This window comes from Kitasatospora sp. NPDC002522, assembly GCF_053595195.1.
The window spans coordinates 1-54873 of the sequence record NZ_JBSFXE010000048.1 but is presented as its reverse complement, the minus strand read 5'-3'; the positions used below and the strand labels follow the sequence as shown (position 1 = coordinate 54873).

Genomic DNA, 54873 nt, shown 5'->3' with positions numbered 1-54873 from the left:
CCCGGGTAGTGCGCGACCACCCGCTCGACGAAGCGGGCGAGCGGCAGTTCGCGGCGTTCCAGGGCGAGGGTGGGCAGGCCGGCCGGGCTCGGCCCGGAGCAGCGCACCGCGGCCCTGCTGGAGCTGGTGCGCGCCGAGGTCGCCGCCGTGCTCGGCGCCGAGCCGGCGTCGGTGACGCCCGCCCGCCCGTTCAACGACCTCGGACTGGACTCGCTCACCGCGGTCGAGCTGCGCAACCGGCTGACCGCCGCCACCGGCCTGCGGCTGGCGCCGACCGTCACCTTCGACCGGCCCGACCCGACCGCGCTCGCCGCGCACCTCGCCGAGCTGCTCGACGCCGCCCCGGCGGGGAGCCCGGCCCCGGGCGGCCCGGGCGCGGTGGACGCGGCCGCCGACGACCCGGCGCACCCGCTGTCCACGCTCTACCGGCGGCTCGCCGCGCAGGGCGGCTTCGCCGAGGCGTCGGCGCTGATCGGGGTCGCCTCGCACCTGCGCACCCGGTTCACCGCGGCGGAGCGCGGGCGGCACGCCCTGCCGCCGCTGCGGCTGGCGGCGGGCGAGCAACCGGTGGCGGTGGTGGCGTTCCCCGCGCTGAGCGCGATCTCCGGGCCGCACGAGTACGCCCGCCTTGGCCACGCCTTCGAGGGCGAGCGCGACGTGTTCGTCCTGCCGTCCCCGGGCTGGGCGCCCGACGACAGCCTGCCGGACAGCCTGGACACCTTCCTCACCCTGCACACCGAGGCGGTGCTCGAACTGGTCGGCCCCGACCGGCCGTTCGTCATCGTCGGCCGCTCGATGGGCGGCTGCGTGGCGCACGCCGTCACGGAGCGGCTGGAGGCTGCCGGCCGCCCGGTCGCGGGCCTGGTGCTGGTCGACTCGTACCCGATCGAGAGCGCGGTGCGGGAGGGCATGGGCGAGTGGTGGCTGACCGCCATGCTCGGCGGCATGATCGACCGGATCCGGCAGTACGACATGGTGTGGAGCGACGCCAGCCTGACCGCGATGGGTGGCTACAACTCGGTCTTCGACGGCTGGCGCCCCGGCCCGGTCGCCGCACCCGTCCTCGCGCTGCGGGCCGACACGCCGCTGCGCGGCACCGTCCTCGACCCGACCGGCACGCACGACTGGCGCGCCTACTGGCCGGTTCCGCACGAGGTGCGCGACATCCCCGGAGACCACTTCACCGTGCTGGAACAGCACACCCCGACGACGGCGCAGGCCGTCCGGGCCTGGATCGAGACGAAGGAGCAGGAATGGTCGACCCGGTAGTCCTGGTGACCGGCGCGGCGTCGGGCATCGGCGAGGCGGTGGCCCGGCTGTTCGCCGAACGCGGCCACCGCGTGGTCGCCGTGGACGTGGACAAGACGGGCCTGGAGGCGCTGGCCGAGCTGGACGGGGTGGCCACCCTGACCGGCGACGTCGCCGAGGAGGACACCAGCGCCCGCGCGGTCGCACTCGCCCTGGAGCGGTTCGGCCGCCTCGACACCGCGGTGCTGAACGCCGGGATCGGCGGCGGCGGACCGCTGGAGGCGCCGGGCGCGATCGAGCGGCTGGACCGGCTCTACGCGGTCAACGTGCGCGGCGTCGCGGCCGGCATCCGGGCCGCCGTCCCCGCCCTGCGCGCCTCCGGCGGCGGCTCGGTGGTCGCGACCTCGTCCGTCTCCGGCCTGCGCGGCGACCCCGGCACCTGGGCGTACAACGCCACCAAGGCGGCGGTGATCAACCTGGTGCGGGCCGCGGCGATCGACTACGCCGCCGAGGGCATCCGGGTCAACGCCATCGCCCCGGGCGGCACCGTCACCGCCCTGACGGCCGGTCAGGTCGCCGACCCGGACGTGTCCGCCTTCATCACCCGCCGCATCCCCGCGCAGCGCTGGTCCGCGCCGCGCGAACAGGCCGAGGCGGTGTGGTTCCTGGCCTCGCCCGCGGCGTCCTACGTGACCGGGACGACCCTCCCGGTCGACGGCGGCCTGACCGCCAACGGCGGCATCCTGCTGCCGCCGCCCGCCCGCTCCTGACCATCCGTCACCCACCCACACCCACCCACCCGAGGAGAGCACAACCGATGAGCATCGAGGCCAACAAGGCACTGGTCGAGCGCTACTACCACGAGCTGGTCACCGGGCAGCGGATCGAGCTGCTGGAGGAACTGGTCGCGGAGGACGCCGCCGACGAGTCGCGGGTCGGCGCCGGGGGCACCGGCACCCGGGAGGACTTCCGCGAGCACCTGCGCTGGCTGTGGGAGAACGTCCGCGACGTCAAGGCCACCGTGCAGGACCTGGTCGCCGAGGACGACCGGGTGATCGCGTTCTGGCGGATCGAGGGCGTCCACGTCGGCCCGATCTTCGGGGTGCCCGCCACCGGCCGCCACTTCACCGGCTTCAGCATCAGCACGCTGACCATCCGCGACGGACAGGTCACCCGCTACAGCGTGCTCCCCGACCGGCTCGGCATCGTCCAGCAGCTCGTCCCCACCGCCTGACACCCCGTCACCACCGTCTGACGGCCCGTCACCGCTGCCCGCTCGGCGCGCGGACGGGCCGTCACCGCCCGTTCCGGGCCCGGCAGGCGTCCACCGCGCCCGCCGGGCCCGGCTCCGCACCCGCCAGGAGGACCCCGTGCCCGCCGACCCGACCCCGACCGACGCCGAGCAGCTGCGCCAGCTGCTGGCCCGCTTCTCGCACGCCTTCGACAACGCCGACGACGAGGCCCTCGGCACCGTCTTCGCCGCCGACGGCGTCATCGAACTCGCCCGCACCGGCGCCGTGTTCACCGGACTGGAGGAGATCCGGAAGTTCGCCCGCGACCTCGGCCCGACCTCGCCGGACCACCAGACCGTCGACACCGTGCTGACCGCGGACCCCGACGGCACCGTCCGCGGACGCAGCCGCTACCTGGTGCTGCTGGCCGACGGCAGCGTGCACAACGGCGAGTACCTCGACCGGTACGTCCGCACCCCGGACGGCTGGCGGATCGCCCACCGCCGCTCGGTGCCGCGCTACCCGCAGACCCACCCGTAGCGCCCGGGGCAGGGGTCCGCTAGGGGTCGGGTAGGGGTGCCGGGGCGTCCGCCGGGTCGTAGTTTCTCGGTATTCGCCCAGCTCAACTCCCCTTTCCTGCAACGGAGTCACCTGCATGCCCAGAACCGGGCCCCGCCCCGTCCCGCTGCTCGCCGCCCTCACCGCGGGGACCCTGCTGCTCGCCGGCTGCGCCTCCGGCGGGGCGGGTCAGGCCCAGGACGCGGCCGCCGGCACGCCCGTCGCCGGCGGCTCGCTCACCTACGCCACCGACGTCGAGCCGATCTCCTTCGACATCCACGTCAGCCAGCAGGACATCACCGGCGCCATCCAGCGCAACGTCTTCGACTCGCTGGTCCACCAGGACGCCAGTGGCGACTTCCAGCCCTGGCTGGCCAGCTCCTGGGAGATCGCCCCCGACCTGAAGAGCTACACCTTCCACCTGCGCGACGGCGTCACCTTCACCGACGGCACCCCGTTCGACGCCGAGGCCGTGAAGGTCAACTTCGACCGGATCGTCGCCAAGGAGACCAAGTCGCAGTACGCGGCCAGCCTGCTCGGCCCGTACACCGGCACCGAGGTGATCGACCCGCACACCGTGAAGGTGAGCTTCAGCGAGCCGTTCGCGCCGTTCCTGCAGGCCGCCTCCACCGCCTACCTGGGCTTCTACTCGCCGAAGACGATCAAGGAGAACGGCCCCAAGCTGGGCGCCGGCGGCCCGGTCGACGTCGGCACCGGCCCGTTCGTCTTCAGCAGCTACACCAAGGGCCAGAACGTCACCTTCACCCGCAACCCCAACTACAACTGGGCCTACACCGGCGCCGCCCACCAGGGACCGGCCTACCTCGACAAGCTGACCATCCGCTTCCTCACCGAGGACTCGGTCCGCCTCGGCGCCCTCACCAGCGGCCAGGTCCAGGTCGCCGAGTCCGTCCCGCCGGCCAACGTCAAGACCGTCCAGGCCGACTCCCGCCTCAAGCTGCTCACCACCGACGCCCCCGGCGCCAACTACGCGCTGGTCCTCAACACCACCAAGGCCCCGCTCGACGACCCGCAGGTCCGCAAGGCCGTCCAGACCGGCATCGACCTCGACACCGACATCAAGAGCGTCTACTTCGGCGTCTACAAGCGCGCCTGGAGCCCGATCTCCCCGACCACCCCCGGCTACGACAAGTCCCTCGAGAACGCCTGGCCCTACGACAGGGCCGGCGCCGACAAGGCCCTCGACGCAGCCGGCTGGACCACCCGCGACGCCGACGGCTACCGCACCAAGAACGGCCAGCGGCTCACCCTCGAATGGCCGCTGCCGCCCGCCGAGTACGTCCGCGAGCAGCGCGAGACCCTCGGCCAGGCCGTCCAGGCCGACCTGAAGAAGATCGGCGTCGAGGTCACCCGCCCCCGACTCGACATCGGCACCTACATCGCCAACGTCTACGGCGGCAAGGAGCACATCGCCGACTACAGCTGGGCCCGCTTCGACCCCGACGTGCTGCGGCTGTACTTCAACAGCTCCAGCCAGCCCGCCAAGGGCGGCCAGAACGCCACCTTCTACCAGGACGCCCAGCTCGACGAGTGGACCAACGCCGGCAAGGCCACCCTCGACAAGGCGACCCGGCAGGACCTCTACAGCAAGACCCAGAAGCGGGCCATCGACCTGTCGCTGATCGTCCCGCTGTACGTGCGCACCGCCGTCGTCGGCTACTCCACCCAGGTCCACGGCCTCACCGCCGACCCCAACACCTGGCTCAGCTTCCACGACGCCTGGCTCGGCAAGTGACATGGGGCGAACCGACCGCAACGTCCCCGCCCTGCTGCGCGGAACGGCACGACGTCTGGCCGGCGCCCTCGCGGTGCTCCTCGGGGCCGCCACGGTCGCGTTCGCCGCGCTCCAGCTGATCCCCGGCGACCCCGTCACCGTCATGCTGGGCCCGGGCACCGCCGCCACCCCCGAGGTGAAGGCGCAGATCCGGGCCCAGTACGGCCTCGACCAGCCCGTCGCCCAGCAGTACCTGCACTACCTCGGCCGGCTCGCCACCGGCGACCTCGGCGAGTCCTACCAACTCCGGCGCCCCGTCGTCGACCTGATCGGCGACCAGCTCTGGCCGACCGTCCAACTCGCCCTCGCCGCCCTGGCGACCGCCGTCGTCCTCGCCGTGGCGGCCGCCGTCGCCACGGCGGGCCGGCACCGCGCGCTGCGCACCGCCGGCACCCTCGCCGAACTGCTCGCCGCCTCCAGCCCCACCTACTGGATCGGCATCCTGCTGCTCACCGCCTTCTCCTTCCAACTGCACCTCTTCCCGGTCGCCGGCGACCAGGGCCTGCCCGCCCTGGTGCTGCCCGCCCTCACCCTCGCCCTGCCGCTCACCGGCGTCCTCGCCCAGGTCCTGCGCGAAGGCCTGGAAGCCGCCCTCGCCCAGCCGTTCGCCCTCACCGCCCGCGCCCGCGGCCTCGCCCCCACCGCCGTCCTGCTGCGCCACGCGCTGCGGCACGCCGCCGCCTCCGCCGTCACCCTGACCGGCTGGCTCAGCGGCTCCCTGCTCGGCGGGGCCGTCCTGGTGGAGAGCGTCTTCGGCCGCCCCGGTATCGGCGCGCTCAGCCTCCAGGGCACCACCAACAAGGACATGCCGCTGGTCGTCGGCCTGGTACTGCTCGCCGCCCTGGTCTTCGTGGCCATCTCCACCGCGGTCGACCTGCTCTACCTCGCCATCGACCCCCGACTCAGGAGCCGGTGACCCATGGCCCGACCCGCCGCCCGCCGCACCGCCCCGGTGCTCGCCGCCGTCCTGCTCGGTCTGATCGTGCTCGCCGCCTTCGCCCCCGGCCTGCTCACCCACGCCTCCCCGCTCGACACCGACCCCGCCCGCGCCCTCACCCCGCCGGGCGGCGCGCACTGGTTCGGCACCGACCAGCTCGGCCGCGACCTGTACACCAGGGTGCTCTACGGCGCCCGCCCGTCCCTGCTGCTCGGCCTCGGTGCCACCGCGATGTCGGTGGCCGGCGGCGCCGCCCTCGGGCTCGCCGCCGCCCTCGGCGGCCGCCTCGCCGACCAGGCGCTGATGCGGCTCGCCGACGTCCTGCTCGCCCTCCCGCCGATCCTGCTCGCCCTGCTCGCCGTCAGCGTGCTCGGCACCGGCGCGGTCAACGTGATGATCGCCATCGCCATCGCCTTCGTCCCCGGCTACGCCCGGATCGTCCGGGCCGAGACGCTGGTGGTACGGCGCTCCGGCTACGTCGAGTCGGCCGTCGTCCTCGGCGTGCCCCGGCCGGTGCTGATCCTCCGTCACGTCCTGCCGAACGCGATCGGCCCGATGCTGGTGCTGGCCACCGTCGGCTTCGGCGCCGCGCTGATCGCCGCCTCCGGCCTCAGCTTCCTCGGCCTCGGCCCGCAACCGCCGTCCCCGGAGTGGGGCGCGATGCTCTCCCAGGGCCGCAGCTTCCTGCAGACCGCCTGGTGGATCGGCGTCTTCCCGGGAGCCGCCATCACCCTCACCGCGCTCGCCACCGGCGCCGTCGGCCGGCACGCGCAGCGCCGCTTCACCCGGAGGACCGCATGACGCTGCTGGCCGTCGAAGGACTGCACGTGCGCTTCGGCGACGTGCACGCCGTCCGCGACGTCTCCTTCACCCTCGACCGCGGCGAGTGCCTCGCCGTGGTCGGTGAGTCCGGTTCGGGCAAGAGCGTCACCGCCCGCACCCTGGTCGGCCTCACCGGCGCCGGCTCCACCGTCACCGGGCGGCTGGACTTCGACGGCGAGGACCTCACCAGCCTGCCGGACAAGCGCTGGCGGGCCGTCCGCGGCCGCCGCATCGGACTCGTCCTGCAGGACGCCCTCACCTCGCTCGACCCGCTGCGCACCATCGGCGCCGAGGTCGCCGAACCGCTGCGCGTGCACCGCCTCGCCCCCGCCGCCGAGCGCCCCGCCCGGGTCCGCGACCTGCTCACCCGGGCCGGCATCCCCGACCCCGCGCGTCGCGCCGACCAGTACCCGCACCAGCTCTCCGGCGGCCTGCGCCAGCGCGCGCTGATCGCCTCCGCACTCGCCGGGGAACCCGACCTGCTGATCGCCGACGAACCCACCACCGCCCTCGACGTCACCGTCCAGGCCCAGGTGCTCGACCTCCTCGACGAGCTGCGCCGGGCCGGCACCGCCCTGCTGCTGATCAGCCACGACCTGTCCGTGGTCGCCCGGCTCGCCGACCGCGTCGCGGTCATGTACGGCGGGCGGATCGTCGAGACCGGCCCCACCGAACGGCTGCTCGCCGACCCGCGCCACCCGTACACCCGGGCGCTGCTCGCCGCCGTCCCCGGACCGCGCACCCGCGGAACCCGCCTCGCGGTACCGGTCCTTGACGGACCGTCACCCGCTGCGGACGGCTGCCCCTACGCGAGCCGCTGCGCGCGCGCCGACCGCACCTGCCGCGACACGCTGCCGCCGGTCGACGGCCACGGCACCCGCTGCTGGCACCCCGGACCGGCCGACCCGCCCGGCGTGCTGCGCCCGGTGCCCCCTGCGCCGTCCCCGCGGCCCGCCGCCACCGCGGACGCCGGCCCCGGCGGTCCGCTGCTCGACGCCGAGCGGATCACCAAGGCCTTCGGCGGACGCACCGTCGTCCACGAGGTGTCCCTGCAGCTCGCGGCGGGCGAAGTGCTCGGCCTGGTCGGCGAGTCCGGCTCCGGCAAGACCACCGTCGCCCGGATCGTCCTCGGCCTGGAGGAACCCGACTCCGGCACCGTCCGGCTCGGCGGGCAGCCCTGGAGCGGCGTGCACGAACGCCGCCGCCGCGCCGACCGGCTGCGCCTGCAGGCCGTCCAGCAGGACCCGCTGTCCTCCTTCGACCCCCGGGCCGACGTGGCCCGGGTGATCGGCGAGGCCCTCGCCCGGGCCGGCGTGCCGCGCGGACGCGAGCGCACCCGGCGCACCACCGAACTGCTCGACCAGGTCGGGCTGCCCGCCGCCCTGCTGCGCCGCCGACCCGCCGAACTCTCCGGCGGCCAGCGCCAACGCGTGGCGATCGCCCGCGCCCTCGCCCCCGCACCGCAGATCCTGGTCTGCGACGAGCCGGTCTCCGCGCTCGACGTCTCCGTCCAGGCGCAGATCCTCGACCTGCTGCACGACCTGCGCCGCGACCTCGGCGTGGCGATGCTCTTCATCTCGCACGACCTGGGCGTCGTCCACCACCTCGCCGACCGGGTCGCCGTCATGAAGGACGGCCACCTGGTCGAGACCGGCGAGGTGGACGAGGTCTTCGCCCGCCCCGCCGCGGACTACACCCGCCGCCTGCTCGCCGCCACGCCGCTGGGAGCCGCGACATGACGCCCCATCGGCCCGACCACCACCTGCTCGCCGCCAGGCCCCGGGGGTTCGTCGTCAGCACACCTGGAGGCCCCTGCGGGGCTGGGGGAGACGGGGGTTCGACGAGGGCCCTCGGGAGCCGCGACATGACGCCCCACCGGCCCGACCGCCGCCGGCTCGCCGCCGGGCCCCGGGGGTCCGTCGTCAGCACACCTGGCGGCCCCCGCGGGGCCGGGGGGCGACCGCGAGGCCGCGACCTGACCGCGCACCGGCCCGGCCGTCGCCCGTCGTTCCCGGATCCGGCGTGATCGGGCTGATCCTCCCAGGGGCGGTGGCCTGGTCCGAGTCGTTCGGCGACCCGGTGGACGGTGGGCTGTTCCCGCCGGAGGAGCGTGCGGCCGCGCGGATGGTCCCGGCGCGGCGGCGGGAGTTCGCCGCCGTCCGGGTCTGCGCCCGCCAGGCGCTGGGGCGGCTCGGGGTGCCGCCCGGGCCGATCGTCCCGGGCCCGCGCGGGGAGCCGGGCTGGCCGGCCGGCCTGGTCGGCAGCATGACGCACTGCGCCGGCTACCAGGCCGCCGCCGTGGCCCGCGCCACCGCCGTCCCGGTGCTCGGCATCGACGCCGAACCGCACCGCCCGCTCCCGCACGGGGTCTACCCGACCATCTCGCTCCCGCAGGAGCGGGCCCGCCGCCAGACCCTGCGCACGAGCCACCCCGAAGTCCACTGGGACCGGCTGCTGTTCAGCGTCAAGGAGAGCGTCTTCAAGGCTTGGTACCCGCTCACCCGCCGCCCGCTGGACTTCGAGGAGGCGGACGTCGTCCTGCAGCCCGACGGCACCTGGCGGGCCCGGATCCGCACCACCGAAGGCGCCCCCGGCGCCGCCCTGCCGCGCGGCTTCGCCGGCCGCTGGCTGGTCGCCGACGGCCTGCTGGCGACGGTCTGCTCCGAACTGCTGACCTGACCCGGCCCGATACGACGACCGGGGGCGGACCACTGCGCGTGTCCCGCCCCCGGTCGTCGTCGGCTACGCCCGGCCCAAACGCTCGAACGGGATCTTCTCACCGGCCTCGACCGCCACCGGGAGCCGGTTGCCGGCCGGGGGCAGCGGGCAGGTGGCCAGGTCGGTGTAGGCGCAGGGCAGGTTGACCGCCCGGTTGAAGTCGAGCACCACCCGCCCCTGCGCGTCCGGCGCGTCCACCGCGAGCGAGCGGTTGGCCGCGTACGTGGTCACCCCCGAGGTGGCGTCGGTGAACAGCACCTGCAGGCTGCCGGGCCGACCGCCGTTGAACGCGGTGAGCCGGTACGACCGGCCGTCCGCCAGCTCGAACTCGATCTCCCCGGGCGCGTCGTACACGTGCTGGAGGCCCTCGACCGCCGCGCCCACCGTCACCGCGCGCGGCGCGTCGAAGGGCAGGTAACGGCCCGTCACGGCCCAGCGCGGATCGGGCGCATAGGCCGGGGTGCGGGTGTACTCGGCGCGCAGCGAGTGGTCGGGGTGGCGCGGGCGCACGAGGTCGTGCCCGCCGCGCTTGGCGACCTCGATCACGGCCTCGCCGGCCCGGGCGTACAGGCTGTCGCGCTCCGCGACCACGCCGAAGGAGTGGCGCCCACGCACCGGCGTGCCGTCGACCACCAGCTCCTCGCCGTCGGCCAGTTCGACCACCACGCCCGCCGCGGTGGTCGACCACGCGCCCGGCGCGTCGGGGAACCGGGTCGGCTCCGCGTCCAGCCAGTGCAGGCCGGTGACGGCGAGGAAGCCGTGCGGGTCCGCGAGCGCCCGCTCGTGCGCGAGGTGCCACTCCTCCCACTCGCGGGCGAAGGTGGCGAGGTCGATCTCCTGCGTCGTCATGTCTGCTCCTTGGTGATCACGGTGGCGGTGGTGGCGGTTCTGACGGGGGCTCAGCGGCGCGCGGGCACGGCGAGCCCGAGGTGGTCGCGGAGCGTCTCGCCGGCGTACTCGGTGCGGAACACGCCGCGCTCCTGCAGCAGCGGCACGACCGTGTCGGCGAACTCGTCCAGCCCGCCCGGCACCAGGTGCGGCACGAGGATGAACCCGTCGGCCGCGTCGGTCTGCACGAACTCGTCGATCTCGGCGGCCACCCGGGCCGGGCTGCCGACGAAGGTCTGCCGCCCGGTCACCTCGATGACCAGTTCGCGGATGGACAGCCGCTTCGCCTCGGCGAGCGCCCGCCACTCGGCGGCGACCGCGAACGGGTCCCGGTGGGCGCGCACCGCCGCCCGGCCCTGGACGACGGTGTGCTCGCCGGGCAGCGGGTCGACGTCCGGCAGCGGGCCGTCCGGGTCGTAGGCGCTCAGGTCGCGGTTCCAGACCTGCTCCAGCGTGCGGAGGGCGGTCTGCCCGCTGACCTGCTGACGGCGGATCAGCTCGGCCTTCTCCCGGGCGTCGGCGTCGCTGTCGCCGAGCACGAAGGTCACCCCGGGCAGGATCTTCAGATCGTCCCGCTCGCGGCCGTACTTCGCCAGCCGGTCCTTGACGTCGGTGTAGAACGCCCGGCCCGCCTCCAGGGTGCCGTGCCGGGAGAAGATGGCGTCGGCCGCCGACGCGGCGAACTCCCGGCCCTCCTCGGAGTCGCCGGCCTGGAAGACGACGGGGCGCCCCTGCGGGCTGCGCGGCACGTCGAACCGCCCGGAGATGTCGAACTGGCTGACGCGGTGGGCGAACCGGCCCGGGTCCGGCTCGCCCAGGAAGACGCCGGACGCCCGGTCCGCGACGATCTCGTCGCCGCGCCAGGAGTCGAACAGCACCCCGGCCGCGGTGAGGAACTGGCGCGCCCGCTCGTAGCGGTCCTCCTGGGCGAGGAAGCCGCCGCGCCGGAAGTTCTCGCCGGTGAAGGCGTCCCAGGAGGTCACCACGTTCCACGCGGCGCGACCCGCCGACAGGTGGTCCAGCGAGGCGAACTGCCGTGCCACCTCGTACGGTTCGTTGAAGGTGGAGTTGATCGTCCCGGCCAGGCCGAGCCGGTCGGTGACGGCGGCCAGCGCGGCCAGCACGGTGAAGGTGTCGGGCCGCCCGACCACGTCCAGGTCGTAGATCTCGCCGTTCTGCTCGCGCAGCCGCAGGCCCTCGGCGAGGAAGAGGAAGTCGAACCTGGCGCGCTCCGCCGTCCGCGCGAAGTGGACGAAGGAGGAGAAGTCGATCTGGCTGCCGGCCGCCGGATCGCTCCACACGGTGGTGTTGTTGACGCCGGGGAAGTGCGCGGCGAGGTGGATCTGCTTGACGGGCTTGCTCATGGCGGTGCGGTCCTTCCGGCTCAGACGAGGGCGCCGGCGGCGGGCGCGGCGTAGCGGTTGGCGGGGCGGGGCAGGCCGAGCAGCCCGCGCAGGGTCGACGCCTCGTAGGCGGTGCGGAACAGCCCGCGGCGCTGGAGCTCCGGCACCAGGGCGCGGGTGATCTGCTCCAGGTCGTGCGGGAGCGTGCCGGGCCGCAGCCGGAACCCGGTCAGCCCGGCCTGCTGCCACTCCCGCAGCAGGTCGGCGAGGGCGGCGGGCGTGCCGGCGAAGATCCGGGCGTCGCTGCCGTACGCCTCGCCCGCGCGCTCGTCCAGCCGCGCCAGGCGGTCGGCGGCGGCGCCCGGCTCCGGATCGAGGAAGACCACCAGGTCGCCGAAGACGTGCACCGTCTCCTCGGCGCGCCCCGCGGCGGCCTGCGCGGTGCGGATCTCCGCGACGATCGCGCGGGCGTCCGCCGCGTCGGCGGGCGTGACGAACGCCAGGTCCGCCGAGCGGCCGGCCAGCCGGTACGGCTCGCCCCGGTGCGCCAACGCCGCGACGAGCGGCTGGCCCTGCGGCGGACGCGGCGTGATGGAGGGCCCCCGCACGCTGAACCGGCTGCCCTCGAAGTCGATGTAGTGGAGCTTCGCGCGGTCGACGAACCGGCCGCTCGCGACGTCGCGGATCTCCGCGTCGTCCTCCCAGCTGTCCCACAGGCGCCGCAGCACCTCCACGTAGTCCTCCGCCTCGCCGAAGGACTCCCGCAGGGCGGCCAGGCCGGCCGGCGAGTCCAACTCCTCCAGCCGCAGGCCCGGCGCGGGCCGGCGGCCGAAGTGCGCGGCCTCGTCGGAACGCCCGGACACCTTCACCCGGACACCCGCCCGGCCCCCGCTGACGTGGTCGAGCGTCGCGACCGCCTTGGACAGGTGGAACGGCTCGGTGTGGGTGACCACCGCGGTCGGCACCAGCCCGACGTGCCGGGTCAGCGGTGCGACGCGGGAGGCGATCAGCACCGCGTCCAGCCGGCCCCGCACCTGGTCGGTCCGCCGGTCCGGCTCGAACGGGTGGGTGGACTGCAGACTCAACGCGTCCTCGAGGGTGACCAGGTCCAGCAGGCCGCGCTCGGCCTCGGCGACCAGGTCGGCCCAGTACCGGGCGGTGAACAACTCCTCGGTCCTGGCACCGGGTTCGCGCCACGCGGCGGGGTGCCAGCCGGCGCCGTCCAGCGCGACGGCCAGGTGCAGGGGTACGGGGGAATCGGGCATGGCGGGACCGCCTCCGGTTCGGGGGGAAGGGACGTCGAGGGTGCGTCACACCGCGCGCACGGACGCCGGCCACGGGCCGGCGCGGAAGTGGCGGACACGGTGACGCGGGGTCAGACGACAGGCGTAGGGCGGCGCGGGGCCGGGTGACGCGGCGTCAGGCGGCGCGGTACGGCGTGCCGCGACGCGCGACGGCGTGCGGCGTCGCCGGACACAGCGCGGTGGACACGCGCTGCAGATCGATGTGCAGCCGCGCGTACGTCGTGGTGACCCGGCAGCGGGCCTTCACGGTGACGACCGCCATGGGCCTGGACATCTCCCGCACCGCCGCCACCTCCGTCCCGACCGGTTCGCACCGCTTCGAGCTCGCGCTTGCGGCACCGTTCTCGGCACCGCCGGGTCGTCACCTGGAGCACCCCGCCGCGCGGGAGGGTTGCCGGTCAGCAAGCCAGGGCTCGTCGCTGACACTCATGACCTGGCTGCACCGTAACCCGCCACCGGCGTCCGGCACAATCCCGTCGGACACCCACCGGACGGGCCCGCCTGACGGGCCGTCGGCCGGGCCCGGTGGGTGCGACCGGGCGCCGCCGGTAAGCCGACACGGCCCCGTAACGAGGGCGCAGCGGTCCCGTCGCATCGCCCGCCTACTGTGGTGGCCGACGACATCCCCGGCCTCAGGAGGACCGTGCACCGTCCGGCCGCCGCCCCGCCACCCGCCTGGCTCGCCCACGTCACACGCCGTCAGCCGGGCCCGATCCCCTGGGCGGCGATGGCCCGCGGCACGCTCGGCTCCGGGCCGCTGCTCGCGCTCGGCGTCGCCACCGACCGGCACGGCGCGGGCGTGCTCGCCGGACTCGGCGCCATGTTCGCCTCCATCAACGACCGCCCCGGCACCCGGCGCACCGGGCTCCCGCACATCGGGCTGCCCGCGCTGGCCGGCGCCGCCGGGCTGCTGCTCGGCCGCGCCGACGGGTGGCCGGCCGTGGCGCTGCTGGCCGTCGTCGGCCTGGTCTCCGGGGCGATCAGCGTCCGCGGCCCGGTCAGCTCGGCCGCCGCGGTCCAACTGCTGGTGCTCACCGCCGTCGGCGGCGGCATGCCGCTCGCCATGCCGGGTCCGGTGAAGGCGGCCTGCTACCTGGCCGGCGCCGGCTGGATCCTGCTGCTGCGCCTCCTGCACCCGCGGCGCGGCGGGCCCACCGGTCCGCGCCACGGCGAACGCCTGCTGGTGGCCGCCGTGTTCGACGCGCTGGCCGACGCGCTCGACGCCGTCGGCACCCCCGCCGCCGAACCGGCCCGGCGGCGGCTCACCGCGGCCCTCGACCGCGCCGACGAGGCGCTGCGGCTGCGCCTGCTGGTGCGGCTGCGGCACACCGGCGCGGACGACCGGCTCGCGGCCCGCGCCGCCGCCGCGTCCGCCCTGTGCGAGGCCGGCGTCGCCCTGCTGTGGGAGGCCGCACCGCTGCCCGCCCGGATCAGCGTCGGCCCGCGCCGCCTCGCCGCCGCCGTCCGCGACGACGGCCCGCCCGGCCCGCTGCCCGCCCCCGCCCCCGGCACCCCGGCCCGCCTCGCCTTCGACCGGGCGGTCCTGGCCGCGGGCGTCGCCTTCGCCACCCGACCCGGTGCCGGACGGCGCACCGCGCTCCGACTCCGGACGGGCGAGGCGGGGGCGACGGGTGGGCCGGTGCGGCTGCGCGGGTCCCGGGCGAGCGGCCCGGCCGGGCGGGAGTACGGGGTGCGGGTGGCGGCGTGCGTCGCGGCCAGCGCCGCCGTCGCGCACCTGCTGCGCGCGGACCACTGGTACTGGCTGCCCGTCACCGCCGCGTTCCTGGTCAAGCCGGACTACGGGCCGCTGTTCTCACGGACCGTCAACCGCTTCGCCGGCACCGCGCTGGGCGTGCTGCTGCTGGCGGGCGCGACCGCGGCCGGCGGCTGGGTCGCCGGGCACGGGGACGCCGCACGGTGGGTGCCGATCGCCGCCGCGACCCTCGCCGGCGCGCTCACCCCCCTCGCGCTGCGGCACTTCGCGCTGCAGACCGCCGCCGTCACCGTCACCGTGCTGGCCTTCGTCGCCACCGCCGGTGACACCCAGGCGGCCGGCTCGCGACTCGTCGACACCGCGACGGCCTGCGCGATCGTCCTGCTGATCGGCCACCTGCCGGGGCTCTCGGACACCCGGGCCCGGGTCGGCCACCGCTCGGCCCAGGCCCTGCGCAGCACCGGCCGCTACCTGGACCACGTGCTCGCCGAACCGGCCGGCCCGCCCGGTGCCGTCCGGCGTACCGACCTGCGCCGGGCCGCCTACCACGCGCTCGCCGAGGCCCGGGCCGCCGCCGAGAGCGCCGCCGCCGAACTCCGCGGCGGCGACCCGCGCTGGCTGCGCGTCACCGCCGGCGCCGAGCGGATCGCCGACGCGGCCACCGCCTGCGCGACCCGGCTCGACCACGGAGCGGTCCGGCCGGACCAGGAGACCGCCCGCCGGGTCGGCTCGGCGCTGGCCGCCGTCGCCGACGCCCTGGAGGGCGGCCCCGAGCCCGCCGTCCGCCCGAGCCCGCCCGCCGTCGGGGAGTGCGGCACCCTCGACGCCGTCCTCACCGAGCTGGACCGCCTCGCCCAACTCGCCCGCCCCGAGCCAGGACGGCCGCCCGCGCCCCGGCCCCGCCGGGTGCCGTCGCTCCGCCCTCGCGGCGTCCGCCGACCCGCCGCTTCCCGGCGGATGACGGTCCGTCAGCGCCCGGCGGGCCCGCGCAGCGGCCGAACGGACCGCACCGCCGCCTCGCCCGGGTGAACGGCCACCGCGCCGAGGTCGCGCCGCAGGCCGGGGCGCGGGTCACGCGGACCGCGAGGCTTTGCGCCCCGGGCCGGCGGTGGGGACGCTGGACGGGGGCGGGCACGGCAGCCCGCCAGCCGAGACGAGGAGGTCTCCGGTGAGGTTCATCCAGATCATCGAGTACCGGACCGGGCGGATCGACGAGTTCAACGCCCTGCTGGACGACTGGGTCGCGCGCAACGAGGGCAACCGCATCGCGGTCCGGGCCGTGCAGACCAGGGACCGCGACGCGGCCGACGTCTACCTGAACATCGTGGAGTTCCCCTCGTACGAGGCGGCGATGGCGAACTCCGAACGCCCCGAGACGGCGGAGTTCGCCGCCCGGGCCGCGGAACTCTGCGACGGCCCGCCGGTCTTCCGCAACCTCGACCTGCTGAACGAGCGGGCCTTCGAGGACTGACCCCGCGGGGTCAGTGCATCGGGCCGCCGAGGAACGGCCCGTAGTAGCGGGTGTAGGCGTCCCGGAGGTCGTCTTCCTCGGCCTCGGCGGAGCGGGGGACCGGGTCGTAGTCCGGGCTCGCCTTGATCTCCTCCCTGGCGAGGTCGACGTAGACCTTCCGCTCGCCGATCTCGATCCGCGACACCGTGCCGGCGGGCAGCAGCACCAGCCGGCCGAAGATCCACGGGCCGGTGTCGACCACCAGGAACTGGGCGTCGATCGCCTCGGACAGCTTGTCGACCTTGCCGATGTGGCCGTCGACGGCCTCCACCCGGAACCCGATCAGGTCCGTGCCCGCGGTGTGGCCGGACGCGTCGCGGAACTGCCAGATACCGCTCTGCTCGCTCATGTCTCCCACTTCCTCCCGGGCCGGCCCGGCGGGCCGGCGGACCCTGTGCGCCTAACCCGCCCCGCGCGGACCATGCACCCCGGTGCCCGGCCAGCCGTCCGGGTCCGGGTGTGAACGTCCGCAGCCGGGAAAGGCGGCATCCGCCGACGGCGCCCGGACCCGGGGGCCGGGGCGCGGACGGGAGGGAGACCCGCGATGTGGTGGAGCGCGGTGCGACTGGCGGTGGCCTGCGCGGCGGTGGGCCTGGTCGGCTGGGGGATCGGCCGGGTCGCCGACCTGACGGCGAACCGGCTGGCGGCGCGCTCCGGCGCGGCCACCGCGCCCCGGCTGCTGCGCGGCTGCCGCGGACCGCTGCTGGCCGTGGTCTGCTGCGGCCTGCTGCTGGGCGCGCAGCCGTGGATCCACGCTCCGGCCGGCGCCCGGCACGGCCTCACCCACGCGCTGGTCCTGGCGATGATCGCCTCCTGCGGCTGGCTCACCGCCCGCGCGGCCGCGCTGCTGCTGGACGGCGCGGTGCGGCTCGCCGTCCGCCGGCGCGACGCCGCCTGGGCCGGCCGGGCCCGCACCCAGGCCGGGCTGCTCGGCCGGATCCTGCAGGCGTCGATCGCACTGCTCGCGCTGGCCGCGATGCTGATGACCTTTCCCGCGGTCCGGGTGGTCGGCACCAGCCTGCTGGCCTCCGCGGGCCTGGTCGGCGTGGTGGCGGGCGTCGCCGCGCAGAGCACCCTGTCGAACCTGTTCGCGGGCATCCAGATGGCCTTCGGAGACCTCGCCCGGATCGGCGACGTGGTGGTGGTCGGCGGCGAGTGGGGCACCGTCGAGGAGATCACCCTGACCGCGGTGGTGATCGCCACCTGGGACCAGCGGCGGATCGTCATGCCGATGTCGTACTTCGCCGGGCGCCCGTTCGAGAACTGGTCCCGGCGCTCCGACCACATCACCGGGACGGCGCTGCTCCACCTCGACCACAGCGCCCCGATCGGCGAGCTGCGCCGGGAGTTCGACGACTACCTGGCGAAGAACCCGCGCTGGGACGGCGAGGGCAGCGCCCTGCAGGTCGTCGACACCACGCCCAGCACCCTGGTGGTCCGCGCGCTGGCCACCGCCGCCAACGCGAGCGACGCCTTCGAGCTCCGCTGCGACCTGCGCGAGCACCTGATCGGCTACCTGCACGAACACCACCCGCAGGCGCTGCCCCGGGTCAACGTCACGCCCGCCCCGGGACCTCGCGCCGACCGGGCCTGAACCGGCGGTCGTGGAACCGTTCCTGTCACGGCTCTTGACGCGCTACTTTTCTCAGACGTTAAATCTCGCCGTGAAGAAAGCGGCGTCAGCCGCCGGATGACGAACCGTCAGCCCGGGTGGAGCGTTCCCCGGGCCCATCAGATGGGTGTGCACACAGATGAGCAGTGCGAGCAGACACCGCCGGCGCGGGCGTGCGGTGGCCGGACTCGCGGCGCTGGCCCTGGCGGCGTTCGCCGCCCCGGCCGCCCACGCGACGCCGGACCCGGCCGCCGACCAGGCCAAGGCCGGGCACGGGACGCCGCCCGGCGGCGGGAGCCTCGGCCCGAACGTGATCGTCCTCGACCCGGCCATGCCCAAGGCCGACATCCAGAGCCGGCTCGACGCGATCGCCGCCGCCCAGGCGGGCAACGAGTTCGGGTCCGAGCGGTACGCCATCATGTTCAAGCCCGGCACCTACGGCACCGCCGCGGACCCGCTGGTCTTCTCCGTCGGCTTCTACGAGAGCGTGGCCGGCCTCGGCCGCAACCCCGGAGACGTGGTGATCAACGGCTCCGTCGACGTGTACAACCAGTGCGTCGACGGCGACCAGTCCAAGTGCTACGCCACCACCAACTTCTGGCGCTCGCTCAGCAACCTGACCGTCAACGTGGCCGGCCAGAGCGGCTGCTACGGCAACACCGAGTTCTGGGCGGTCTCCCAGGCCGCGCCGCTGCGCCGGGTGCACGTGAACGGCAACGTCAGCCTGATGGACTACTGCACCGGCTCGCCCGCCTGGGCCTCCGGCGGCTTCATCGCCGACTCGCAGTTCACCGGCGGCACCGTGATCAACGGCTCGCAGCAGCAGTACTTCACCCGCAACAGCGCCCTCGACGGCTGGACCAACGGCGTGTGGAACCAGGTGTTCTGCGGCTCGCCCGGCGCGCCCGCGCAGTCCTTCGCCGCCGACTCCGGCCTCAGCGGCGGCGCCGCCCCGTACACCACCCTCGACACCTGCCCGGTCACCCGCGAGGCGCCGTACCTGTACCTCGACGAGGCGGGCAGCTACCGGGTCTTCGTGCCCGCCCTGCAGCGCGAGTCCGCCGGGCCGACCTGGACGAACGGCGGGACGCCGGGCAGCTCGCTGCCGCTGGACGACTTCTTCGTGGTCCGGCCCGGCGCCAGCGTGAAGCAGATCAACGCCGCGCTCGCCGCCGGCCGCAACCTGCTGCTGACCCCCGGCGTGTACCGACTCCCCGACACCGTCAAGGTGGTGCGCCCCGGCACGAAGATCGTCGGCCTCGGGTTCGCCACCCTGGTCCCGACCGCCGGCAACGTCGCGATGAAGATCGCGGACGTGGACGGCGTCAACGTCTCCGGCCTGATCATCGACGCCGGCCCGATCACCTCGCCCGCGCTGCTCCAGGTCGGCACCAAGGGGTCGAAGGCTCGGCACGCGGCCGACCCGATCGGCCTGGACGACGTGTTCTTCCGGGTCGGCGGCGCGGTGAACGGCTCGGCGACCACCGCCCTGGTGGTCGACAGCGACGACACCCTGATCGACGACGCCTGGATCTGGCGCGCCGACCACGGCGCGGGCGGCGGCAGCTGGGACAGCGCCCGCAGCGACACCGGACTGGTCGTCAACGGCGACCGCGTCACCGCGACCGGCCTGGCGGTCGAGCACTTCCAGAAGACCGAGACGGTCTGGAACGGCCAGGACGGCAAGGTGGTCTTCTTCCAGAACGAGAACCCCTACGACGTCCCGAACCAGGCCGCGTGGATGGCGAGCCCGACCCAGCGGGGCTACCCGGCGTTCGCCGTCGGCCCGAAGGTGAAGACCTTCCAGGGCTGGGGCATGGGCAGCTACTCGTACTTCAACCAGGGCGTCGACATCCGCAACGCGATGGCCTTCCAGGCGCCCACCGCCCCCGGCGTGCAGTTCCACGACCTGCTGACGGTCTTCCTGAACGGCTCCGGCGGCATCGACTCGGTGATCAACGGCACCGGCCGCGCCGTCGACCCCACCTTCGGCGGCCCCAGCGACGTCGTCAGCTACCCGGCCCCCTGACCCGACCCCCCCGAACCGCGGGGCGGGCCCCGGACAACCCCCGGAGCCCGCCCCGCACCAACCGGCAGCGTCACCGGCCAGCCCCCAGGCCGGTACCCCCACCCACCGGTTCCCCACACCCGCAGCGGAGTCCCCATGACCGAGCTCAGCCGTCGCAACGCCCTGCTCCTCGCCGCCCTCACCGCCGGCCTCGGCGGCGTGTCCCTGGCCGCACCCGCCACCGCGTCCGCCGCCCCGACCGCCCTCGGCTGGAGCGACGACTGGGCGGCCGCCGCCTACGCCGCCGACCCGGGCGCCGCCACCGCCTCCGGCACCGAGAACGCCGGGCTCGGCCCCGGCCTCGCCTTCGACAACAACGGCGGCACCCGGTTCTCCAGCAACTTCGCCGACGACGCCTGGATCCGGATCGACCTCGGCACCGTCATCCGGGTCACCCAGGTCGTCCTGGTCTGGGAGGCCGCGTACGGCCTGCGGTACGCCGTCGAGGTCTCCACCGACGGCGCCAGCTGGAAGTCGATCTACACCGAGAACGCCGGCACCGGCGGCACCGTCACCATCCACACCCACCCGCAGCCCGCCCTCGGCCGCTACGTCCGGATGCGCGGCGTCCAGCGCGCCACCCCGTACGGCTACTCGCTCTACGCCTTCCAGGTCAACGGCGGCATCCCCACCCCCGCCGCCGCCACCACCGCCAACCTGGCGCTGAACCACCCCGCGTTCGGCAACTACTACCAGGACGCCGGGCACACCCCGCTGCACGCCTTCGACGGCGGCTTCCCGGCCGGGCTCAGCGGCGACGCCACCCGGTGGGCCAGCGACTGGAACGACCACCGGTGGGTCGCCGTCGACCTCGGCGCGAGCGCCCGGATCAGCGCCTTCGACCTGTACTGGGAGTCCGCCTACGCGGTCGACTACCAGCTGCAGGTCTCCGACGACAACCAGACCTGGCGCACCGTGTACCAGCCGACGGCCGCTCAGGTCGCCGCCCGCGACGCCGACATCGGCACCCCCGGCTCCTCGGCCGGCCTCCACGACGCGATCACCCTGCCCGCCCCGGTGACCGGCCGCTACGTCCGGATGCTCGGGCTGCGCCGCCGCCGCTTCTACAACCCGGCCCCGGCGACCGCCCAGTTCGGCTACTCGCTCTACGAGTTCCAGGTCTGGGGGACCGGCGGCAGCGGCGCGGCCGAGTACCCGGCCCAGCCGGGCGACCGGACCGGGACCTACCGCACGGTCTTCTTCGACGACTTCACCGGCGCCACCCTGGACCGCAGCAAGTGGCGGGTGGTGGTGACCGGTTCGACCATGGGGTCGGTCAACGGCGAGGCGCAGGCCTACATCGACTCCGCCAGCACCCTCACCCTCGCCAACAGCCAACTGCTCATCACCCCGCGCTACCTGCCGAACGGCTACACCGCGCCGGGCGGCGGCACCTACCACTTCACCTCGGCCCGGATCGACACCTCCGCCGCGGTCAACTTCACCTACGGCCGGGTCAGCGCCCGGCTGAAGATGCCCGCCGGACTCGGCTTCTGGCCCGCGTTCTGGCTGCTCGGCAGCAACGTCGAGGACCCGGACGTCTCCTGGCCCGACTGCGGCGAGACCGACATCATGGAGAACATCGGCTACCCGGCCTGGACCAGCAGCGCCCTGCACGGCCCCGGCTACTCCGCGGACGGCAACATCGGCGCACTGCAGAACTTCCCGGCCGGCCAGGACGCGACCGCCTGGCACGTCTACGCGGTCGAGTGGACCCCCACCGCGATGCGCTTCTCGGTCGACGGCGTCCAGACCCTCGAGGTCACCCGGCAGAAGACCCAGGCCACCCGCGGCGCCTGGGCCTACGACCACAACCAGTACGTGATCCTCAACTTCGCCCTCGGCGGCGCCTACCCGGCCGGCTGGAACAAGGTCACCACCCCGTACTGGGGCCTGCCGCAGTCCAGCGTCGACCAGGTCGCCGCGGGCGCAGCCACCCTCGCCGTGGACTGGGTGCGGGTGGAGCAGCTCGCCTGACCGCGAGCGCCGGCGGGGGTGGACCGCGTCAGGGGCGGCCCACCCCCGCCGGGGGACCCGACCGGAGCGGGCACAGGATGTCGGGTGCGGCAGGCTTGGTCCTTCCTACGGTGGGTGATCGTAAGAAGGAAGGAGGCCGGGGTTGCTGGATCGGTTGAACCAGGCCATGGCACACATCGAGGAGCACCTCGACCGGCAGATCGAGGTGTCCGCGCTGGCCCGGATCACGGCCACGTCGGAGTACCACTTCCGGCGGCTGTTCTCGTCGCTGGCGGGGATGCCGCTGTCGGAGTACGTCCGACGCCGCCGGCTCACCGTGGCGGGCGCCGACGTGCTGGCCGGGGAGCCGACCCTGCTGGAGATCGCGGTCCGCTACGGCTACACCTCGGGGGAGGCCTTCGCCCGGGCGTTCCGCGCCGTGCACGGCATCGGTCCCGGTGAGGCCCGGCGTACCGGCGCGGCCCTGAACTCGCAGCCCCGGCTGTCCTTCCGCCTCATCGTCGAAGGGAACAGCACCATGCGGTACCGCATCGTGGAGAAGGAAGCCTTCCGGGTGGTCGGCAGGAAGGCCCGCGTCCCGCTGATCTACCAGGGCGTCAACCCGCACATCGCCGCGCACATCCGGAGCATCCCGCCGGAGACCATGCTGCGGATCGCCGCCCTCTCGGGCGAGGACCCGGAGGGTGTGGTGTCGGCGACCGTGCGGCTGTCCGACGGCTTCGAGGAGGGCAGCGAACTCGACTACTACCACGCCGTGGTGAGCACCGCCGCCGAGCTGCCCGCGGACCTCGACGTGCTGGACTGCCCGGCGGGCACCTGGGCGGTGTTCGAGAACACCGGGCCGTTCCCGGAGGCACTGCAGCAGATGTGGGCCGACGTCGCCGCCCAGTGGTTCCCGTCCAACCCGTACGAGTACCGCCCGGGGCCGGAGATCCTGCGCACCCGCCCGGCACAGGCCGACCCGGCGCAGTCCGACGCCCAGCTGTGGATCCCAGTGGCCCGCACCGCGGTCTGACCCGGCAACCGACGGTCCGTCAACCCGGCGTGCGCGCCCGCCATTTCGAGCGAACGCGCACGCCGGCCACGCCTGGGCGGACGCGGTGGCCCTGGCGGAGCGCTGCCACCTGGCGGTGTGGTCGACGGCCGCCGACGGCCGCGCGGGCTTCCCGCAGGACCACCGGCTCTTCCACTCTCCCGTGGTCATCGACGTCCCGGTGGCCCCGACGCCGCCCGTGCTGCGCTGAGCCGGCACCGGTACCGGGCGGGCGGGCGGTCAGGAGGGCATCATGCCGAGTTGGCGCATCATGCCGACGCCGTCCCAGCTCCACCAGCCCTCCATGGCCATGCCGTCCTCGAAGCGCCAGATGGTCATGCCGGTGACCTCGGCGGTCCGGTTGGTGGCGGGCATGCCCATGAACTCGCCGATGTTGGTGCCGCGCCAGGTCCAGCGGGTGCACACCTGGTCACCCTCGGCGATCTGGCCGTCGATGGTGAACGAGAAGTCGAAGGCGCGGCGGTAGCCCTCGATCATCGCCTTGACGGCGGCGGGACCGACGGTGTCCTCCTCCATCGACGGGTCGTGATCCCGGTAGCCGGGGGCCACCAGTTCGTCGATGCACGACATGTCCCCGGTCGGCGGCTCCACCAGCATGCGGCGCGCCGCGTCCTTGAGGAACTGCTCGTCGCGGACCAGGTCCAGGTTGGTGAAGGTGGGCGGCTCCTGACAGAGGGCGACCATCTCCTGGAAGACCCGGTCGGTCTCCGGCAGCCCGGAGTTGCGCATCGCCGCCTCGTACGAGGGGAACTCGACGATCTCCACCACGTGTCGGGCGTCGTCCCGGTCCGCGCCGACCATCGTGTGGGTGGCGGTCCGTTTGCCCTCGGTCATCTCGATCCAGCTGTCCATCAGCCGGTTGAGCTCGTCAGGTCGCTCCGTGCGGCACTCTACGATCTGCACAAAAGTCATCGTGAACCTCCCGATCCGGCGCCGATCGTCCTGGTTCCACTGTGCGCCCGGCGGTACCGCGCCGCGAGATTGCGAGGCTCCCTCACACCTCGACGTGGGCGCCCATGATGATCGTGCGGTCGCGGGGGAGGCCGAAGTACTCGGCGGCGTCGGCGGTGATGTAGGAGGTGGCGACGAACAGGCGCTTGCGCCAGGGGGCCATGGTCGGCGCCTGGCCGCGGCGGAGTTCGATCGTCGACAGGAAGTAGGACGCCTGGTCGAGCGCCAACGGCCCCTCGGCTTCGGCCGGGTCGAGCATCGCGAGCGTCCCGGGCACGTCCGGGGTCTCCATGTAGCCGAAGCGGGCGGTGACGTGGATGATCCCGTCCTCGGCGTAGCCGAGGTCGTCGACGAGCAGCCGCCGCTCGGCCGGGACGCGCGGGACGGTCTCGGTCTCGATGGACAGGATGACGACCTGGTCGTGCCGCACGTGGTTGTGCTCGACGTTGGCGCGCATGGCCAGCGGAGCGGTCTGCTTGCCGCGGTTGAGGAAGACGGCGGTGCCCGGGACCCGGAGGGCGTGCACCCGCCCGCTGTGCAGGCCGTCGACGAACTCGCGCAGCGGGCCCTCGTGCCGGGCCCGTTCGGCGGTGACGATCTCGCGGCCGCGCTGCCAGGTCGTCATGACGGTGAACGCCGTGAGCCCGATCAGCAGCGGCAGCCACGCGCCGTGCAGGAACTTGGTGGCGTTGGCCGCGACGAACAGCAGGTCGACGAAGAGCAGCGTGCTCGCACCGATGGCGATCAGCCACTTCGGCGTGCCCCAGCGCGCGCGGGCGACGTAGAAGAACAGCAGCGTGGTGATGGTGATGGTGCCGGTGACCGCCATGCCGAAGGCGAAGGCGAGCGCCGCCGAGCTGCGGAAGGCGAAGACCAGGGTCAGCACCGAGACCATCAGCAGCCAGTTGATCCACGGGACGTAGATCTGACCCATCGTCGACTCGGAGGTGTACGCGATCCGCAGACGCGGCAGGTAGCCGAGCTGGGCGGCCTGCGAGGCGACCGAGTACGCGCCGGTGATCACGGCCTGGGAGGCGATCACCGTCGCGGCGGTGGCGAGCAGGACCATCGGCCAGCGTCCCCAGCCGGGCACCAGCAGGAAGAACGGGCCGCTGATGTTGGCCGGGTCGGCGAGGATCAGCGCGCCCTGGCCGAGGTAGCTCAGCACGCAGGCGGGGAAGACCAGGAACAGCCAGCCGCGGGTGATCGAGCGGCGGCCGAAGTGCCCCATGTCGGCGTAGAGCGCCTCCGCGCCGGTGACCGCCAGCACGACGGCGGCGAGGGCGAAGAACGCGGTGCCGAAGTGGCCGGTGAGGAAGGTCAGGGCGTAGCTCGGCGAGAGCGCCCGGAGGATCTGCGGGTGGTCGACGATGCCGGAGACGCCGCAGGCGCCGATGGTCACGAACCAGACGATCATCACCGGTCCGAACACCCGGCCGACCGCGGCGGTGCCGTTGCGCTGGACCAGGAACAGCACCACGATGATCACCGCGGTGATCGGGACGACCGCGTCCCCGAGCGAGGGTTCGACCACCTTGAGGCCCTCGACCGCGGACAGCACCGAGATCGCCGGGGTGATCATGCTGTCGCCGAAGAACAGTGACGCGCCGAAGATGCCGAGCGCGGCCAGCACGGCGGTGGTCCGGCGCCCGCGCTGCGAGGCCGAGCGGCGCAGCAGGGTGATCAGCGCCATGATGCCGCCCTCGCCGTCGTTGTCGGCGCGCATCGCCAGCAGGACGTAGGTGATCAGGACGATGATCACCACGGACCAGAAGACCAGCGACACCACGCCGTACACGTTCGGGGTGGAGACCGGCACGGGGTGCGGGTCGTCCGGGTTGAACACGGTCTGGAGCGTGTAGATCGGGCTGGTGCCGATGTCGCCGAAGACCACGCCGAGCGCGCCGACCACGAGTCCGAGACGCGCCGCGTCGGGCCCGTGCGGATGCCCCGCCGCAGCCGGCTGGGCGGCGGAATCGCGATCGGCCATGGTGACACTCCTGCTCTGCCGCGGATCGGGACGCTGCCAGGCATGGGCTCCGGTGGGGACATTACCGATCCGATTGTTCGATCAGCTGCAGGCAGCGCCGCCCGTCGCCGTGTTCCGTTCGCGTTCCGACCGCGTTCTGGCCGCCCGGCGTCAGCGTCCCGTCAACGCGGGCCCGATCCGCGTAGCCCCGGCGTCAAGGCCGCTGCGACCGGTGGACGCAGGCGCTGCACTGGAGCTGCGGCAGGACCAATCCCCGGCTCCCGCCGCGACCCCAACGAAACGGTGAGCCATGACGACCCACGACCGCATCGTCGCCGCGCGCGACGACGCCGCGTTCCGCGAGCTGCTGCACGGAACCGTCTTCGACCCCCGGCCCGCCGGAGGAACGGCGGAGCCGCGGCACGCCGCGCAGGAGCGCCCGCTCCCGGCGGACGAGGACGGCGGCCCGGCCGCCGCACACTGCCGGTCCGCCATGTACTACGTCGACTGACGACGCGTCACGGAACCCCCGAGGAGCGTGTGATGACCACCGAAGACGAAGCAGCGGACGACCCGCACGAACACGCGCCGCGCCACGTGCCGGTGCGCACCGTCGGCCCGGCGCAGGTGCTGCGGCTGTTCCGGGACCGCGACGGCGGCCGCTGCGCCGTCGCCTTCAGCACCCTGGCGGCGCTGCACGCGCTGCTGGGGGCCGACCAGGAGTCGGCGGAGCTCACCGAGCCGGCGCTGCGTGGCCTCACCGCGCCGCTCGGCGTCCACCGCCTGGTCCTCGACCCCGCGCTCGTCGCCCCCGCGGCGGGCGCCTACCGGGTCTCGACGGCCGCGGCGCCGTCCGAGCGTCAAGGCCGCGTCGGGATTCCGGGCCGGACCGTCAGGGGCCCGTCAAGAAACGCGGCGTGACCGGGCGGAGCGGCTTGGCTGGGACGCGCAGCGCGAGGCGGCGCGGCCGTTCCGGTGACCCGCTGGCGCGGCGGCGGCCCGGCGTCGACGGCCGCGGTGTCTGCTGCCCCTGAACGACCGACCACCCCGAGGAGCGAACCGGTGAGGCTCTACCGCGTCCGGCCCGGAGGCCGCTGGTACCACCCGGCGGTACCGCGGCTCGGCGCCGGCCCGGCATCGGCCGTCGCGCTCACCCTGAGCGCGGCCCTGACCCCCGCCCTGGACTGGGTGGGCGAGCTGAACGGCGGCTGGTTCGCCCTCGGCGCGTACGCCCTGCTCTGCGCCCTCGTCGGAGCGGTCTCCCGGCCTCCGACGGCGCCGCTGGTGGGCCTCGCGGGCTGGCTGTTCTTCGACGGGTTCGCCGTGCACGGCGACGCGACCCTGAGCTGGTCCGGACGAACCGACCTGCTGCGCCTGGGCGCGCTCGCCGCTGCCGCCCTGCTCACCTCCCTCCCGGGCGCGCTGCCCCACCGCCGGGTCCGCGTCCAACGGATGAGGGCGGCTGATCACCAGGCCGGCACCCGGAGCTGAGGCTCCGTCAGCCGACACCCCGTCACGACCGCCACCCACCCACCGGTCGGACCTCAGCCCACTGCAGACGCGGCCTTGTCGTACTCGCCGGCCTGCGGCGCGGTCAGGAGCTTCGAGACGCGGACCAGCACGTTGCCGTGCGGGAAGTCGTACTCCAGGAGCGCGGGCATGCTCTTGCCGATGCTCTGGATGTAGTCGGCGCGGAGCTTCGCGTCGTCGGCGTTGGCGAACATCTCGATGGCGCCGCCGGATTCGATGTCGGTGGGGTCGTTGCTGTGTGCGTCGGCGGCGTTGATGCGCGAGTCGGTGAACGTGATCTTCGAGGTGTACTGACCGGCCGGCCGAGGAGATGGTTCGGGTCGGTGGTGTCGGTGATGACGGTGCCGGCCTTCGCCGAGGGGACGGCCTTGGCCAGGGCGGCGAGCGCGGCGGTGGCGTCCTTCGGCGGAGCTGCCTTGGGCGGGGCGGAGCCGGCGGGAGCAGCGCCAGGGGCCTGGCTGCCGGCGGCCTGCGTGGCGGGAGCCGTCGCGGGGCTACTGGTGCTGCTGCAGGCGGTCGCGGCGAGCAGCGCGGTGGCGGCCGCAGCGATGCCGACGATGTGGTGGCGCACGGCAGATCCTTGACTGTGGTCGTGGCGGACCGGCACATCGTGGCAGCGCAACGGTGCGGCGGAGGCGCACAGTTGCGGAAGCGTGAGCCGGGGCCGGCGCGTTCCGGCCAAGGCGCGGACTCGGGCGAATGGCCCGGACGTCAAGGCGGCGTCAAGGTTGCGTGCGCACCCGTATGGAGGACGTCAGGGAGCCCGAAAAGGGCCCTGACCGGCTGGTTTGCTGCTTGTGCCGGTCGTCCACCGGTGCCGCCAGGGGAGTCCGAGGGACACCGGCGGCAACAGCCTCTGACCAGTGGGTGGAGCACCATGCTCGATCTCGTCTTCGTCGGTGTCACGGTCGCCGTGTTCGCCGTCATCGCCCTCATCGCCAGGGGGGTCGAGAAGCTGTGAGCGCCGAGAACATCGCAGGTCTCATCGTCGCCGTCGCGCTCGTCGGCTACCTCGTCGTCGCGTTGATCTACCCGGAGAAGTTCTGACATGGGTTCCACTCTTGCCGGGTGGCTGCAGGCCCTCGCCCTGGTCGGCGCGCTGGCCCTGTGCTACCGCCCGGTGGGCGACTACATCGCCCACCTCCTGACCTCGGCGCGGCATCTGAGAGCCGAGAAGATCCTGTACAAGGTGGTCGGTGTCGACGGCGACGCCGATCAGCGCTGGCCGGTGTACCTGCGGTCGGTGCTGGCGTTCTCCGCCCTCTCGGTGCTGTTCCTGTACGGGCTGATCCGGCTGCAGACACACCTGCTGCTGAGCCTGGGCGTGCCGGAGATGGCCCCGCACCAGGCCTGGAACACCGCGATCTCGTTCACCACCAACACCAACTGGCAGTCCTACAGCGGCGAGTCCGCGATGGGCCACCTGGTGCAGATGGCCGGGCTGGCGGTGCAGAACTTCGTCTCCGCCGCGGTGGGCATCGCGATCGTGGCGGCGCTGATCCGCGGATTCACCCGCAACCGCACCGACCGGGTCGGCAACTTCTGGGTCGACCTGACCCGGATCACGCTGCGCCTGCTGCTGCCGCTGTCGATCGTCTTCGCCCTGGTCCTGGTGGCCAACGGCGTGGTGCAGAACTTCCACGGCTTCCACGACCTGACGACCCTGACGGGTGGTCAGCAGTCGATACCGGGCGGCCCAGTGGCCTCGCAGGAGGTCATCAAGGAGCTGGGCACCAACGGCGGCGGCTTCTACAACGCCAACTCGGCGCACCCGTTCGAGAACGCCACCGGCTTCACCAACTGGCTGGAGATCTTCCTGCTGCTGGTGATCCCGTTCGCGCTGCCGCGCACCTTCGGCCGGATGGTCGGCGACCACCGGCAGGGCTACGCGATCGTCGCGGTGATGGGCCTGTTCTGGGTCGCCTCCGCCGCGTTGATCACCTTCTTCGAGCAGCAGCACGGCGGTGCCGCGCTGCAGGCGGCGGGCGCGGCGATGGAGGGCAAGGAGCAGCGCTTCGGCGTGGCCGCATCCAGCCTGTTCGCGGCGTCGACCACATTGACGTCGACCGGTGCGGTCAACGCCTTCCACGACTCGTTCACCCCGTTCGGCGGCGGTCTGACGATCTTCAACATGATGCTCGGTGAGATCGCGCCCGGCGGTACCGGCTCCGGCCTGTACGGCATGCTGATCCTGGCGGTCGTCGCGGTGTTCGTGGCCGGTCTGATGGTCGGCCGTACCCCCGAGTACCTGGGCAAGAAGCTCGGCGGCCGGGAGATGAAGTTCGCCTCGCTGTACATCCTGACCACCCCGGCGATCGTGCTGATCGGCGCGGGCACCGCGATCGCGCTGCCCGGCGAGCGGGCGGGGATGCTCAACTCCGGTGCGCACGGCTTCTCCGAGGTGCTGTACGCGTTCACCTCCGCGGCGAACAACAACGGTTCGGCGTTCGCCGGCATCACCGTCAACACCGCCTGGTACGACACGGCGCTGGGTCTGGCGATGGTGTTCGGCCGGTTCCTGCCGATGGTGTTCGTCCTCGCGCTGGCGGGCTCCCTCGCGCAGCAGCAGCCGGTCCCCGCGAGTGCGGGCACCCTGCCCACGCACAAGCCGCTGTTCGTCGGTCTGCTCTCGGGCGTCGTCCTGATCGTCGTCGGCCTCACCTACTTCCCGGCCCTGGCCCTCGGGCCGATCGCAGAAGGTCTCCACTGATGTCCACCAGCACCCTTGATCCCGCGGCCCCCGAACAGGCGCCGCACAGAGTCTCCTCCGGCCTGCTCGACCCGAAACTGCTCGTCAAGTCGCTGCCGGACGCGGTGCGCAAGCTCGACCCGCGGGTGATGGTGAAGAACCCGGTGATGTTCGTGGTCGAGGTCGGCTCGGTGGTCACCACCGTCGCCGCGATCGCCGACCCGTCCGTCTTCGCCTGGGCGATCACCGTCTGGCTGTGGCTGACCACCGTCTTCGCCAACCTGGCCGAGGCCGTCGCCGAGGGCCGCGGCAAGGCGCAAGCCGACACGCTGCGCAAGACCAAGACCGAGACCACCGCCCGACGCCTCGTCAACTGGCCCGCCTCGCAGGACGAGGAGGAGGTGCCGGGCACCGCGCTGCGGCTGGGCGACCACGTGGTGGTCGAGGCCGGGCAGGTGATCCCCGGTGGCGGCGACGTGGTCGAGGGCGTCGCGTCGGTGGACGAGTCGGCGATCACCGGCGAGTCCGCGCCGGTGATCCGCGAGTCCGGTGGCGACCGCTCGGCGGTGACCGGCGGCACCAAGGTGCTGTCCGACCGGATCGTGGTGAAGATCGCCTCCGAGCCCGGCAAGTCCTTCATCGACCGGATGATCGCCCTGGTCGAGGGGGCGGCCCGGCAGAAGACACCCAACGAGATCGCGCTGAACATCCTGCTGGCGTCGCTGACGATCGTGTTCCTGATCGCGGTGGTCACCCTGCAGCCGATGGCGACCTACGCGGGCGCCCCGCAGTCGACGATCGTGCTGGTGGCGCTGATCGTGGCGCTGATCCCGACCACCATCGGCGCGCTGCTCTCCGCGATCGGCATCGCGGGCATGGACCGCCTCGTGCAGCGCAACGTCCTCGCCATGTCCGGCCGGGCCGTCGAGGCGGCGGGCGACGTCAACACCCTGCTGCTCGACAAGACCGGCACCATCACGCTCGGCAACCGGCAGGCCGCCGAGTTCCAGCCCGCCGAGGGGGTCTCGGTCGAGGAGCTGGCGGACGCGGCGCAGCTGTCCTCGCTGGCGGACGAGACGCCCGAGGGCCGCTCGATCGTGGTGCTCGCGAAGACCGGGTACGGCCTGCGGGCCCGCGCCCAGGGCGAGTTGGCGCACGCCACCTGGGTGCCGTTCACCGCGCAGACCCGTATGTCGGGCGTGGACGTGGACGGGCGGCAGGTCCGCAAGGGCGCGGCCGGTTCGGTCGCCAACTGGGTGACCCGGCACGGCGGCAGCGTCGGCGCGGACGTGGCGACCCTGGTCGACGGGATCTCCGCGGCGGGCGGCACCCCGCTGGTCGTCGCGGAGCAGGACGGCGCCCGGACGCCGCGCGTGCTCGGGGTGATCCACCTCAAGGACGTGGTGAAGGAGGGCATGCGGGAGCGCTTCGAGGAGCTGCGCCGCATGGGCATCAAGACCGTGATGATCACCGGTGACAACCCGTTGACCGCCAAGGCGATCGCGGAGGAGGCGGGCGTGGACGACTTCCTCGCCGAGGCCACCCCCGAGGACAAGATGGCCCTGATCCGCAAGGAACAGGAGGGCGGAAAGCTGGTCGCGATGACCGGCGACGGCACCAACGACGCCCCCGCCCTCGCGCAGGCCGACGTCGGCGTGGCGATGAACACCGGCACCATGGCGGCCAAGGAGGCCGGCAACATGGTGGACCTGGACTCCAACCCGACCAAGCTGATCGAGATCGTCGAGATCGGCAAGCAACTCCTCATCACCCGCGGTGCGTTGACCACCTTCTCGATCGCCAACGACGTCGCGAAGTACTTCGCGATCATCCCGGCGATGTTCGCGGGCGTGTACCCGGGCCTGAAGCACCTGAACATCATGGGCCTGCACAGCCCGACCTCCGCGATCACCTCGGCGATCGTCTTCAACGCACTGGTCATCGTCGGCCTGATCCCGCTCGCCCTGCGCGGCGTCAAGTACCGCCCCACCGACGCTGGTTCGCTGCTGGCGCGGAACATCGGGATCTACGGACTCGGCGGCCTCGTCGTCCCGTTCGTCGGCATCAAGGCGATCGACCTGATCGTCCAGTTCATCCCCGGCCTGAGCTGAGAGAGGCCAGAGTCCCCATGCCCACTTTCCTGCGCACCCACCTCACCGCGCTGCGGATGCTGCTGGTGATGACCGTGATCCTCGGCCTCGGCTACCCGCTGCTGGTCACCGGCATCAGCCAGGTCGCCTTCGCCGACAAGGCCAACGGATCGATCGTGAAGTCCGACGGCAAGGCGATCGGCTCCAGCCTGCTCGGCCAGAGCTACGACCTGCCGAAGGCCAACCCGGAGGACCCGTCGCAGCCTGACCCGAAGTGGTTCCAGCCCCGGCCGTCCGCGGGCGGCTACAACCCCGCCTCCTCCGGCGCGTCCAACCTCGGCCCGAACAGCGACGACCTGCTGAAGGCCGTCGACGACCGCCGCGCCGCCGTCGCCGCCTTCGACGGCGTCGACCCGGCCAGCGTCCCGGCCGACGCGCTGACCGCCTCCGGCTCCGGCCTCGACCCGCACATCTCCGTGGCCTACGCCAAGGAGCAGGTCAACCGGGTCGCCAAGGAGCGCGGCCTCACCGCCGACCAGCTCGACAAGCTAGTCGACACGTACACCGAGGGCCGCTCGCTCGGCTTCCTCGGCGAGGCCGGCGTCAACGTCGTCCTCCTCAACACGGCCGTCAGCGAGATCAAGTGACGTCCGCAGGCTGACCGGACCGACCCGGGCACGGAGGGAGAGCCGTGCCCGGGTCGGTCCGCCCCTTCCTCGGAGAGAGAGCAGCGCCCATGCCCCGTGACCTCACGCCCGGCACCGTCACCCGCCGCGGGCAGTTGAGGGTGTACCTCGGATCGGCCCCCGGCGTCGGCAAGACGTACCGGATGCTGGACGAGGCGCGTCGCAGACGGGACCGCGGCGCGGACGTGGTGGTCGGGTTCATCGAGTGCCACGGCCGACGGCACACCGAGGAGATGCTCCACGGGCTGGAGACCGTCCCGCGCCTGACGCGCCGTTACCGGGGGACGGACTTCCAGGAGATGGACCTCGACGCCGTGCTGGCCCGACGGCCCGCGGTGGTGCTGGTGGACGAGCTCGCCCACACCAACATCCCCGGCGGGCGCAACGCCAAGCGCTGGCAGGACGTCGAGGACCTGCTCGCCGCCGGCATCGACGTCATCACGACCGTCAACGTGCAGCACCTGGAGTCGCTCAACGACGTGGTGCAGAAGATCACCGGCATCCCGCAGCGCGAGACCGTGCCCGACGAGGTCTTCCGCCGCGCGGACCAGCTCGAACTGGTCGACATGGCACCCCAGGCGCTGCGGCGCCGCATGGCCCACGGCAACGTCTACAAGGCGGAGAAGGTGGACGCCGCGCTCTCCAACTACTTCCGGGTCGGCAACCTCACCGCGCTGCGCGAGCTGGCGCTGCTCTGGGTCGCCGGGCGCGTCGACGAGGGCCTGCGCGACTACCGTGCCAGCCACAACATCGACCGGGTGTGGGAGACCCGCGAGCGGGTCGTGGTCGCCCTCACCGGCGGCCCCGAGGGCGAGACCATCATCCGCCGTGCCGCCCGGATCGCCGACCGCACCGCGGGCGGTGAACTGCTCGCCGTGCACGTCACCCGCAGCGACGGCCTGGCGGGCGCCTCCCCGGGCGCCCTCGCCGAGCAGCGGCAGCTGGTCGAGACGCTCGGCGGCACCTACCACGTGGTGGTCGGCGACGACATCCCGAGCTCGTTGCTCTCCTTCGCCCGCGCCCACGACGCCACCCAGCTCGTCCTCGGCACCAGCCGCCGCGGCCGGATCAACCGCTTCCTCACCGGCCCCGGCAACGGGCAGACCACCGTCGACCTCTCCGAGGACATCGACGTCCACATGGTCACCCACGCGTTCACCGGCCGCGGCCGACTGCCCTCGCTGGGCCGCCGCCACTCCCCGCGGCGGACCGCCGCCGGCTTCGCCGCAGGCCTGCTGCTCCCGGTGCTGCTCACCGTCGTCCTGTCCCAACTCGCCGGGTCCCTGAACCTCACCACCGACGCGCTGGTGTTCCAACTCGGCGTGGTGGCGGTGGCGTTGCTCGGCGGGGCGACCTCCGCACTGCTGGCCTCGCTGGTCGCCTCGCTGCTGCTGAACTACTACTTCATCCCGCCCGTCCACACCTTCACCATCAACGAGCCGAACAACGCCATCGCGCTGGTGGTGTTCGCCGCCGTCGCCCTCACCGTCTCCACCGTGGTCGACTACGCCGCGAAGCTGACCCAGCGCGCAGCCCGGGCCACCGCCGAGGCCGAGACCCTCTCCACCCTGGCCGGCAGCGTCCTGCGCGGCGCCGACGCGCTGCCCGCCCTGCTGGAGAAGACCCGCACGGCCTTCGGCCTCGACTCCGTCGCCCTGCTCGACCGCGCGGGCGGCGAGACCCTCGGGCGCAGCGACGCGGACGGCGACCCCGCACCGGACCGCACCATCACCGAAGTCCCGGTCGGCCCCGAGTCGTTGCTGGTCCTGGCCGGACGCCGGCTGCCCGCCGCCGACCAGAGGGTGCTCACCGCGTTCGCCGCCCACATCGCCGCCGCCCTGGAACGCGACCGGCTCGCCACCGCCGCCGCCGAACTCGAACCCATCCGCTCCGCCGACCGGATGCGCACCGCGCTGCTCGCCGCCGTCAGCCACGACCTGCGCACCCCGCTCGCCGCCGCCCTCGCCGCGGTCGGCTCGCTGCGCAGCCCCGACGTCGAGTTCTCCGACGACGACCGGGCCGAACTCCTCGACATGGCGGACGAGTCGCTGGTCAAGCTCACCCGCCTCGTCGACAACCTGCTCGACATGAGCCGCCTGCAGGCCGGCGCCCTCACGCTCCACCTGGAGCCCACGGCTCTCACCGCGGTCCTGCGCGGCGCGATGGACTCGCTGGCACGGCCGGACGCGCCCGTCCAACCGCTCGACCTGGACACCGCCCCCCCGGTGCTGGCCGACCCGCCGCTGCTGGAACGGGTGCTGGCCAACGTCATCACCAACGCCCTGCGCCACAACGCGCCGGGCGCGCCCGTCCTGGTCGCCGCCAGCCACCACCTCGACCGGGTGGAGATCCGGGTGATCGACCGGGGCCCGGGCATCCCGCCGGAGGACCGAGACCGGGTCTTCCTGCCGTTCCAACGCCTCGGCGACACCGACAACACCACCGGCGTCGGCCTGGGCCTCGCCCTCTCCCGCGGCCTCGCCGAAGCCATGGGCGGCACCCTCGACGTCGAGGACACCCCCGGCGGCGGCACCACCATGCTGCTCACCCTGCCCGCCGCCGACCCGCCCCGCGACGCGCACGCGGCGTAGCCCGCCGCCCGGGCGCCAACAACGCGTCAGGACCCGGGCCGAGGGCGTCAAGGAAGCGTCAGGACCACCCTGACCGACCTCCCGCCGGACATAGCGTCAGCCGCGAGTTCGCGGCCGGCCACCGGCGGCCGGGACCGGGGGAGAGGGACGCGCGGCCATGGCAGCGGGTACGTGGGGAAGAGTCACTGCGAGGGCGACGCGGAGCGGGCTCGCCCGGTGGAGCACCCCGCGGCTGGTCCGTGCGCTCACCGCGCTCTGCCTGGCCACGCTGCTCGGCTGCGCCGCCGCCACCGCACTCGTCCTGAGCGGCGCCCGGGACGGCATGGACGGGATCGGCCACCGCGCCGCCCCGCAGGCCGTCCGCGCCGCAGACCTGTACTTCGCGCTCAACGACATGGACGCCCAGGCCGCCAACCTGCTGCTGCTCGGCGCCGACCCCGACTACGCCGCGCTGCGCCGGCAGACCCTGGACACCTACGAGCAGCGCCGCGCCCAGGCCGACACCGGCCTCCAGCACGCCGCCGAGGCCACCGCCGACGACCCCGCCGGGCAACGGGCCGTCCACACCGTCCTCGGTGAACTCGGCCACTACGAAGCCCTGGTGGCCCGCGCCCAGCTCCTGGAGGACCAGGCCCACGCCCCGGCCGGGCGGCCCTCCCCGGACGCCCTGGACGCCTACCGGCAGGCCACCGACCTGCTGCGGCAGCAACTGCTGCCCGCCGCCGACCAGGTGACCGCGGCCAACTCCGCCACCGTGGACCGCATCCACGCCGCGCTGCGCGGCGACCTCGCGAGCGGCCGCCGGTGGATCCTCGGCGCCGGCCTGCTCGCCCTGGGTACCCTCGCCGCCCTGCAGCGCACCCTGACGGTCCGTCACCGACGCCTGGTCAACCCGCCGCTGGCCGCCGCCACCCTGCTGCTCCTCTGCGGCCTCACCGCCGCCGTGGTCCTCACCTCACGGACCGGGGACCACCTCGCCGTCGCCAAGTCCAACGCCTACGACTCGGTGCTCGCGCTCAGCCGTGCCCGCGCCGCCGCGTACGACATGAACGCCGACGAGAGCCGCTACCTCACCGACCCGGCCCGCGCCGCCGCGTACGAGCAGGGCTTCCTCGACAAGGCCCAGTCCTTCGCCCGCCTCGACGGGGCCACCCTCAGCACGTACGACGCCCGGCTGGCGCAGGCCGTCGACCGGCACCGCGCCGACCGCCGCACCGTCCCGTTCGGCGGCTTCCTCGGTGCGGAACTGGGCAACATCACCTTCCCCGGCGAGCAGGACGCCGCCGAGCGCGTCCTCACCGCGTTCCAGCAGTACCAGCGCGACGACCGCACGCTGCGCGACCTGCTCCGCCAGGGCCGGCTCAAAGACGCCGTCACCTTCAACACCGGGCTCGCCGCAGGCCAGTCCAACGCCGACTTCGGCGCGCTGGACAAGGCCCTCGACGGCGTCCTGGCCATCAACCAGGACGCCTTCGACCGCACCGTCACCGCCACCGACGACGACCTCGGAGCCACCACCGCGGCCACCGGAGCCCTCGCCCTGGCCGCCGCCCTCGCGCTGACCGTCCTCGGCGTCCGTCCGCGGCTGCGCGAGTACCGCTGACCCGGACCGGGGCCGTCAGGTCCGCACGGCGCAGGGTGGGCCGAAGTCGCGCAGGGCCGCGTCGACGATCTCGGTCAGGCGGGCGTGGTGCGCGCCGCGCCAGTAGACCTGGCCGCAGTCGGTGCACTTGGCGAAGACGTCGTAGGAGTGCTGGGTGCCGTCCTGCAGCTGCTCGTGCACCGCGTCCTTGGCGGCGGGTCGGAGCGTTCCGTTGCAGGCGGTGCACCTGGTCCACGGGGCCAGCGGGGGCGCGAAGCGGGAGAGGACGTCCGTGAGCTGGTCGGCGGGGCGGTGGCTGTAGACGTACGCGCCGGCCCAGATCTCGCGCCGCCGCAGCAGCCCCCGGTCGCGCGAGAGCATGACCCGCTGCTCCGCTGCGGAGCGGGCGGCCAGCGCCGCGTCGCCGATGTCCGGGTTCTCGTAGGCGGCGTCGATGCCGAGCAGGCGCAGCCGTCGGGCGAGCGTCCCGAGGTGGACGTCGAGCAGGTAGCGGGGCGGGCCGGCGAGCTGCTGCGGCCGCGTCACGCTCCGTACCGCGATCTCCTCGCCGTCGGCGGGGACGTGCGAGGTGTCGACCGGGCGCCCGTGGACCAGCAGCGCCCCGACCTCCGTGAGCGGCACGCCGAGGGACTCCACGACGTGCCCGAGCGTCGACACGCCGTCGGTGCGCACCGCCGAGCGCGCCGTGCGCCGCGCCGTGGCGAGGAACAAGTGCAGCTCGGGAGCGAAGCTGATCCAGATCTCGGGTCTCTCCACGCGGCCAGGATGCCAGCGTGCGAGGTGCCGGGGCCAGTGCTTTCCGCTCCGGGCCGCGGGCGCGGTCCGGGGGAGGAGGGGCCGGTCGGTGACCGGCGGGTTCGCGGGGTTCCCGTTCGTGCGGACGCGGGTCCGATCGGGTGAAGCGACAATAGGACACATGCGGCAAGAGGGCTCTCGCCGCCGTCCGCGAGCCGACCAGCCCCGGAGCCGCCCGTGACCCGTCGCCGTTCCTCCCACCCCGCGAGCGCGCACGAACTGCTGGGCCGGCTCGGCCGGCTCACCGCCCAGGCGCTGGAACACGTCGAGATGCAGCGCGCCCGGGTCGAACTCGCCATGGCGCTGCAACGCGAGCTGCTCCCGTCCGCGCTGCCGAGCCTGCCCGGGCTGCGGGTCGCCGCCCGCTACTCGCCCGCGCGCCACGGCCTGGACATCGGCGGCGACTGGTACGACGGCTTCTGCCTCCCGGACGGGACGCTCGGACTGTCCATCGGCGACGTGCAGGGCCACGACGTCGAGGCGGCCGTGTTCATGGGCCAGGTCCGGATCGGCCTGCGGGCGCTGGCCACCGGCGCGAGCGACCCGGGCGAGGTGCTCAGCCGGACCAACGAACTGCTGCTGTCGATGTCCGACGGCCTGTTCGCCACCTGCTGCTTCCTGCGCTTCGACCCCGTCACCCGGGTGCTCTCGACCGCTCGGGCCGGCCACGTGCCGGCGGTCTGGGCCACCGGCGACGGCCGCTCCGGCGTCGAGGACGTCGAGGACGTCGAGGAGGTCGGCCTGCCGCTCGGCATCGAGTCCGGCGAGGTGTACCCGGTGACGCGGCGACGGCTGGCGAGCCCGGAGGCCGTCGTGCTGGTGACGGACGGCGTGGTGGAGGGACCGTCGTTCCCGCTCGACGACGGGCTGGAGCAGGTCCTGCGGCGGGTGCGCGCCGGGGTCGGCGGCACGCCGGAGGCGCTGGCCGCCGACGTGATCGGGGTCGCCGAACTCACCGGACACTCGGACGACGCCGCCGTCCTGGTGCTCTGCCACGACGAACCGTGACGACGGCGGCCGCCAACGGGTGAGCGCGGCGCACCCGCCGGGCGTGTCACGGCCGGGTCCGGGCGATGAAGTGCGGTCTGATGGCTGCTGTGCTGCGCAACGCGAAGGCCGGGAGAATCGCGGGGACCGGCCTGTCGATCCTGGGCGTCGCGCTCGTGTACTGGGCGGGGGGCAAGCTCGGGCTGCTGGCACAGGTCGTCGTCGGGGGCGTCCACGTCACGCCGCTGTGGCCGCCGACCGGCGTCGCCGTGGCCGGCCTGCTGGTGCTGGGCCTGCGCGTGTGGCCCGGGATCGCGCTCGGCGCCCTGTTGGTCATCGCGGGCTTCGGGTCGCTCACCCTCGCGTCCTTCGGCATCGCGGCGGGCAACACGCTCGCCCCGGTGGTCGCCGTCCTGCTGCTCGCCCGGGTGGACTTCCGGGTGGAGCTCGACCGGCTGCGCGACGGCGTGGCGCTGGTCTTCCTGGGGGCACTCGGCTCCACGCTGATCAGCGCGACCGCGGCCTGCGTCGTGCTGCTGGCCGACGGCGCGATGTCCGGCAGCCAGTTCTGGCCGGCCTGGTCGGCCTGGTGGACCGGTGACGCGATGGGCGTGCTCGTGGTCACCCCGCTGCTGCTGGCCGCCCGCACGGTCCGGCTGCCGCGCGACGTCCCGCCGTACCGCTGGGTCGAGGCCGCCGCGCTGCTGGCCAGCACCGTCGGCATCGCGCTCGTGGCGACCCGCAGTCCGCTCTCGCTGCTGTTCCTGGTCCTCCCGGTGATCATGTGGGCGGCGCTGCGCTTCCAACTGGCCGGCGCCGCGCCGTGCGTCCTGGTGGCGACCCTGTTCGCCGTCCCCGCCGCGCTCGAGCACGCCGGCCCGTTCGCCCACCACGGCCTGCTCGCCACCATGGTCGTCCTGCAGGCCCTCAACGGCGTCCTGGCCCTGACCGGCCTGCTGCTCGCCGCCGTCACCACCGAGCGCGACAACACCCTGCGGACCATCGAACAGGCCTGCCTCGCCCTCGCCGAGGTGGTGAACCGGCTCGCCCCGGGGGAGGCCGACCCCTCCTGGCTCCCCCCGGACCCCGACCGCCGACGCACCGACTGATCGAGCGTCGGACGGACCGGACAGCGCGGTCGGGAACCGGGAGCGCCCGGCCGTTCGTGTTCCCCAGTGTCAGGCGAGAGCGTCGACGCCGGCGGCACCCACCCGCCCGTCGCCGATCACCACCGCATCCGTCCACGGGACAGGGAGCAACGGTGAACATCCGCAGCACGGCCCGCGTACCGGCAGCCCGCCACGGGAGCCGGCGCACCCGCGTCACGGTCGCCCTGCCGCTCGCGGCGGTCGGCGCCGGCCTCGGGCTCGCCGCCGTCCAGGGCTGCGGCGGCCCACCCGAGCGGCCCACGCCGTCCGCCCAGGCCGGGAACCCGCTCGACAACGTCGGCACGGCGGGCAACCTCCTCGCCGTGAAGATCGACAACGTCGGCACGCAGGTCCAGGCGATGCACCGGGGGCTCGCCCAGGCCGACATCGTGTACTGGATCCAGGTGGAGGGCGGACTGTCCCGGTTCCTCGCCGTGTACGACGCCAACCACCTGCCCGCGCTGATCGGCCCCGTGCGATCCGCCCGGCAGACCGACATCCCGCTGCTCCAGCAGTACGGGCGGCTCGACTTCGCGTACAGCGGCGCGATCAGCGGGCTGCTCCCGCTGCTCGACCGGGCCGACCTGCAGAACGTCACCCCGGCCACCGACTCCGGCGCGTTCACCGACCACGCCGTGGACCCCACCTTCGTCGACCCGCACCAGATCCTCGCCCGGTACCCGTCCGTGCCGGCCCGCTCCCCGGGCTACACCTTCGGCCCCGCGCCGGGCGGCGGCAGCGCGCTCGACGCGATGACCTGGCACCTGCCGGCCGCGGCGCTCGGCGTCCGCTACACCGGCAGCACCTACGACGTCGCCGTCGACGGCCACCCGGGCTGGTCCGGCACCGCGACCGTCGTGGTCCAGCACGTCAGGATCGTCCCCGGCGACTTCACCGACTTCAACGCCGGGCACCCCGACAACGAGGTGTTCACCCGGACCACCGGCTCCGGCACGGCCGAGGTGCTCCGCGACGGCAAGGTGTGGGCCGCCCACTGGGACCGGCCCGACCCCGCCGCCGGAACCGCGTTCACCCTCCCTGACGGCACCGCCATGCCCTTCGCCACCGGGCCGGTGCTGGTCGTCATGGTGCCGTAGCGCGCGGATCGGCCGGCCGCGACGGTGGCCGGAAACCGGTCCTGCGGACCGGTGTCGGCAGGTCACGGTGACGGCGAAAACGGGCGCGGCACCGTGCAGTCTGGATGCGAACGGGTGCCTCGGGGCGGCGCGCGTCGGCTGGCTCGAATGGCGTCGGCCGCCCGGGTAAACCTCGCTTCGAGCGGATCACCATATCGAGGTACACACCTGCGGCCTCACGGGCGAACCGTGCGCACGGACCGTTAGCGTTCCCCACGACCCGGCCGCGGCGGCCGGGATTTCCGGCGATTCGTCGGCCTCCCCTCGTTTCAAGGAGCGCTCGCCCCATGACCGTTGAGACCGGTCCGGACCTGGCGTCGGCACCGCGGCGGCCGCAGTCGAGGGTGAGCACGGCGGCTGCCCGGAGCCACACCGTTCCCGGGCTCCGGCGCCCGACTGCCGCCTCCGGGGGAGCGGCTCGCCCCGGCAGCGGCAGAACGCGTGCGGCCGGGCCGAGACCGCCGAGCCGACCGGCCGCTGCGGCGACCCGCTAGCAGCGCCCGCGCCCGCGGGTACGCGGCGGCGCGCCCACGTCCCCGGACGATCGCGGCGAGCGCCGCCCCCGCCGCCCGGAGCCGACCGGCTCGGGCGCCCGCCCCTGCGCCGAATCGGCCACCGACGGCGGACCGGCCGGTCCGCCGGAGTGCCGCACGCGCAGCGACCACCAGCCGGTCATCCCGCGCCCCGTCACCCCCTGCGCCTCGGTCGGGCCCCCGGGCCGGACCCGCTCGGCGAACTGACGAACCGTCAGTTCGCCCGGCCGCCCCGCGCATCCGCCGTCCGGCGGATGCGTCCGAGGGCCGTCCCGGTCGGCCTCCCCGGCCGGAACCGCCCCACCCTCCCCGTAAGGAGCCACGGATGCCCGACCCCGGGCTTTCCTCCCTGCCCTCAGGTCCGCCCGCACCCGCCCCCTTCCCGCTGCCCGGTCCGCCCTCCGCCCCGTTCCCGGCCGCGGCTGCCGCGCCCGCGGACGCGCCGCCCGCGCCGCCCGGCATCGACGCCGTGCCCGTACCATCCGGTCCCGAACTCGAGCGGATCCTGCGCGGTCCCAGCGGGCTGGGGACGGCGGGCCTCCTGCTCGCCCGGCCTGCCGAGCCGGCGCAGCCGCCGCAGCCCGCCGCCGTGGTGGAGGGCGTCCCGGTGCCGGGCCTCTACCACCATCCGGTCCCGGAGCCCGATCCCGCCCGGGTGGCGGAGGTCAGCCGCCGGATCAAGGACTGGGCGGTCGACGAGGTCGACCTGTTCCCCGACGAGTGGGAAGGCCAGTTCGACGGCTTCTCCATCGGGCGCTACATGGTCGCCTGCCACCCGGACGCCCCGACCGTCGACCACCTGATGCTCGCCGCCCGCCTGATGGTCGCCGAGAACGCGGTCGACGACTGCTACTGCGAGGACCACGGCGGCTCGCCGGTCGGCCTCGGCAGCCGGCTGCTCCTCGCCCACACCGCCCTCGACCCGCTGCACACCACGCCGGAGTACGCGCCGGGCTGGGCGGAGTCGCTCGGATCGGACGCACCGCGGCGCGCCTACCGGTCCGCCATGGGCTACTTCGCCGAGATGGCCACCCCGGCCCAGGCCGACCGGTTCCGGCACGACATGGCGCGGCTGCACCTGGGCTACCTGGCCGAGGCCGCGTGGGCCGAGACCGACCACGTGCCCGAGGTGTGGGAGTACCTGGCGATGCGTCAGTTCAACAACTTCCGCCCCTGCCCGACCATCACCGACACCGTGGGCGGCTACGAACTGCCGGCGGACCTGCACGCGCTGCCCGCGACCCAGCGGGTCATCGCACTCGCCGGCAACGCGACCACGCTCGTCAACGACCTGTACTCGTACACCAAGGAACTCGCGAGCCCGGGTCGGCACCTCAACCTGCCCGTGGTGATCGCCGAACGCGAGGGCCTCTCCGACCAGGACGGCTACCTGAAGGCGATCGAGGTCCACAACGACCTCATGCACGCCTTCGAGGCCGAGGCCGCCGCCCTCGCCGCCGCCTGTCCCGCACCGAACCTGCTGCGCTTCCTGCGCGGCGTGGCCGCCTGGGTGGACGGCAACCACCACTGGCACCAGACCAATACCTACCGCTACAGCCTGCCCGATTTCTGGTAAGAAAAGGACCTTCATCAGTGACCAGCACCGAGTTCGCCACCGCCGCGAGCACTTCCGCGTTCGTCCCGACGCCCGCGACCCCCTACCAGGGCGACATCGCCCGCTACTGGAACAACGAGGCCAGGCCGGTGAACCTGCGCCTCGGCGACGTCGACGGGCTCTACCACCACCACTACGGCATCGGCGAGATCGACCACGCCGCCCTCGGGGACGTCGCCGACAGCGAGTACGAGAAGAAGCTGATCGCCGAACTGCACCGGCTGGAGTCGGCCCAGGCCGAGGTGCTCCTGGACCACCTCGGCCCGATCAAGGCGGGCGACACCCTGATGGACGCGGGCTGCGGCCGCGGCGGCTCCATGGTGATGGCCCACCAGCGCTTCGGGTGCACGGTCGAGGGCGTCACCCTCTCCGCCACGCAGGCCGAGTTCGGCAACCGGCGCGCCCAGGAGCTCGGCATCGGCGACCAGGTGCACTCCCGGGTCTGCAACATGCTCGACACCCCGTTCAGGACCGGGCAGATGGCCGGCTCGTGGAACAACGAGTCGAGCATGTACGTCGACCTGCACGACCTGTTCGCGGAGCACTCGCGGGTCCTCGCGGTCGGCGGCCGGTACGTCACCATCACCGGCTGCTGGAACCCGCGCTACGGGCAGCCCTCGAAGTGGGTCTCGCAGATCAACGCCCACTTCGAGTGCAACATCCACTCCCGCCGCGAGTACCTGCGGGCGATGGCCGACAACCGCCTGGTGCCGCAGGCCGTGATCGACCTGACCCCCGACACGCTGCCCTACTGGGAGCTGCGGGCCACGTCCTCGCTGGTCACCGGCATCGAGGAGGCCTTCATCGAGTCGTACAAGGACGGCTCGTTCCAGTACGTCCTGATCGCGGCCGACCGGGTCTGACCCCGGCCGTCCGGGCCCGGTGCGCCGTCGGCGCGCCGGGCCCGCAGGGCGTCAACCGCCGTAGACGGTGCCGGCCTCGACGAAGCACAGCGAGTTGCCCCAGGGGTCGTCGACGTAGAACGAGCGCTCCCCCCACGGGCGTTCGGCGATCTGTCCGCCCGGGGTGCCGTGCACCGGCGCGGTCGAGAGGCACCCGAGCTCGCGGGCCCGCTCGAAGACGCCGTCCAGCCGGTCGACGGTGAAGTACAGCGACTTCGGCAGCGACTGCACCGCGCCGCGGCTGGAGACGTCCAGCACCTGGAGCGTGACCGGGCCGCAGTCGAAGTAGCAGCGCCCGCCGCCCTGTTCGCGGGCGTCCAGGGCGAACAGCGCGGAGTAGAAGGCAGCCGCCCGGCCCAGGTCGTCCACCTCCACGGTGAGGCGGAACAGCCGGGGTACGTCGATGTCGCCGGTCATGTGCGGCCCTTCCTCGGAGGTGGATCCACCACCTGTACCAGTCGCGAGCCGCTCGCGGCCGGAAATCGCGGCCACGACGCGGGCTCGGCGCCCGGATGGCGTCCCGACGTCGGGACGGCCCCGGCCGCTTCCCCACGGCCGCCTCCGGGGAGGTCGGGAAGGTGCCGGCTCAGCCGGCTGCCTCGTCCTCGGAGAGCTTGGCTCCGACGTTCCTCCGCGTGGTCTCGAGTTTGCGCAGGACGCTGGCGACGTGATGCTCGACCGGTCCACGCCCTTGGCCGCGATGCCCGCCAGCGCCAGCGCGGCGCGCGAGCGCAGGTCGGGGTCCAGGTCGGGCTCGTCGAGGATCCGGTTGATCAGGGTCGCGGCGGTGCCGGTGTCGCCGACGGCGCGATGGCCTGGTCGGCGGCCTCCTCCGCCGCCTGCAGCCAGTCCCGGCGCTCGCCGCCCGCCAGGGTGTGGCGGGCGATCTGCACCAGCGGCGGCGGCGAGGTCGGGCAGCAGCGGGGTGAGGGCTCCGGTGGCGGGCGGCAGGCCGTCGGCGGGCAGCCATGGCCCGGCCTTGCCCAGCGCGTCCACCACCGGGCCGTACGGGAGCGGCTCCCGGAGCGGGTGACAGAACCCGGTCAGTACCGGCCGCCGCTCACCGACCAGCACGGCGGTGGCCTCGGCGATCAGCCGGGACTTGCCGATCCCGGCCTCACCCTCGACCACCACCACCGCCGGCGGGTGCCGCACCGCGTTCAGCAGCAGATCCAGCTCGCGCCCACGGCCGACGAACCGGAACGCTCCGCCCGACGACGCGGGACTGCGGTCCGACACCTGCCCCACGCGATCACCTGCCCTGTCACGACCACGCTGGCCCGCAGCCCTGCTCCCGGCGAAGCCGCACCGGCGAGCAGTCGGGCGGCGAACTGCCGTGCGGGGGTCAGAAGGCGACGATGCCTTCGCCGCCGGCGCCGCCGGGGACGGTCTGGGAGCCGAGCGCGGTCAGCGAGCCGTCGTCGTTGATCGCGAACTCGTCGACGATGCCGTGGACGCCGGTCTGGGCGTAGAGGAACCGGCCGTCCGAGGAGACCGCGGCGTCGACGGTGCCGGGGTCGGTGGGCGTGTTGCCCAGGACGGTCAGTTGGCGGCCGTGGTCGGCGGTGCGCACGCCGGTGAGGGTGGAGCTGCCCGCGTTGGAGGTGTAGAGCAGGTCACGGACGGCGACGATCCAGCAGGTGGCCGCCTGGCCGGTGGCCGCGAACGCCTCCTGCGTGGCGGTTCCGTCGCGGTGGACCGTGAACGTCGCGACGGCGTTCGTGCCCGCCTCCGCCAGGAACAGGCCGTGCCGGCCGTTGGGGACGAACGCGAACGGCACGGCGCCGGGCAGCTGGGTGACCACGGGCGTGTCGGCGGGGGCGCCGCCGTGATCGAGGTCGAACACCAGGAGGCTGCTGCCGTTCGCCTTGGTGGTGACGACGAGCTGGGAGCCCTCGCCGGTGAAGCCCACCTGGCCCGGGGTGTTGGTGAACTGGGGTGTGGCGTTCGGGTCGAGCCCGAGGCAGCGGTTCCAGTCGGCCTCCTCGTGGAGGCGGCCGTCGCGGACCGTGTAGCCCTGGACCGAGCCGCCGTCCAGGGCGTTGAGCACGTAGACCACGTCGTCGTGCACGGCGACGCTGACCGGGAAGCGGCCGCCGGAGCCGACCACCTGCCGCAGCGCCAGCCGGTCGCCGTCCACCGCGAAGACGGAGACGGTGTCGCTCCCGGCGTTCACCGCGTACAGCAGGGCGTGCCGCGGGTCGTAGGTCAGCGAGCCCTGGGACGCGAGGTGGTCGGCGACCGACCCGGCCAGCACGCCGCCGAGGCCGTTCGTGTCGTACGTCCCGGCCGGGGTGAGCTGCCCGTCGTCCGCCCGCCGGTAGGCGATGACCTGATTGCCCGTCGGGTTGTCGGTCTGGACGAACACCGCGTGCTGCCCGCCGTGCGGGTGGCCTTCGCCGCCGTGCGCCGCCACTGCGGACGGGGTGCCGACGGCTGCCGCCGCGAGCACGGTGGCGACTGCCACGGCGAGCCGAGTGATCTTCTGCATGAGGTACTGCCTCCTGGGGGTCCGGGGCCGACTCCCCACCTCGGACGGGAGTCGGACCGACATCGGGGGAGGGCCATGGCGGGAATCCCGTCGGCGGTGACCTGCGCACGAGAAGCTCGCCACCTTCCCTTCTGCCACGGTATGTGACGGTTTGTCAGAAACCGCTGAAGACGCCACCCCTCGGCGCCGCGCGGCCCGCGGACTCCCCGACGGTCCGTGACGCAGGTCACACGTCGTTCCCGTCAGGAATCGGGGCGCTGCCCCGCTCAAGTCACGAGAGCAAGCGAACCGACAGGAGCGACACATGAAGCACCGCATCGTCGTCCTCGGCGCCGGCTACGCCGGAGCCCACGCGGCCGGGACCCTGGCCCGCCGGCTGTCCCCGGCGGACACCGAGATCACCGTGGTCAACGCCGAGCCGGACTTCGTCCAGCGGTTGCGGCTGCACCAGCTCGCGGCCGGCCAGGAGATCGAGGCGCCCCGCCTCGCCGACGTGTTCGCGGGCACGGGGATCCGGCTGCGCCTGGGCCGCGTCACCGCCGTCGACCCCGAGCGCCAGGTCGTCACGGTGGCCGACGCCGGCCCAAGCACAGCGGGCGGCGGCGAGCTCGGCTACGACACACTGCTCTACGCGCTCGGCAGCCACGTCGCCGACCACGGCGTCCCCGGCGTCGCCGAGCACGCCTTCGACGTCGCCGGCCGGCCCTCGGCGCTGCGCCTGCGCGAGCGCCTGGACAGCCTGGCCGGGCGGCGCGAAGGCGGGAGCGTGCTGGTCGTCGGCGACGGGTTGACCGGCATCGAGGCCGCCACCGAGATCGCCGAGTCCCGGCCCGGTCTGGCGGTCACACTTATCGCCCGCGGCGCGCTGGGCGCCCCGCTCTCCGCCGGAGCCCGCAGCCACCTGCGCCGGGCCTGCGACCGACTGGGCATCACCGTTCTCGAGCACACCACCGTCGAAGCCGTCGAAGCGACGCGGGTGCGGTGCTCCGACGGCACCGCCCTGGCGTCCGACGCCACCGTGTGGGCGGCCGGGTTCGCGGTCGACCCGATCGCCACCGCCGGCGGGCTGGAGGTCACCGACCACGGTCGGATCGTCGTCGACCGCACCATGCGGTCGGTCTCGCACCCGAACGTCTACGCCGTCGGCGACAGCGCCCACGCCATCGGCGACAACGGCCGGCCGCTGCCGATGTCCTGCGCCTCGGCCGGCTTCACCGGCATGCAGGCCGTGGCCGCGATCGTGGGACGCCTGACCGGCCGCAGGATCGCGAGCACCAAGCTGGAGTACCTGGGCAACCACATCAGCCTCGGGCGGCGGGACGGGATCCTGCAGATGGTCGACGACGAAGGGCGGGCGAAGCCGAGGTACCTGGGTGGCCGGAAGGCCGCGCGGATCAAGGCGGGCATCCTCGGGACGGCGCTGTGGGCCACCTCGCACCCGACCTTCGGCCTGCCCAGGCGCAAGCGCCGCCTGGCGGCTACGCCTGACGCGTCCGCGGGGAGGGTGCCCGCGGGGAGCGTGCCGGCGAACCCCCGGCGGTCGGTCGCGTAGCCGCCGGGTACCTAAGGTGGTCCGCGTGGACAGCACTGCCACTGATCGCTTCGACACCGGTCGGTTCGAGGCCGGCCGGAACCGGCTGGCCTCGTTGGCGTACCGGATGCTGGGCTCCGCCACCGACGCGGAGGACGCCGTGCAGGACGCGTTCCTGCACTGGCAGGCCGCCGACCGGCAGCGGATCAAGGTGCCGGAAGCATGGCTGACCAAGGTCGTCACCAACCTGTGCCTCGACCGGCTCCGCTCGGCGCAGGCCCGCCGCGAACGCACCGTCGGCGCCTGGCTGCCCGAACCGCTGCTCGACGGCGATCCGATGCTCGGCCCGGCCGAGACCTTCGAGCAGCGCGAATCGGTCTCCCTGGCCGTGCTGACCCTGATGGAACGCCTGTCGCCCGTCGAACGGGCCGTCTACCTGCTTCGCGAGGCGTTCTCCCACAGCCACGCGGAGATCGCCGAGATCCTCGACGTCACCGAGTCCGCAAGTCAGCAGCACCTCCACCGGGCCCGGCGCCGGATCGCCGCCGCGCGTCGCCCCGGCGGCGAGGGAGTCGACCCGGCGTCCGCCCGCAGGATCGTCGAGGAATTCCTCGCCGCCGCCTCCACCGGCCGCACCGAACGGCTGGTGGCGCTGCTCACCGACGACGCGACCGCGATCTCCGACGGGGCCGGCCTGTCCCGGAAGCTGCTGCGGTTCGACACCGCCGAGCGCGTGGCCGCCGTCGCACGGGCCGGCTTCACACCCACCCCCGCGAAACGCCGACTGGCCGGCGGTACGCCCGCCGTCCACTACGCGCTCGTCAACGGCGCCCCCGCCATCCTCTTCGTGGTCGGCGACCAGGTCACCGGCGCCGTGACGTTCGACGTCACGGGCGGCCGGATCACCACCGTGCGCGGCATCGCCGCCCCGGCCCGGCTCGTCCGCCTCGGCGAGGCGTGGCGGCGGCACGGGCGGGACGAGCCGCTCCTCGCCGAGTGGTGATCCCCCGCCCCGGATCGACTCAACTGCCCTGTGCGGTCAGGCAGTTCAGACGTCGAAGACGGCCGTGACCGGGGCGTGGTCGGACCAGCGTTCGGCGTGGGAGGCGGGGCGTTCGACGTAGGCCTCGGTGCAGCGGGTGGCGAGGCCCTGGCTGGCCATCAGGTAGTCGATGCGCCAGCCGGAGTCGTTGTCGAAGGCGCGGCCGCGGTAGGACCACCAGGAGTAGGGGCCGTCCTGGTCGGGGTGGTGGCGGCGGACCAGGTCGACGTAGCCGTGGCCGTCCAGGACGCGGGTGAGCCAGGCGCGCTCCTCGGGGAGGAAGCCGGCCTTCTTCTGGTTGGCCTTCCAGTTGCGCAGGTCGGCCTCGCGGTGGGCGATGTTCCAGTCGCCGCCGACCAGCACCTCGCGGCCCTCCGCGGCGGAGCGGTCGCGCAGCTCGGCGAGGTGGACGAGGAACTCGGCCATGAACCGCTCCTTCTCGTCCTGCCGCTCGGTGCCCACGTCACCGGAGGGCAGGTAGAGCGAGGCGACGGTCAGGCCGGGCAGCGAGAGCTCGGCGTAGCGGCCGGAGGAGTCGAACTCCGCCGAGCCGAAGCCGATGGCGGTGCGCTCCGGGGCGCGGCGGGAGAGTACTGCGACGCCCGCGCGGCCCTTGGTGGCGGCCGGCGCCCACACCGCGTGCCAGCCGTCCAGCTCGCTCAGCACCTCGGGGAACTGCTCGACCTCCGCGCGCACCTCCTGCAGGCAGACCACGTCCGCCTTGGTGTCGCCCATCCACTCCAGGAAGCCCTTCTTGGCCGCTGCCCGGATTCCGTTCACGTTGACCGTCGTAACTCGTTGCACCCAGCGAGGGTACCCGCAGCGTCCGACAACGAGCCGGACACAAGGCCGACCATTGGTCTTGACCATCTCCGGAGGCACCCCCTACTGTCACTTACTGCAAAGACCTTTAATAAAGAAGGACGGATAAAGCCCGGCCTCCCCACCTGCCAAAACGGGGGAGGCTCCCGGGCCGTCGCCCTTCAGGGTGGAGGACACGGTGGGGCAAGGAACGCTCGCAGCGGTGGCGGAGCCGAAGTACTGGCACCTGCGTACGGTGCTGCTGCGCACCATGGACACCGAGTTCTCCACCGGCCAGGTCCTGCCGAACGAGCGGGAGTTGTCCGCCCGCTTCGGCGTGGCCCGGGCCACCCTCCGGCAGGCGCTGGACCAGCTGGAACTCGAGGGCCGCCTGGTCCGCCGCCGCGGTATCGGCACGCTGATCGCCGCCCCGCGCGTCGGCGTCCCGGTCAACGGCCGCGACGCGGGCTGGCCGGGCGCCGCCCGCAGCACCGCCTGGCGGGTGGTCGACTGCACCACCGCCCCGGCCTCCGCCGCGCTGGCCCGCACCCTCGGCGTCGCCGAGGGCGAGCAGGTGCACACCGTGCGCCGGCTGCGGATCGTCCAGGGCGTCACCGTCGCCGCCGAGTCGCTGCACGTCCCGGCCGTCGCGCTGCCGCACCTGGCGGCCTTCGCCGAGGAGAACGACCGGGCCCGCGGCGTGCTGCGCCAGCTGGAGCGGATCGGCGTGGACGGCGAGTCCCGCTCGGTGGAGCTCGGCGTCGCCGAGGCCGAGGAGGCCGCCCTGCTCGAGCGCCCCCCGGGCACCCCGGTGCTGGTCGTCACCACCCAGTACGCCACGGCCGGCCGGCTCGCCGCCGTCGCGGTCTCCACCTACCGCGCCGACACCTGCAAGCTCACCTTCGGCGAGTCCGGCACCGTCGAGGTCGCCACCACCGCGGTCTCCGCCGCGTCCTGACGCGCCGTCAGTCCGGCCGCGCCGTCAGTCCGGCCGAGCCGTCAGTCCAGGTGAATCGCCAGCCCGGACGAACCGTCACTCAAGCCGAACCGTCATCCCGGAGGACCCGATTCTGACGCCCCGTCAGAATCGGGATGTCACCCCGGTCCACTACCGTCTGGCGCATTGACGGGACGGACACCAGGGGCGGGACGGCGATGACTTCGGACGCGGCACACGGGGCGGCACTGGTCGAGCGGGCGATCGCGGCGATAGCCGTCGACCCCGGGCGGCCGGTCCTCGACTACAACCGGTTCGCCGGCTCCTGGGTGGAGGGCGCCCCCCGGCCGCTCGCCGTCGACGCGTTCCCCAGCGGCCACCCGCTGCCACCGAGCGTGCGCGCCTGGCTGGCGTACGACCGCGGGCTGTTGGAGCGGAACGGCTGGTTCGACGAGGACGGCGCGCTCGCCCCGCGGACCCTGGGCGAGATCGCCGAGGAGGAGTTCGGCGAGGGCTGGGGCGGGTGCTTCGTCCCGTTCTCCGACCTGTTCGGCGAGTGCTTCCTGCTGCCCGGCGGCTCCGACTCCCGGCGCGTGCTGTCGGTCGGACCGGCCGGGCAGCGCGACGAGCACGGCGAGTACCCGGTGTTCGCGCTCGACATCGACGACCTGCCGTACGCGGTGCTGATGTACCCCGGCTTCGACGTCTACCTCGCCGACACCGCCGGCGTCCTGGACGTCGAGGACCCCGACTACCAGGGCTACGACGGCCTGCGCCACCACCAGGTCTACGCGGACCGGATGCGCACCCACGCCCGCGACCGCCTCAAGGGCGAGTACGACCTGCTCTGCCTGCCGTAGTCGAAGCCGTAGCCGGCAGCCCCGGCCGCGCCCCCCTGCCGACGGCCCGTCAGCGCGCGGGCGGCGGGTCGACCGCGAACAGCTGCTCCTCGACGTGGTCCAGGGCGACCCGCAGCGCGCCCATCGCGACCACCTCGGAGCCCAGCGCGGCCAGCGCCACCTCGGGGGCGCGCAGGGTGTAGCGGGCGAGTTGCTCGCGCAGCGGCTCCAGGACGCCGTCCAGCCCGGCCGCCCAGCCGCCGACCACCACCAGCTGCGGGTCGAGGGCGAGCACCAGCGCGGTCACGTCGTGCACCAGGCGGCCCAGGAAGCGGTCCATCGCCACCTGTGCCACCTGGTCGCCCTCGCGCGCGAGCCGCAGCACCCGGGCCACCGCCGCCTCGTCCAGCGGGTCGAGCGGCTTGCCGGTGGTGGACAACAGCCGCTCGGGCGTGGCCTGCTGGCCGAGCAGGTGGAGCGCGCCGATCTCGCCGGCCGCGCCGCCGAAGCCGCGGTGCAGCCGGCCGCCGATCAGCGAACCCGCGCCCGGGCTGAGGCCGGCCATCACGAACACCACGTCGCCCTTGCCGACCGCGGCGCCCTTCCAGTGCTCGGCGATCGCCGCCAGGTTGGCGTCGTTCTCGATCACCACCGGGCAGCGGAACGAGCGGCGCAGCCGGGCGCCGAGGTCGAGGCCGGTCCAGCCGGGCATCGCGGTGCCGAGCCGGACGGTGCCTTCGCGGTCGACGATGCCGGGCGTGCCGACGGCGACCACCCACAGGTTGTCCCGGGAGACGCCGGCCTTGCGCAGCACCTCGGCGACGGTGGTGCGGACCAGGGTCAGCCGGTCCTCGGCGTCCAGCGACTCGTCGGCCGGCTTCGAGAAGGTGGTGAGCACCTCGCCGGCCAGGTCGGCGAGCACCACCCGGATGTCGTGCACGCCGATCTCGATGCCGAGCACGTGTCCGGCCTCGGCGCGGAAGCGGAACCAGCGCGCCGGACGGCCGCGCTGACGGCCCGTCTCCTGCCCGTGCTCCACCTCGGCGACCAGCCCGGCCTCCAGCAGCCCCTCGATCACGCCCTCGACGGTGGGCCGGGACAGCCCGGTGTCGCCGACCAGTTGGGTCAGGGTGACCGCCTGCCCGTCGCGCAACGCCCGCAGGGTGACCGCCGCGTTGATCCGCCGCAGCAGTGAGGAGTCCCCTCCGGTGAGCCGATCCGCCAAGTCGCTGCCCTTCCGCTTCGCGCGACTGCCCTGGCGCGCGGTGCCGTGAGCGCGGCCCGCCACCGGCGTGTGTGCCGGACGCGCCCGCGTGGAGCCCTCGCCTCGGCGCGGCGCCAGCCTGCGGCACCACCGGGACGTCTGCCCGGATCGTACTCGGGCACCCCCTCGGGAGCGAGCGTTTCCGCAGCTCATAACGGCTTCGGTATCGAAACGGTACGTGGTCTGTGATCGCCCGGTGACCCTCCGGCGGCACCATGCGGGAGCGGAGGCGGATCTTCCGGACATCCGGTGCCCCCTAGACTCACGGCATGCGGAACGACGCAGTCACCCGCCCGGACGCCAGCGCGTACCCGGCTCCCAGCCAATCCACGTCCGCGGACACCGACTTCGTCCGGGCGCACACCCGGCCCGGGCCGGTGCCGTTCGTGCCCGAGGTGCGGCTGCACATGGCCGAGGACGCCATCGACCTGTGGGAGACCACCGAGCGGGCGCGCGGGGAGATCGGACTGCCGCCGCCGTTCTGGGCGTTCCCCTGGGCGGGCGGGGTCGCGGTCGCCCGGTACGTGCTCGACCACCCCGAACTGGTGGCCGGTCGAACCGTGCTGGACCTCGCGGCCGGTTCCGGACTGGTCGCGGTGGCCGCCGCGCTGCGCGGCGCGCAGGAGGTGCGGGCCGCCGAGATCGACGCCTACGCGGTCGCCTCGATCGCCGTCAACGCCGCCGCCAACGGCGTCCGGATCGCCGCCGAACTCGCCGACGTGCTGGACGGCGACGGCGAGGGCTGCCAGGTCGTGCTGGCCGGCGACGTCTTCTACGAACGCGCCATGGCCGCCCGCTTCCTGCCGTTCCTGCACCGCGCCGCCGCCCGGGGCGCCACCGTGGTGGTCGGCGACCCCGGGCGGGCCTACCTGCCGCGCGAGCACTTCACCGCGCTCGCCGAGTACCGCGTCCCGGTCGCCGCGGACCTGGAGGACGCCTCGGTCAAGACCACCACGGTGTGGGCGCTGCGCTGACCCGCGGTCAGGTGGTGGAGGGGTACGGCGTGGAGCTGCAACTGGGCGTCGGCGTGCTGACGGCGGTGGCCGTGGGCGTTGCGGTCGGGCCGGTCGGGCCGGTCGTGGCGGTCGGTGGGATGGGCGCGCACGGGTCGGGCGGGGTGCCGGGGCCGACCAGCGAGACGCGGGCCACCTGGTAGGGGCCCTGGCCGTACCAGCCGTGGAAGTAGACGGTCAGTGAGGTGGTGGCGGGCCCGGTGGTGACCGTCCCGGACAGGGTGTTCCAGCCGATGGTGGACGACCACAGCGTCAGGTCGGTGGTGCCCGCGCCGGTGGTGCCGACGAAGGCGTACGGGCCGGCGACGGTCGCCTGCATCCGGTAGGTGGCGTTCGGCTCGACCGGGACCTGCTGGGTGCAGCCCGAGTAGGCGTCCGGTCCGGGGAAGCCCTGCAGGCCGTAGCCCAGCTCGTCGCTGTGGAACGGCGCGACGGTGCCGGACTCGCAGGACCAGAACACCATTCGGTTGCCCTGGTTGAACCCGCCGTTGCGGACCACCTCGACGTTCGGCGAGAGCGCCGTCGCCGGGGCGGCCGCGCCGAACACGGCGCCCGCCAGCGCGAGGCCGCCGGCGGCGAGTCCGATCGGCAGGCCGCCGCCGCGGCGGCGGGAGGTCAGGGGTGCACGCATGCCATCTCCAGGTGTGGGGGAGGTCGATGGAGTGCGGTGCGGGGAGCGGCAGCCACCCTGCTGGAGCGGACGTTCCGCCGTCAAGGGCGTCTCACCGTACGGCGGTTGACACTGCGTCAGCCGGTATGCCGGCCACCCCGCGGAGGCCGACGACCTGGCGCCCGGTGAACAGGGTCCGGCGTCCGGCTGGTGAAAACCGCTGGTGGGCGGTGCCGCGCCGTTGATAGGAATCTCAATGATCGTGTCAAGCCGTCTGCGTGACCGACGGGGCGGAGGTGAACAGCCTCTTGTCACGCAGCATCGCCCACAGCACATCGAC

Annotated in this window: 49 protein-coding genes, 1 pseudogene and 1 riboswitch; of the genes and pseudogenes, 35 read left to right on the top strand and 15 right to left on the bottom strand. The window is 73.9% G+C overall.

The window, feature by feature from the left end:
* The first annotated feature begins 126 nt into the window (after nucleotides 1-126).
* From ACWD4U_RS30305 to ACWD4U_RS30265, 9 genes are all read left to right on the top strand, one after another.
* Nucleotides 127-1269: a thioesterase domain-containing protein gene (locus ACWD4U_RS30305; RefSeq protein WP_449787352.1), complete on the top strand. Its 1143-nt coding sequence runs from the start codon at nucleotides 127-129 to the stop codon at nucleotides 1267-1269.
* Nucleotides 1254-2018 (top strand): SDR family NAD(P)-dependent oxidoreductase, encoded by a 765-nt coding sequence (locus tag ACWD4U_RS30300; RefSeq protein ID WP_363457925.1) that lies wholly within the window; start codon nucleotides 1254-1256, stop codon nucleotides 2016-2018. Before ACWD4U_RS30305 ends, ACWD4U_RS30300 begins: the two co-directional genes overlap by 16 nt.
* 47 nt (nucleotides 2019-2065) lie before the next feature.
* Nucleotides 2066-2482 carry an ester cyclase gene (locus tag ACWD4U_RS30295; RefSeq protein WP_363457923.1) on the top strand — a complete coding sequence of 139 codons (417 nt, stop codon included), beginning with the start codon at nucleotides 2066-2068 and terminating at the stop codon, nucleotides 2480-2482.
* A 136-nt stretch (nucleotides 2483-2618) separates the two neighbouring features.
* Nucleotides 2619-3020: a nuclear transport factor 2 family protein gene (locus ACWD4U_RS30290; RefSeq protein ID WP_363457920.1), complete on the top strand. Its 402-nt coding sequence runs from the start codon at nucleotides 2619-2621 to the stop codon at nucleotides 3018-3020.
* Between the two features lie 115 nt (nucleotides 3021-3135).
* On the top strand, nucleotides 3136-4794 hold the full coding sequence (locus tag ACWD4U_RS30285) for an ABC transporter substrate-binding protein (RefSeq protein ID WP_363457917.1): 1659 nt from the start codon (nucleotides 3136-3138) through the stop codon (nucleotides 4792-4794).
* Between the two features lies 1 nt (nucleotide 4795).
* Entirely contained in the window at nucleotides 4796-5749 is a 954-nt protein-coding gene (locus ACWD4U_RS30280; protein WP_363457914.1) for an ABC transporter permease, read from the top strand.
* 3 nt (nucleotides 5750-5752) lie between these two features.
* Nucleotides 5753-6571 (top strand): ABC transporter permease, encoded by an 819-nt coding sequence (locus ACWD4U_RS30275; protein WP_363457911.1) that lies wholly within the window; start codon nucleotides 5753-5755, stop codon nucleotides 6569-6571.
* Nucleotides 6568-8331: an ABC transporter ATP-binding protein gene (locus ACWD4U_RS30270; protein WP_363457909.1), complete on the top strand. Its 1764-nt coding sequence runs from the start codon at nucleotides 6568-6570 to the stop codon at nucleotides 8329-8331. The genes ACWD4U_RS30275 and ACWD4U_RS30270 overlap by 4 nt, the downstream gene beginning before the upstream one ends.
* A 283-nt stretch (nucleotides 8332-8614) precedes the next feature.
* On the top strand, nucleotides 8615-9271 hold the full coding sequence (locus ACWD4U_RS30265) for a 4'-phosphopantetheinyl transferase family protein (protein ID WP_363457907.1): 657 nt from the start codon (nucleotides 8615-8617) through the stop codon (nucleotides 9269-9271).
* A 63-nt stretch (nucleotides 9272-9334) separates the two neighbouring features.
* Here the strand turns inward: ACWD4U_RS30265 and ACWD4U_RS30260 are convergent, their stop codons facing one another.
* The 4 genes from ACWD4U_RS30260 to ACWD4U_RS30245 all read right to left on the bottom strand — a co-directional run bounded on the left by ACWD4U_RS30260 (nucleotide 9335) and on the right by ACWD4U_RS30245 (nucleotide 13107).
* A complete protein-coding gene (locus ACWD4U_RS30260) occupies nucleotides 9335-10159 on the bottom strand; it encodes a DUF1684 domain-containing protein (RefSeq protein ID WP_363457904.1) in 825 nt (274 codons plus the stop codon).
* Nucleotides 10160-10209: 50 nt separating this feature from the next.
* Nucleotides 10210-11562: an NtaA/DmoA family FMN-dependent monooxygenase gene (locus ACWD4U_RS30255; protein WP_363457901.1), complete on the bottom strand. Its 1353-nt coding sequence runs from the start codon at nucleotides 11560-11562 to the stop codon at nucleotides 10210-10212.
* A 20-nt stretch (nucleotides 11563-11582) separates the two neighbouring features.
* Complete coding sequence (locus ACWD4U_RS30250) at nucleotides 11583-12806, bottom strand: LLM class flavin-dependent oxidoreductase (RefSeq protein WP_363457899.1); 1224 nt, start codon at nucleotides 12804-12806, stop codon at nucleotides 11583-11585.
* 154 nt (nucleotides 12807-12960) lie between these two features.
* On the bottom strand, nucleotides 12961-13107 hold the full coding sequence (locus ACWD4U_RS30245; RefSeq protein ID WP_363457897.1) for a putative leader peptide: 147 nt from the start codon (nucleotides 13105-13107) through the stop codon (nucleotides 12961-12963).
* A gap of 59 nt (nucleotides 13108-13166) precedes the next feature.
* Nucleotides 13167-13279: riboswitch (SAM riboswitch) on the bottom strand.
* A 209-nt stretch (nucleotides 13280-13488) separates the two neighbouring features.
* Here ACWD4U_RS30245 and ACWD4U_RS30240 point away from each other — a divergent pair.
* The gene (locus tag ACWD4U_RS30240) at nucleotides 13489-15588 is read left to right on the top strand and encodes an FUSC family protein (protein ID WP_363457894.1); all 2100 of its coding nucleotides are present in this window, start codon (nucleotides 13489-13491) and stop codon (nucleotides 15586-15588) included.
* A 139-nt stretch (nucleotides 15589-15727) separates the two neighbouring features.
* On the top strand, nucleotides 15728-16030 hold the full coding sequence (locus tag ACWD4U_RS30235) for a hypothetical protein (protein ID WP_363457891.1): 303 nt from the start codon (nucleotides 15728-15730) through the stop codon (nucleotides 16028-16030).
* 10 nt (nucleotides 16031-16040) lie between these two features.
* Here ACWD4U_RS30235 and ACWD4U_RS30230 read toward each other — a convergent pair whose 3' ends face one another.
* On the bottom strand, nucleotides 16041-16418 hold the full coding sequence (locus ACWD4U_RS30230; protein WP_363457889.1) for a PRC-barrel domain-containing protein: 378 nt from the start codon (nucleotides 16416-16418) through the stop codon (nucleotides 16041-16043).
* Nucleotides 16419-16613: 195 nt separating this feature from the next.
* Here ACWD4U_RS30230 and ACWD4U_RS30225 point away from each other — a divergent pair, with 195 nt between their 5' ends.
* The 5 genes from ACWD4U_RS30225 (at nucleotide 16614) to ACWD4U_RS30205 (ending at nucleotide 22970) form a co-directional block, all read left to right on the top strand.
* Nucleotides 16614-17663, top strand: a complete 1050-nt coding sequence (locus tag ACWD4U_RS30225; protein WP_363457886.1) for a mechanosensitive ion channel family protein — start codon at nucleotides 16614-16616, stop codon at nucleotides 17661-17663.
* A gap of 157 nt (nucleotides 17664-17820) precedes the next feature.
* A complete protein-coding gene (locus ACWD4U_RS30220; protein ID WP_363457883.1) occupies nucleotides 17821-19710 on the top strand; it encodes a hypothetical protein in 1890 nt (629 codons plus the stop codon).
* A gap of 135 nt (nucleotides 19711-19845) precedes the next feature.
* Nucleotides 19846-21726 carry a discoidin domain-containing protein gene (locus ACWD4U_RS30215; RefSeq protein ID WP_363457880.1) on the top strand — a complete coding sequence of 627 codons (1881 nt, stop codon included), beginning with the start codon at nucleotides 19846-19848 and terminating at the stop codon, nucleotides 21724-21726.
* 142 nt (nucleotides 21727-21868) lie between these two features.
* Nucleotides 21869-22741 carry an AraC family transcriptional regulator gene (locus ACWD4U_RS30210; protein ID WP_363457877.1) on the top strand — a complete coding sequence of 291 codons (873 nt, stop codon included), beginning with the start codon at nucleotides 21869-21871 and terminating at the stop codon, nucleotides 22739-22741.
* 85 nt (nucleotides 22742-22826) lie between these two features.
* Nucleotides 22827-22970: a hypothetical protein gene (locus ACWD4U_RS30205; protein WP_363457875.1), complete on the top strand. Its 144-nt coding sequence runs from the start codon at nucleotides 22827-22829 to the stop codon at nucleotides 22968-22970.
* A gap of 29 nt (nucleotides 22971-22999) precedes the next feature.
* Here ACWD4U_RS30205 and ACWD4U_RS30200 read toward each other — a convergent pair whose 3' ends face one another.
* Nucleotides 23000-23692 (bottom strand): ester cyclase, encoded by a 693-nt coding sequence (locus ACWD4U_RS30200; RefSeq protein WP_363457873.1) that lies wholly within the window; start codon nucleotides 23690-23692, stop codon nucleotides 23000-23002.
* Between the two features lie 82 nt (nucleotides 23693-23774).
* Entirely contained in the window at nucleotides 23775-25721 is a 1947-nt protein-coding gene (locus ACWD4U_RS30195) for a potassium transporter Kup (RefSeq protein WP_363457870.1), read from the bottom strand.
* A 289-nt stretch (nucleotides 25722-26010) separates the two neighbouring features.
* On the opposite strand from ACWD4U_RS30195, the gene ACWD4U_RS30190 reads away from it, so the two are divergent.
* From ACWD4U_RS30190 to ACWD4U_RS30180, 3 genes are all read left to right on the top strand, one after another.
* Nucleotides 26011-26211, top strand: a complete 201-nt coding sequence (locus ACWD4U_RS30190; RefSeq protein WP_363457868.1) for a hypothetical protein — start codon at nucleotides 26011-26013, stop codon at nucleotides 26209-26211.
* 32 nt (nucleotides 26212-26243) lie between these two features.
* The gene (locus ACWD4U_RS30185) at nucleotides 26244-26621 is read left to right on the top strand and encodes an SAV_915 family protein (protein WP_363457866.1); all 378 of its coding nucleotides are present in this window, start codon (nucleotides 26244-26246) and stop codon (nucleotides 26619-26621) included.
* Nucleotides 26622-26762: 141 nt separating this feature from the next.
* The gene (locus ACWD4U_RS30180) at nucleotides 26763-27191 is read left to right on the top strand and encodes a hypothetical protein (protein ID WP_363457864.1); all 429 of its coding nucleotides are present in this window, start codon (nucleotides 26763-26765) and stop codon (nucleotides 27189-27191) included.
* 53 nt (nucleotides 27192-27244) lie between these two features.
* Here ACWD4U_RS30180 and ACWD4U_RS30175 read toward each other — a convergent pair whose 3' ends face one another.
* Nucleotides 27245-27424, bottom strand: coding sequence for a hypothetical protein (locus tag ACWD4U_RS30175; RefSeq protein WP_363457862.1), 180 nt, complete (start codon nucleotides 27422-27424; stop codon nucleotides 27245-27247).
* A 763-nt stretch (nucleotides 27425-28187) separates the two neighbouring features.
* Here ACWD4U_RS30175 and kdpF point away from each other — a divergent pair.
* The 6 genes from kdpF to ACWD4U_RS30145 all read left to right on the top strand — a co-directional run bounded on the left by kdpF (nucleotide 28188) and on the right by ACWD4U_RS30145 (nucleotide 36889).
* The gene (gene kdpF / locus ACWD4U_RS30170) at nucleotides 28188-28277 is read left to right on the top strand and encodes a K(+)-transporting ATPase subunit F (protein WP_097237446.1); all 90 of its coding nucleotides are present in this window, start codon (nucleotides 28188-28190) and stop codon (nucleotides 28275-28277) included.
* A 1-nt stretch (nucleotide 28278) separates the two neighbouring features.
* Nucleotides 28279-29940, top strand: coding sequence for a potassium-transporting ATPase subunit KdpA (kdpA, locus tag ACWD4U_RS30165; protein WP_363457860.1), 1662 nt, complete (start codon nucleotides 28279-28281; stop codon nucleotides 29938-29940).
* Complete coding sequence (gene kdpB / locus ACWD4U_RS30160) at nucleotides 29940-32030, top strand: potassium-transporting ATPase subunit KdpB (RefSeq protein WP_363457858.1); 2091 nt, start codon at nucleotides 29940-29942, stop codon at nucleotides 32028-32030. The genes kdpA and kdpB overlap by 1 nt, the downstream gene beginning before the upstream one ends.
* Nucleotides 32031-32047: 17 nt before the next feature.
* Nucleotides 32048-32656 (top strand): potassium-transporting ATPase subunit KdpC, encoded by a 609-nt coding sequence (gene kdpC, locus ACWD4U_RS30155; protein ID WP_363457856.1) that lies wholly within the window; start codon nucleotides 32048-32050, stop codon nucleotides 32654-32656.
* A gap of 89 nt (nucleotides 32657-32745) precedes the next feature.
* Nucleotides 32746-35286 carry an ATP-binding protein gene (locus ACWD4U_RS30150; RefSeq protein WP_363457854.1) on the top strand — a complete coding sequence of 847 codons (2541 nt, stop codon included), beginning with the start codon at nucleotides 32746-32748 and terminating at the stop codon, nucleotides 35284-35286.
* Nucleotides 35287-35443: 157 nt separating this feature from the next.
* Nucleotides 35444-36889: a hypothetical protein gene (locus tag ACWD4U_RS30145; RefSeq protein ID WP_363457852.1), complete on the top strand. Its 1446-nt coding sequence runs from the start codon at nucleotides 35444-35446 to the stop codon at nucleotides 36887-36889.
* 15 nt (nucleotides 36890-36904) lie between these two features.
* On the opposite strand, the gene ACWD4U_RS30140 is transcribed toward ACWD4U_RS30145, so the two are convergent.
* Nucleotides 36905-37645, bottom strand: a complete 741-nt coding sequence (locus tag ACWD4U_RS30140; RefSeq protein WP_363457850.1) for a Mut7-C RNAse domain-containing protein — start codon at nucleotides 37643-37645, stop codon at nucleotides 36905-36907.
* Nucleotides 37646-37861: 216 nt separating this feature from the next.
* Between ACWD4U_RS30140 and ACWD4U_RS30135 the strand changes: the two genes are divergently transcribed.
* The 5 genes from ACWD4U_RS30135 (at nucleotide 37862) to ACWD4U_RS30115 (ending at nucleotide 43966) form a co-directional block, all read left to right on the top strand.
* A complete protein-coding gene (locus tag ACWD4U_RS30135) occupies nucleotides 37862-38692 on the top strand; it encodes a PP2C family protein-serine/threonine phosphatase (protein ID WP_363457847.1) in 831 nt (276 codons plus the stop codon).
* An 80-nt stretch (nucleotides 38693-38772) separates the two neighbouring features.
* Nucleotides 38773-39780: an MASE1 domain-containing protein gene (locus tag ACWD4U_RS30130; protein WP_363457844.1), complete on the top strand. Its 1008-nt coding sequence runs from the start codon at nucleotides 38773-38775 to the stop codon at nucleotides 39778-39780.
* A gap of 152 nt (nucleotides 39781-39932) precedes the next feature.
* Nucleotides 39933-40916, top strand: a complete 984-nt coding sequence (locus ACWD4U_RS30125) for a DUF3048 domain-containing protein (protein ID WP_363457841.1) — start codon at nucleotides 39933-39935, stop codon at nucleotides 40914-40916.
* Between the two features lie 897 nt (nucleotides 40917-41813).
* Nucleotides 41814-43064 carry a family 2 encapsulin nanocompartment cargo protein terpene cyclase gene (locus tag ACWD4U_RS30120; RefSeq protein WP_363457838.1) on the top strand — a complete coding sequence of 417 codons (1251 nt, stop codon included), beginning with the start codon at nucleotides 41814-41816 and terminating at the stop codon, nucleotides 43062-43064.
* Nucleotides 43065-43081: 17 nt separating this feature from the next.
* Complete coding sequence (locus ACWD4U_RS30115) at nucleotides 43082-43966, top strand: geranyl diphosphate 2-C-methyltransferase (RefSeq protein WP_363457835.1); 885 nt, start codon at nucleotides 43082-43084, stop codon at nucleotides 43964-43966.
* A 51-nt stretch (nucleotides 43967-44017) separates the two neighbouring features.
* Here the strand turns inward: ACWD4U_RS30115 and ACWD4U_RS30110 are convergent, their stop codons facing one another.
* From ACWD4U_RS30110 to ACWD4U_RS30100, 3 genes and pseudogenes are all read right to left on the bottom strand, one after another.
* Nucleotides 44018-44422, bottom strand: a complete 405-nt coding sequence (locus tag ACWD4U_RS30110) for a VOC family protein (RefSeq protein WP_363457938.1) — start codon at nucleotides 44420-44422, stop codon at nucleotides 44018-44020.
* A 564-nt stretch (nucleotides 44423-44986) separates the two neighbouring features.
* Nucleotides 44987-45244: pseudogene (locus tag ACWD4U_RS30105) on the bottom strand (AAA family ATPase); the annotation flags it as partial.
* A 106-nt stretch (nucleotides 45245-45350) separates the two neighbouring features.
* On the bottom strand, nucleotides 45351-46496 hold the full coding sequence (locus ACWD4U_RS30100) for a lactonase family protein (protein ID WP_363457832.1): 1146 nt from the start codon (nucleotides 46494-46496) through the stop codon (nucleotides 45351-45353).
* A gap of 304 nt (nucleotides 46497-46800) precedes the next feature.
* On the opposite strand from ACWD4U_RS30100, the gene ACWD4U_RS30095 reads away from it, so the two are divergent.
* Nucleotides 46801-48048: an NAD(P)/FAD-dependent oxidoreductase gene (locus ACWD4U_RS30095; protein ID WP_363457829.1), complete on the top strand. Its 1248-nt coding sequence runs from the start codon at nucleotides 46801-46803 to the stop codon at nucleotides 48046-48048.
* A 25-nt stretch (nucleotides 48049-48073) separates the two neighbouring features.
* Nucleotides 48074-49030, top strand: a complete 957-nt coding sequence (locus tag ACWD4U_RS30090) for a sigma-70 family RNA polymerase sigma factor (protein WP_363457826.1) — start codon at nucleotides 48074-48076, stop codon at nucleotides 49028-49030.
* Nucleotides 49031-49075: 45 nt separating this feature from the next.
* Here ACWD4U_RS30090 and ACWD4U_RS30085 read toward each other — a convergent pair whose 3' ends face one another.
* Entirely contained in the window at nucleotides 49076-49873 is a 798-nt protein-coding gene (locus ACWD4U_RS30085) for an exodeoxyribonuclease III (RefSeq protein WP_363457823.1), read from the bottom strand.
* Between the two features lie 196 nt (nucleotides 49874-50069).
* On the opposite strand from ACWD4U_RS30085, the gene ACWD4U_RS30080 reads away from it, so the two are divergent.
* Nucleotides 50070-50828, top strand: coding sequence for a GntR family transcriptional regulator (locus ACWD4U_RS30080; protein WP_449787351.1), 759 nt, complete (start codon nucleotides 50070-50072; stop codon nucleotides 50826-50828).
* 197 nt (nucleotides 50829-51025) lie between these two features.
* The gene (locus tag ACWD4U_RS30075) at nucleotides 51026-51667 is read left to right on the top strand and encodes a hypothetical protein (protein WP_363457820.1); all 642 of its coding nucleotides are present in this window, start codon (nucleotides 51026-51028) and stop codon (nucleotides 51665-51667) included.
* Between the two features lie 49 nt (nucleotides 51668-51716).
* Here the strand turns inward: ACWD4U_RS30075 and ACWD4U_RS30070 are convergent, their stop codons facing one another.
* Nucleotides 51717-52871 (bottom strand): ROK family protein, encoded by a 1155-nt coding sequence (locus ACWD4U_RS30070; protein WP_363457817.1) that lies wholly within the window; start codon nucleotides 52869-52871, stop codon nucleotides 51717-51719.
* Between the two features lie 308 nt (nucleotides 52872-53179).
* On the opposite strand from ACWD4U_RS30070, the gene ACWD4U_RS30065 reads away from it, so the two are divergent.
* A complete protein-coding gene (locus ACWD4U_RS30065; RefSeq protein ID WP_363457814.1) occupies nucleotides 53180-53884 on the top strand; it encodes a class I SAM-dependent methyltransferase in 705 nt (234 codons plus the stop codon).
* 7 nt (nucleotides 53885-53891) lie between these two features.
* Here the strand turns inward: ACWD4U_RS30065 and ACWD4U_RS30060 are convergent, their stop codons facing one another.
* Entirely contained in the window at nucleotides 53892-54554 is a 663-nt protein-coding gene (locus tag ACWD4U_RS30060) for a carbohydrate binding domain-containing protein (RefSeq protein WP_363457812.1), read from the bottom strand.
* Nucleotides 54555-54873: the final 319 nt, after the last annotated feature.

What these genes read in the sequence shown, in the direction of transcription:
- ACWD4U_RS30285 (WP_363457917.1), top strand. Translation starts at nt 3,136, where the DNA reads ATGCCCAGAACCGGGCCCCGCCCCGTCCCGCTGCTCGCCGCCCTCACC.
- ACWD4U_RS30270 (WP_363457909.1), top strand. Translation starts at nt 6,568, where the DNA reads ATGACGCTGCTGGCCGTCGAAGGACTGCACGTGCGCTTCGGCGACGTG.
- ACWD4U_RS30100 (WP_363457832.1), bottom strand. Translation starts at nt 46,496, where the DNA reads ATGCAGAAGATCACTCGGCTCGCCGTGGCAGTCGCCACCGTGCTCGCG.
- ACWD4U_RS30095 (WP_363457829.1), top strand. Translation starts at nt 46,801, where the DNA reads ATGAAGCACCGCATCGTCGTCCTCGGCGCCGGCTACGCCGGAGCCCAC.
- ACWD4U_RS30300 (WP_363457925.1), top strand. Translation starts at nt 1,254, where the DNA reads ATGGTCGACCCGGTAGTCCTGGTGACCGGCGCGGCGTCGGGCATCGGC.
- ACWD4U_RS30185 (WP_363457866.1), top strand. Translation starts at nt 26,244, where the DNA reads ATGACCACCGAAGACGAAGCAGCGGACGACCCGCACGAACACGCGCCG.
- kdpC (WP_363457856.1), top strand. Translation starts at nt 32,048, where the DNA reads ATGCCCACTTTCCTGCGCACCCACCTCACCGCGCTGCGGATGCTGCTG.
- ACWD4U_RS30145 (WP_363457852.1), top strand. Translation starts at nt 35,444, where the DNA reads ATGGCAGCGGGTACGTGGGGAAGAGTCACTGCGAGGGCGACGCGGAGC.
- ACWD4U_RS30280 (WP_363457914.1), top strand. Translation starts at nt 4,796, where the DNA reads ATGGGGCGAACCGACCGCAACGTCCCCGCCCTGCTGCGCGGAACGGCA.
- ACWD4U_RS30120 (WP_363457838.1), top strand. Translation starts at nt 41,814, where the DNA reads ATGCCCGACCCCGGGCTTTCCTCCCTGCCCTCAGGTCCGCCCGCACCC.
- ACWD4U_RS30150 (WP_363457854.1), top strand. Translation starts at nt 32,746, where the DNA reads ATGCCCCGTGACCTCACGCCCGGCACCGTCACCCGCCGCGGGCAGTTG.
- ACWD4U_RS30220 (WP_363457883.1), top strand. Translation starts at nt 17,821, where the DNA reads ATGAGCAGTGCGAGCAGACACCGCCGGCGCGGGCGTGCGGTGGCCGGA.
- ACWD4U_RS30065 (WP_363457814.1), top strand. Translation starts at nt 53,180, where the DNA reads ATGCGGAACGACGCAGTCACCCGCCCGGACGCCAGCGCGTACCCGGCT.
- ACWD4U_RS30215 (WP_363457880.1), top strand. Translation starts at nt 19,846, where the DNA reads ATGACCGAGCTCAGCCGTCGCAACGCCCTGCTCCTCGCCGCCCTCACC.
- kdpA (WP_363457860.1), top strand. Translation starts at nt 28,279, where the DNA reads ATGGGTTCCACTCTTGCCGGGTGGCTGCAGGCCCTCGCCCTGGTCGGC.
- ACWD4U_RS30295 (WP_363457923.1), top strand. Translation starts at nt 2,066, where the DNA reads ATGAGCATCGAGGCCAACAAGGCACTGGTCGAGCGCTACTACCACGAG.
- ACWD4U_RS30060 (WP_363457812.1), bottom strand. Translation starts at nt 54,554, where the DNA reads ATGCGTGCACCCCTGACCTCCCGCCGCCGCGGCGGCGGCCTGCCGATC.
- ACWD4U_RS30275 (WP_363457911.1), top strand. Translation starts at nt 5,753, where the DNA reads ATGGCCCGACCCGCCGCCCGCCGCACCGCCCCGGTGCTCGCCGCCGTC.
- ACWD4U_RS30190 (WP_363457868.1), top strand. Translation starts at nt 26,011, where the DNA reads ATGACGACCCACGACCGCATCGTCGCCGCGCGCGACGACGCCGCGTTC.
- ACWD4U_RS30200 (WP_363457873.1), bottom strand. Translation starts at nt 23,692, where the DNA reads ATGACTTTTGTGCAGATCGTAGAGTGCCGCACGGAGCGACCTGACGAG.
- ACWD4U_RS30130 (WP_363457844.1), top strand. Translation starts at nt 38,773, where the DNA reads ATGGCTGCTGTGCTGCGCAACGCGAAGGCCGGGAGAATCGCGGGGACC.
- ACWD4U_RS30175 (WP_363457862.1), bottom strand. Translation starts at nt 27,424, where the DNA reads ATGTTCGCCAACGCCGACGACGCGAAGCTCCGCGCCGACTACATCCAG.
- ACWD4U_RS30245 (WP_363457897.1), bottom strand. Translation starts at nt 13,107, where the DNA reads ATGGCGGTCGTCACCGTGAAGGCCCGCTGCCGGGTCACCACGACGTAC.
- ACWD4U_RS30195 (WP_363457870.1), bottom strand. Translation starts at nt 25,721, where the DNA reads ATGGCCGATCGCGATTCCGCCGCCCAGCCGGCTGCGGCGGGGCATCCG.
- ACWD4U_RS30250 (WP_363457899.1), bottom strand. Translation starts at nt 12,806, where the DNA reads ATGCCCGATTCCCCCGTACCCCTGCACCTGGCCGTCGCGCTGGACGGC.
- ACWD4U_RS30075 (WP_363457820.1), top strand. Translation starts at nt 51,026, where the DNA reads ATGACTTCGGACGCGGCACACGGGGCGGCACTGGTCGAGCGGGCGATC.
- ACWD4U_RS30260 (WP_363457904.1), bottom strand. Translation starts at nt 10,159, where the DNA reads ATGACGACGCAGGAGATCGACCTCGCCACCTTCGCCCGCGAGTGGGAG.
- ACWD4U_RS30110 (WP_363457938.1), bottom strand. Translation starts at nt 44,422, where the DNA reads ATGACCGGCGACATCGACGTACCCCGGCTGTTCCGCCTCACCGTGGAG.
- ACWD4U_RS30225 (WP_363457886.1), top strand. Translation starts at nt 16,614, where the DNA reads ATGTGGTGGAGCGCGGTGCGACTGGCGGTGGCCTGCGCGGCGGTGGGC.
- kdpB (WP_363457858.1), top strand. Translation starts at nt 29,940, where the DNA reads ATGTCCACCAGCACCCTTGATCCCGCGGCCCCCGAACAGGCGCCGCAC.
- ACWD4U_RS30230 (WP_363457889.1), bottom strand. Translation starts at nt 16,418, where the DNA reads ATGAGCGAGCAGAGCGGTATCTGGCAGTTCCGCGACGCGTCCGGCCAC.
- ACWD4U_RS30255 (WP_363457901.1), bottom strand. Translation starts at nt 11,562, where the DNA reads ATGAGCAAGCCCGTCAAGCAGATCCACCTCGCCGCGCACTTCCCCGGC.